Genomic DNA, 50,448 nt, shown 5'->3' with positions numbered 1-50,448 from the left:
GTTAAAACTCGTTTTTTTTCACACAAATGCTAGAGAAAAATTAAAATTATTATTCACAGATATTTTTTGAAGCTAACATTGTTAATATGTGGAAAAATTTCCATCTAGCACCTATATACAATGCAAAATTTTCCATGTATTGTGATATTAAGCACTATAACATGGAAAAATATTCTTTAATTTTCCACTTTAGTCATCATGGCAGCCTTTATAGTGGAAAGCAAGATAAATATGGCGCTGAAATATGGAAAATATTTATCTGTATTAACCTATGGCAACAATAGAGCCAAATTTCATTTTTAAAAACTCTAATTTATTGAATATAAATGTTTTTTATTAAATTTTAGCTTCATTATCTGAAAAATAAAAATGGGACTCTAGCGCATTATTTTCCATATATTGTGATATATATTGGCGATATATGGAAAATATCAATAGATTTTTCTCTGCTACCCCAGTAGGATACTCTTTTATGAATATTCAAAATAAATTTAGGCCTAATTCTGATTTGAAACTTATGGATCAGGTGCGCGAGGTTATGCGCTATCACCACTATAAATATCGTACTGAACAGACCTATTGTGACTGGATTACTCGGTATATTAAGTTTCATGGCTGCCAGAAGCATCCTTGTAATATGGGTAAATTTGAGATAGAGGCTTTTTTAAGCCATCTAGCTGTTGAATTAAAAGTGTCGGCTTCTACTCAGCGACAAGCTCTGAATGCGATTGTCTTTCTTTATACTAAGGTTCTTGACCTCGCCGTTGCTAAAGATATTGGGCATGTCAGAGCAAAAGTGCAGCGTCGCCCGCCTGTTGTTTTGACAAAGAGTGAAGTTCAACAAGTTTTCATGCAAATGCAGGGAGATCATCTGTTAATGTCAAAAATGCTTTACGGGTGTGGATTGCGACTTATGGAGTGTATTCGCTTGCGAATTCAAGACCTTGATTTTGGACAGAGCCTTGTTTATATCCGTGATGGTAAAGGTGGAAAAGACAGGGTTGTCGTATTTCCTAAATCTGTTCGAGATGATTTACTGGTTCGGGTTGATCATGTGAAAAAAACACATGATGAAGATATATCACAAGGGTTTGGTCATGTTTATATACCTGAAGCACTTGGCCGTAAATATCCAAATGCAGCACGGGAATTTCGCTGGCAGTATGTTTTTCCCGCTAAAAAACTGAGCACTGATCCTCGCTCTGGCCTAATGCGCAGACACCATGTACTTGAGTCTGGTCTGCAAAAGGCTGTAAAAATAGCCGTTGATCGAGCGGGGATTACCAAGCACGCGACCTGTCATACTTTTCGTCATTCCTTTGCTACTCACCTGCTGGAAAATGGAGTGAATATTCGAATCGTACAGGAACTTATGGGTCATGCGGATGTAAAAACAACAGAAATCTATACCCATGTTATGGAGAAAGATATTGCGGGTATTGCCAGTCCTCTGGATTTACTGTAGATGTTACATTTTAGCGGGACATAATATCTTTGAATCGACAACACAATTATTAAATATGCGCACTTCGCTATGAGGCTCCCCCCAACGGCCCACCTTATAAGGTCAAACCTGGGCAATTTCTCTTAATACAGCTGTTGCATAACATCCTGCATTTAAGCTAAAACTTAATTCTAAACAATTATCACCTATAACATCCCACTGCAATTCTTTTACCTGACTACGTAACGCTCTGCGGTCTTTCTCTATACCAAAAGCAATTAAGCCTTGCGCTAAATCATCAAATTGGTCGATAATGCGCTGTTCTAATAGCATCACTTCTCCAGCAACTTGTGCCTCACCCTTACCCCATAAAACAGCGGTTGGGTGTAATTCTAATTGTGCAATGCGTTGTAAAATTGATTCATCCAGCACCTCCACTTGAAAAAAGCTATGTGAATCATCAAACATCAGTGCATCACCTACAAGCGCCTGCTTCCAAGAATGATTGGCCACTCGCTCACTTAATATATGATTAAACAAATATGAGCGCGCAGTGGATAAATATATGCCTCGCTGATTGCGTGATATTTTTTCGCCTGCAAACAAAGCCAGTGCTCTTGCGATATTGCTACAATTTCGACCAAAGCGTTGTGCACCAAAATAATTAGGGACACCTTGCTCTTTTATCGCGTGCAGTTGCTGCTCAAGAACGGCCTTATCTCCCTGCCACTCTTGAATGCGTAGGATAAATTGATTACCTGCTAAAGAGCCTCGTTTCAGTTTTCGAGTATGGCGCTTAGCCTGTAATATTTTTATGCTATCACTATTTAATATAGTCCAATCAGGATCTGGCTTGCCGGGCAGCCAGACACTAAACCACTGTGTCGTCCGCGCATGACGATCTTTTAAGCCTGCATAGCTGACATCTCGCTGCCTAACGCTTGCACATCGAGCAAGCTGCCTAGCGACAAATTCGGTATTTTCACCGCATTTTTCAATCAGTAAAAAAGCATGCTCACCAACGCCTGATAATTCAAAGGACTGAATTTCATTGACAATAAAATCATCGGGAGTTTTGCGAATAATACCTTGGCTCTGAGCACCGCCATAAGCATAAGCCCAGTTAGGTAAAGCTGATTGTGTATTCAATAGTGTAACTTTAATTTTTGGTTATAAACTAGCATGATATTTAAAGGTGAGCTGAAGCTACGACCTATATTTATTTATATAAATCAATGTTCAAGACCTTGTTAAATAATCGAAAATGTTTATCTAAAGAGCAGACTTTACTACCATTCTGCTTTGCATTTTGGGCAATAAATTAAATCAGGAGTCCCTATTCCCTTTGCACTACTCTCCAAACATTTTACCTGAAATTCAATAATTTCTTTCCAGTTAATATCCAGTTGAATTTTATTTATTTCGTATCACAGCGCAATTACTTTTGTTTGCTTCTTTATTTTGAGGTAAGGCAGCAATTCTGTTAGTACAATCTCGTTAGTTACAATGAGATTTTCATCTATTAACAAATCTAGGTTTTTAGAATCACCACTTTCCCCGAAAGTAATCAATCCAAACTGATGTATCTACTAAATCTTGCACTAATGACGGCCTCTGATTTCATCAAGGTTAATATCTAGGTCAATTTTTCCTTTATACTTTTTAAGGTTAGAAATTTTTGATTTTCTAACCAATGCTTCTAATGCCCGAACAATGATCCCAGTTTTTGTGTTTGTGTGAGTTACTTTCGTTGCTTCAATAAGCAATTCTCTGATAAATCAAGAGTAGTTCTCATATTTTCCTCCATAGGTTATGCATATCATTATATAATTTTATGCATAACCCTTCAAAAGGCTAATATTTATTAATCAACACAACAGCCTGCACTGCAATCCCCTCTTTGCGACCTTCAAAGCCTAACTTTTCAGTTGTCGTTGCTTTGACATTGATACAATCCAAATTGACTGATAAGTCTTCTGCAATATGAGTACACATAGCAACGATATGTGGTGCCATTTTAGGGGCTTGAGCAATAATGGTAATATCTGCATTGCCTAAGGTGTAACCTTTTTCTTGGACAATACCGTAGACGTGGCGCAGTAAAACGCGACTATCAGCCCCTTTAAACTCAGGATCTGTATCGGGAAAATGTTTGCCTATATCCCCTAAAGCTGCGGCACCTAATAAGGCATCACATAGTGCATGTAAAACAACATCACCATCAGAATGCGCTTCTAAACCTTGTTTATAAGGAATTTTAACACCGCCTAAAATGACATCACCGTCATCAATAAAGCGATGCACATCATAACCTTGTCCAACTCGTATCATTGTTGTTGCTCCAAATAAAATTGTGCTAAAGCTAAATCTTCAGGCCGCGTAATTTTTAGATTATCTGCTCGCCCGGCAATCATTTTAGGTTGTTTTCCTTGTAACTCTAATGCGCTGGCATCATCGGTCACAACCCAGCCTTTTTCAGCTGCGTCTTGTAAGGCTTTTTTTAAAGCGCCATAACGAAACATTTGCGGTGTAAAAGCACGCCAAATTTTGCTACGATCAATTGTCTCGTTAATGGCTAAATCTTTATTAACCGATTTGAGCGTATCGTGTGAAGCTTGGCCTAAAATACCGCCTACTTCATGAGTTTGTAATTCATTAATCAAATTTTCAACATCACTTTGAGTAATACAAGGTCGAGCTGCATCATGTACGAGTACCCAATCATCATCCTCAGCGTTATCGGCAATCGAATGCAAAGCTGACAAGACTGAATCTGCTCGTTCTTTACCTCCCGCTGCGGTACGAATGCGGGCATTTTTAGAGATGGCTAATGTTGACCAATAAGGATCTTCTTTAGAAATAGCCACTATGACTGCGGTCAACTGCTGTACTTGTAATAAGCGCATTAAGCTTTGTTCTATAACCGTTACGCCGTTTAATGATAGGTATTGTTTAGGCCGATCTGCTTGCATACGTTTCCCAACGCCTGCCGCAGGCACAATCCCCCAATATTTAGTGGTTGTTTTCATAGAGTTCGATATATTTAAGTTACATTTAGGGCTTTACGGGCTAGACATTGCCTTATAACTTATTCAATGACTTGAAAAAAAGTTTCATCTTTTTTAATCAAACCTAAGTCATAACGCGCAATTTCTTCAATAGCTTCCTGCCCTTTGCGCAAGTCTTGAACCTCGGCTTTAAGCACTTCGTTACGTTGCTGCTTGATCGCCAGTTGCTTTTGCAGCGCTTCGAGTTGGCGCTGATATTGTTGTGTTTGCGCAATACCACCATCACCTTGCCAAAGGCGATGTTGTAACAGCGCAATAAATATCAGTAAAATGGCAATGAGAAACTTAATAAGCACACCTGCAAGTGTTGGTTAGCAATAGCACCCAGATTAGCCGATAAGAATCTACTCTGTTTAACTGTTCCATATAAAACGTAGGGTGGAGACTTCAGTCCGCAATTTTTTATTTAAGCATAGCGGACTGAAGTCCGCCCTATTCTCTTCCAAGCTAAATATAAATTAAGATAATTTCTTAAAAGCACTACGACCTGCATATTTCGCTTGCGCGCCTAACTCTTCTTCAATTTTCATTAAGCGGTTGTATTTAGCAATACGATCAGAACGACTTAATGAGCCAGTTTTAATTTGGCCGGTGCCAGTAGCCACACACAAGTCAGCAATAATTGTATCTTCCGTTTCACCTGAACGGTGTGAAACAACGGCAGTATAACCAGCGGCATGCGCTGTATTAATGGCTTCTAAGGTTTCAGTTAAGGTGCCGATTTGATTAACTTTAATTAAAATAGAGTTAGCCACACCTTTCTCTATGCCTTCTTTTAAAGTGGCTGGGTTGGTAACAAATAAATCATCACCCACTAATTGAATTTTATCTCCTAAACGGTCAGTTTGATCTTTCCAACCCGCCCAGTCATTTTCATATAGGCCATCTTCAATGCTAATGATAGGGTATTTTTCAACCCACTCAGCCAATAAATCAGTCATCTGAGTTGCACTTAAAGTTTTACCTTCTGAACTTAACTCATAGTTGCCCTCTTTATAAAACTCAGACGCTGCAGCATCCATGCCAAGATAAATATCTTCACCTGCTTTATAGCCAGCCATAGCAATCGCTTCTAAGATAACTTCAATGGCCTCTTCATTAGAAGAGAGGTTAGGGGCAAAGCCTCCTTCATCACCTACTGTTGTCGCCATACCTCTTGATTTTAGTACTTTGGACAGATTATGAAATACTTCAGCGCCATAACGAATAGCTTCTTTGAAAGAAGGTGCTCCTACCGGTAAAATCATAAATTCTTGCAAATCTACACTGTTATCGGCATGTGAACCGCCATTGATGATATTCATCATGGGTACTGGCATAATAAATTCGCCGCTGGTATTAAGGTAACGATATAAAGGCTGTCCGGCCTCCAAAGCAGCTGCACGAACCGCCGCCATAGATACACCTAAAATAGCATTGGCACCGATACGCCCTTTATTTGGCGTACCATCCAATTCAATCATTTTTTTATCTAATGCTTCTTGATTTGCAGCATCCAGACCAATAACTGCATCACGGATTTCAGTATTAATGAACTTAACAGCTTTAAGCACGCCTTTACCTAAATAACGTGATTTATCACCATCCCTTAATTCAATTGCTTCACGTTCGCCCGTTGAGGCACCTGAAGGAACCATTGCACTACCGATATATCCAGACGCCAAAATAACATCAGCTTCAATCGTTGGGTTACCACGCGAATCTAAAATTTCTCTTGCTTTAATATCAATTATTCTAGCCATCTTATTCCCCTTTGTTATTGTATTTATAAGGTATTTTCTATCAAGGCTTGTGCTTTTACTGCTTGATCGATTATTACCAGCGTTTCTAATAATTCTTTCATGCGGTGTAATGGCCAAGAGTTTGGTCCATCACTTAAGGCTTTATCAGGGTCTGGGTGAGTTTCCATAAATAATCCGGAAATTCCTGCCGCAACAGCCGCTCTCGCCAGAACAGGGACATGCTGACGCTGGCCACCAGATGAAGTACCTTGACCACCAGGAAGCTGCACCGAATGCGTGGCATCATAAACAACAGGACAGCCTGTGTTACGCATTTCTGCTAAAGATCGCATATCAGAGACTAAATTATTGTAGCCAAATGAAGCCCCCCGTTCACAAACCATAATCTGTTGATTTCCCGTGGCTTTGGCCTTATTAACAACATGTACCATATCCCAAGGGGCAGCAAACTGACCTTTCTTGATATTAACGGGAATACCTTGCTCGGCAACGGCTTGTATAAAATTTGTTTGACGACATAAAAAAGCTGGCGTTTGCATGACATCAACCACATTTGCAACTTCCGACAAGGGTGTATCTTCATGCACATCAGTCAAAACAGGCACACCAATTTGCTGCTTTACTTTTTCTAGAATTTTTAAGCCCTCTTCTACACCAGGGCCACGATAACTTTCATGCGATGAACGATTTGCTTTATCAAATGAAGATTTGTAGATAAAAGGAATTTTTAATTCCTCAGCTAATGCCTTTAAATATCCAGCGGTATCAATGGCCATTTGCTCGCTTTCAATAACGCAAGTACCTGCAATCAGAAAAAAAGGCTTATCTATACCAACGTCGAAATTACATAATTTCATGCTTGTGTACCTTGTTTTTGTTTTGCGGCGGCCTGAATAAAACCAGAAAATAGAGGGTGACCCTTACGTGGTGTGGAAGTAAATTCAGGGTGAAATTGGCACGCTAAAAACCAAGGGTGCTCGGCAATTTCAACGACTTCCACTAAGCGCCCATCAATTGACTTACCCGAGAATTTTAAACCTGCTTTTTCTAGCGGCTCTAGATAATGATTATTAAACTCATACCGATGACGGTGACGCTCAGTAATAACATCTTTTTGATACATTTCAAAGACTAAAGAATCCGATTGAATGCGACATTTTTGCGCACCTAAACGCATCGTTCCACCTAAATCAGAGTTCTCATCACGCGTTTCAGTTTGACCTTCATGACCTTGCCACTCAGTAATTAAACCAATAACAGGGTGCGGGCTATTAGGTAAGAATTCTGTACTGTGCGCGCCTTCTAATCTAGCGACATTACGCGCAAATTCAATAACGACGGATTGCATACCTAAACAGATGCCTAAAAAGGGAACTTTATTTTCTCTAGCAAAGCGTACTGTCGAAATTTTACCTTCCACGCCCCGCTCCCCAAAACCACCCGGCACTAAGATTGCATCGACATCTTTTAATTGCGTAACACCTTCATTCTCAATAATCTCAGCATCAATGTATTTAATTTTTACAGTATGGCGCGTTTTTATCCCAGCATGAATTAATGCTTCAGTTAAAGATTTATAAGCATCCAAATGATCAACATATTTACCGACAATCGCAATAGTGACAATATCAGTGGGGTTTGTTAAACCATCAACGACAGCTTCCCATTCAGATAAATCTGCTGACGGCACATCAAGGCGCAATTGATGGACAACAATATCATCCAAACCTTGCTCATTAAGGATTAGCGGGATACGGTAAATCGTATCGGCATCAGGCGCAGAAATAACCGATTTCTCGGGAACATTGGTAAATAATGAAATTTTATGACGTTCCGCTGAAGGAATTCGGTTATCAGAACGACAGATCAAAATATCTGGCTGTATCCCAATAGTGCGTAATTCTTTGACTGAATGTTGCGTGGGTTTGGTTTTAATTTCACCCGCTGTTTTAATAAAAGGCACTAAAGTCAGGTGAATAAACAAAGAGCGATCACGACCAAGTTCAACTCCCATTTGCCGAATGGCTTCTAAAAAGGGCAAAGATTCAATATCACCTACCGTACCACCGACTTCAATAATGGCAACATCGATGTTAGTATCAGCACTTGCATAAACACGGCGCTTCATTTCGTCAGTAATATGCGGAATCACCTGCACGGTTGCACCTAAGTACTCACCTTTGCGCTCTTTACGCAAAACACTTTCATAAACTTGCCCAGTGGTAAAGTTATTCTTTTTAGTCAAACGTGTCTTTAAGAAGCGCTCGTAATGCCCTAAGTCTAAATCTGTTTCCGCGCCATCTTGCGTGACAAAAACTTCACCATGCTGGAATGGGCTCATCGTACCTGGGTCAACATTAATATAAGGGTCTAATTTAGTCATGGTTACATTTAAACCACGCGCTTCTAAAATAGCCGCTAAAGAAGACGCAGCGATTCCCTTACCAAGAGAAGAGACAACACCACCAGTAATAAATATAAATTTTGTCATGAATGAGAAAGAGATAAGGGGAAAATGAATTAGTTTATTTTAACATGCTCAATGACCTTTTGTAGCCCATAAATAGCTAACGGGCTTAGGGTAAGAATATTCTGTTAAACCAGCAATATTGCAACCTATTTTGTAACTTCTCATGATCCACAGGTATTTAAGATATTCACGTCATAGCGTAGGATGTGCTGACGATTGGAAGCGCATCATTTATGTGATGCGCTTCGTTCCTCAGCACATCCTACAACACGCTTTAGTCGCTGTTAAAAATAAGAAGTTACCCTATTTTAATCAATATTGAACTTTTCGTCATGGGCTTTATGCCAAGTTAGCTTTATACAAGGTTCGCCTACTGTGCCATAAAAATCTTTACTTACCCAAAAATCAGCAATGGCTGCAATTTTGTCACCAATATAGATAACAGGCACCCTCGCACGTAGCCAAGGAGCAATCCCAGCTTCTTGAAATAATTTTTTTAAGCTATGGCGGCCTGTTCTATTAGGTAAAGCAATTTTCTCCCCCCCTTGCCGATACTTGATTTGTACCGCCCCTTGCTGCCATAAATCTACTGCTATACCTTGCTGAGCCTCACTCACCAGCAAGCGACCATTATTATTTAAAGGTAAAGGTTGGCTCGTATCGCTCCATAAAAACACCTGACTAGCATCAAACGGAACTTGTGGCGCAACTAAATATAAGCCATCTCGATAGCGTTGAATATCAAAACCATCATGCCGAACAATAGGATTTGCCTCTTGCCGTGCCGTTAAAATATTCTGCAAAATAGCCTGCAATACTTTCACTGAAGGCATGCGCACACCTAAATAACCCAACCATTCACGCACTATCCATTGCTGCATTAAAACATCGTGCTGTAACAAGCCAGTAATCAATAAACATCGCTGTTGTTGATCATAAAGCATTAACATCTGCTCTTTTGCATTGGCAGATAAAACCATTTGTGCCTCAGCGCAATGACTAGCAACACGAGCCACAGTCTTATCTAAACTTGGCCAACGTTGCTCTAATAAAGGGAGGATTTCTTGGCGCAAAAAGTTTCGATCAAACTGAGTATCCTGATTACTCGGATCTTCAATCCACTGTAGCTGATGCTGCAAAGCATACTGCTTAATGTCTTCTTGACTAACATCCAATAATGGTCTTAGCAGCGTCCCCGCTACAAAAGAGGCTTTCACCGGCATGCCTGACAAACCTTTCAAACCGGCACCACGAAATAACTGCAATAAAACCGTTTCCAACTGATCATTACGATGCTGCGCAAATAAAAGCACATCATCGGCTGTAAGCATGTCTTTAAATGCTTGGTAGCGGGCATTACGCGCAGCTTCTTCAGGGCTTTCACCTGGTGCAGCTTGGCCATTAACTTTTAATACCTTGAACTTAACACCTAATGCTTCCGAACAGTTCTGACAATGCACAGCCCAAGCATCGGCACAAGTTTGTAAGCCATGATGCACATAAATAGCTGTTATTTTATTTTTAAACTCAGGCAGGCTAGTCAGTAAGTGCAATAAAACATGAGAATCTACGCCACCGCTATAACCTACAATAATATTGGATTTTGCGTAAAAAGGGAGAAGCTGGGAGGCTATAAAGGATGAATTAAGCTTCATATATAAAGAGTCCTTACCGAGGCGGTAATATGCCCCTTGCTATGTAGCCTCTCCTATTAGCTGTATGGTTACGAATTTAAGACGGGGCAGCATATAACTCGTAGGGCGGATTCAGTCCGCCATTGCTAAAAAAGCGGACTGAAGCTCGCCCTACAAAACTTCAAATCAAGATTCTTATGACGGTGGCTTATTTCGCTTCTTCACTAAAAGCACCATAAGACATAACTCGTTGATAACGTTTCTCTAATAAATCGCCCATGTCTTCATGACGCAACTCTTTAATATAACGAAATAGCGCCTCTTTTAAATTGTCAGCCATTACTTTAAAGTTTCTGTGCGCGCCACCCACGGGCTCTCTAACAACTTCGTCTAAAAATCCCTGCTCTCTTACTCTATCTGAAGTGATACCCATTGCTTCAGCTGCTAGTTTAGCTTTATCAGCACTTTTCCATAAAATCGAAGCACATCCCTCGGGGGAAATAACTGAATAAGTGCTATATTCCAACATAAGTAAACGATCGCCAACACCAATAGCTAAAGCGCCACCCGAACCACCTTCACCTATGACTGTACAAATAATAGGAGTTTCTAGCTTAGCCATTTCAAATAAATTACGAGCAATTGCTTCACTTTGCCCGCGTTCTTCCGCACCAATACCAGGGTAAGCCCCTGGTGTGTCAATAAGACAAATAATAGGCAAATGAAAGCGCTCTGCCATTTTCATAACACGCAAAGCTTTACGATATCCCTCAGGACGGGGCATACCAAAATTGCGTTTGATTTTCTCTTTTGTATCACGGCCTTTTTGATGTCCAATAACAGCAACCGCTTGACCGTTTAATTTCGCTAAACCACAAATAATGGCTTGATCATCTGCATAAGTACGATCGCCATGTAATTCATGGAAATCAGTAAACATTAAATCAATATAATCTAAAGTATAAGGGCGACCTGGATGACGAGATAATTGCGAAATCTGCCAATCACTTAAATCCTTAAAAATTTCTTCCGTCATTGCTGCACTTTTAGCTTCTAAATCACTCAGTGCCGAAGAAATATCAATATCATTTTCCGATTGTACACGGCGTAATTCTTCAATTTTTGCGTCTAATTCTGCAATTGGTTGTTCAAAATCAAGAAAATTTAAGTCCATAGCGTTTATCTTTAAATAGTATTTATGTTATTTATTATTAATGGCTACTACTTTCTTTAAAGGATCAGTAATAAAGAAGAGAGCACCTTTTTTTAGTTCTTACCCGCTATTCTATCTAATTCTCGCAAATGTTTTAATTTTTCTGCTATTTTAATTTCTAAGCCGCGGGTAACCGGCTGATAATATTGAGTTTCCATTAACTGCTCTGGGAAATAGCTTTCCCCTGCCGCATAAGCCTCAGGTTCATTATGGGCATAACGGTATTCTTTGCCATAGTCCAATGATTTCATCAGCTTAGTCGGCGCATTACGCAAATGCTTAGGCACAGGTAAACTACCACTTTGTTTTGCAGCACTCATCGCGGCATTAAATGCCCTATAAACAGCATTGCTCTTAGGCGCACAAGCCATATAAACCAAGGCTTGCGCTAAAGCTAATTCACCCTCAGGACTCCCTAAACGCTCTTGAGTTTCCCAAGCATTCATACACAATTGTAAAGCCCGCGGATCAGCATTACCGATATCTTCTGAAGCAATACGTACAATACGTCGTGCTAGATACAAAGGATCACAACCACCATCAATCATGCGGCAAAACCAATAGAGCGCGCCATCGGGTGAGCTACCTCGTACGGATTTATGCAACGCAGAAATTTGGTTATAAAACTCTTCGCCTTGATTATCAAAGCGACGCACGCCACCTGCTAAAACTTCTTTAGCTATGGCTTCAGTAATTTCAGTACTTTGTTTGGCCTGCGTTAATTCAACCGCAATTTCCAATAAATTTAATAAGCGCCTTGCATCACCGTCTGCTGCCACTGCAAACTGCTGTTTTAGCTCTTCAGAAATACTGAGATTTAATGCACCAAAGCCTTTTTCTTGATCTACCAAAACCTTATTAAGAACCGCCTGTAAATCATCAATCGTTAAGGCATTCAAAACATAAACGCGTGCGCGTGATAACAAAGCATTATTCAATGCAAAAGAGGGATTTTCAGTCGTTGCGCCTAAAAAATACACAGTACCATCTTCTACATGTGGTAAAAAAGCATCTTGTTGTGATTTATTAAAACGATGCACTTCATCAACAAATAATATACTTTTACGCTGCTCTTCTTGTTGTATTCTTTTTGCTAAAGCAACGGCTGCACGTATCTCTTTAACACCCGCCAATACTGCTGAAATAGCCATAAATTCAGCATTAGAATGATGCGCAATCATACGCGCCAAAGTTGTCTTGCCAGTGCCAGGCGGCCCCCAAAAAATCATGGAATGCAGACGACCCGAGTTAATCGCCTCATACAAGGGCTTACCAGGCTGTAAAAGATGCTTCTGCCCAGCGTAATCAGCTAAAGACTCAGGGCGCATTAAATCAGCCAATGGCTTTAGTGCACGATTCATTGCTTGTTTCTCACTAGCAAGTCAATACAAGTATTAACCTTCAAAAACATCCGTCCCTTCCGGTGCCACAAATTCAAATAAACTCGCATCTAATGTCTCTGGCGTAGTCACATTAGAAAAAATTATTTGCGTTAATTGGCCAAAATTATCACTTAACTCCATACCATAAAGCACCCCCTTCTTTAGCCCAATCAAAATATATTTAAAGCTAGATTCGGTATTTTTTGGGGTCAACTTTAACCATAGTACATCACCGTCCTGCGCATGCTGAGTAATCGTATATTTTTCAGCTAATTTAACACTACCACTTAATAATAAAGCCGGCGTATCACCAATGGAGCTATCTATTTTTTTTATAATAACTTGCTCTAAATCGGCATCATAAAACCATACTTTTCCCTCTTTAGAAACAATTTGTTGTGCATAGGGCTGCTTATAATTCCAACGAAACTTACCCGGCTGTTGTAAATAAAAAACTCCCGTACTCGTTTGCTTTGCTTGGCCTAACTCATCCAATGATATTTGGGTAAAATCTGCTTGTATATTATGCGCCCGCGCAATAAAGCGTTCCAGTACTTGCAATTGTGCAGAGTCCGCATAAATAAAACCCGAAAAAAGTAGGCATAGTAAAGTCAGTATTCTCATTAAAAGTTTTCCTTTATAAATTCGTTAATCCACATTTTGGCTTTATTGACCGGCGTGTCAACACAAGCCGCATTCTCTTTTGGCTCTGAACCGCGTACAAAAGCATATTTTACTGCGCCCTCACATAATTCATTGGCCAATAATCCTGTTTCTGGCTCTATCCAAACCGATACGACAGAGTCAGGCATTGCTAAAAAAACTGGCTGCGTAGCAACTTGCTGCATCAATGCTGTCCATAATTTTAAGGCACCGCTAGAGCCAGTCACGCCAGCCGGTTTATTATCATCACGCCCAACCCAAAACACGGCTAGGTAATCCCCCGTATAACCAGCAAACCAGCTATCTTTTAAATCATTAGTCGTACCTGTTTTACCCGCAATCTGTAAGGATTTCGGTAAGACTTGATAAGCTGATAGCCCCGTCCCCTCACGCATAACCTCTTGTAATACGGTATTAGTTAAATAAGTCGCTGCTGGATCCAATTCTTGTCGAATCACGTAAGGATAACGTTGTAGTAAAGTGCCACTTTGAGCAATAACGGCTGTAATTGAACGCAACGGCATAGCAAAACCATCACCTGCCAAAGTTTGATACATTTGCGTTACTTCAAAAGGCGTTAAAGGCAGCGCCCCTAAAAGCATGGAAGGAAATAAATTAATATGTCTCGTGATACCTGTTTCGCGCAAGGTTTTGGCAATTCTCCCTATACCTATATCCATGCCTATGCGTACAGTCGCCAAATTATAAGAATGTGCTAATGCAGTATGCAATGGTACATCCCCATGCTCAATATGATCATAATTACTCGGCTCCCACCAGTTCCCTTTTTCAGCTTTAATCTTAATCGCTGTATCACTAACAGGGGTAATTAATGTATATTTTTCCGGGTATTCAAGTGCCGTCAAATACACAATAGGTTTAATCAAAGAACCTATAGGGCGCACCGCATTTAATGCACGATTAAAACCTACGCCCTGACTATCTTTGCCACCTGCTAAGGCAACAATTTCACCACTATCTCTACGGGTTACAATTGCCGCAGTTTCTAGATTTTTAGAGCGCTTACGCCTTTCAAGCTTCTTTAATTCATGGGTAATACTACTATCCAAAGCATCCTGAACCTTCGTATCCAAAGTAGTAAAAATATTTAACCCTTCCGAGGTTAAATCTGTTTCATTGTATTCCTGGGTTAATTGGCGTCTGACTAAATCTATAAAAGCTGGGTAACGATTTGCTGGCCTATGGGCAAAAGGTTCAACCTTAAGCGCTTTTTGTTTGGCCAACTGTAACTGCTTTTTAGTAATATCGCCGTGCGCAAACATTTCTGTTAACACTAAATTACGTCGCTTTAATGCACGCTCTGGTTTGCGCCGTAAATCATAATAACTCGGTCCACGCACTAGCGCAATTAAGGCAGCCACTTGGTGCAAAGGCAAGCTTTTCAAAGGCCGTGAGAAATAAAACTCACTCGCCAAACCAAACCCATGAATAGCATGCGCACCATCTTGACCTAAATATACCTCATTCAAATACGCTTCTAAGATTTCATCTTTACTAAAGCGAAACTCTAAAATCAACGCCATAAGTGCTTCATTAACCTTTCGCTTTAAGCTTCGCTCCGAAGTTAAGTAAAAGTTTTTTACTAATTGCTGCGTGATGGTGCTACCGCCCTGCACCAAACTACCCGCCCGTAAATTCGCCCACATAGCACGCGCGATACCTTTAAAGGAAATACCAATATGCTGGTAAAAATTACGATCTTCAGTCGCCAATAAACCTTGCACTAAAGTCGGCGGAACCTCTGCCAGCTTGACCAGCACTCTATCTTCTTTATGTGCTGGATAAAAACTGCCAATTTGTACTGGATCAAGGCGCACAACAGATAATTCTTGACCTGTTGGTACATCTATAATGGAACGAATTTCAGAACCACTAAAAGCAATACGAACATGCTGGGTTAGCTGTTCTTTATCAGCAAAGATAAAGGGGCGCGTTTTCAAGCCAATATACCTTGCTTTTTCATGATAAGTCGCCGGTGAAGATAGTTTACGATCTGCGCGATAGTGCATTTTTTGCAAAAGCGCCAATAATTGCTTGGTATCCATTTGCAAGCCAGCATATAGTTCTACCGAACGAGCATAAACGCGCGCAGGAATAGACCAGCGTTTACCTTCAAATTGCCTTCTAACCGTGTAATCCAAATAACCGATATAACAGGCTAAGACAAAAGTAGCGGTAGCCAAAAAAATTAACAAAGGTTTTTTCAAGCCCTGCCATAATCGTTTCCACAAAGAGGGCTTAGCTATGGATTTCCTTTTACGCCTTACCTTTTTACGTGGCTTTTTTACTTCAGCCATTGCTTACTCTACACTCTGCAAAGCTTCGACACGTTGAAAACCACGTGGTAACCTTTGTCCACGTTTAGCTCTAACACTTTGGTAAACCACTAAATCAGAGGCTTTCAGCGTTAAACTGCGCTTGCCCGAAATCACTTTTAAAGCAGCGCCTTCAGTAATAACCGCAAGTCCTACGACTTTATCTGCACCTGCTAGTAAATCAGCCGGTAAAATTTGTACCAGTTTATTACCTTTACCTTTTGCTAAAGCCGGTAATGCCGCCGTAGGGAAAACTAACAAGCGTCCTTGTAAGGTAGCCACTGCGATTAAATCTGTATTATTATGAATTTTTACCGGCTCAAGTAATTGCGCACCTTTAGGTAGAGTAACGATGGCTTTACCCGCTTTATTCTTAGAAATACAATCTTTCAACTGCACTCTAAAGCCATACGCCGCATCACTCGCCACTAACAACCAATCATCTTCACATCCTGTTAATAAATACCTAAACAATGAACCTGCTGGTGGTTTTAAGCGTCCAGTAAGCGGCTCGCCTTGACTACGCGCCGAAGGAAGATCATAGGTACTGGTGACATAAAACCGACCAGTAGAGTCCAAAATATAAACCGGTTGAGTGGTACGCCCTAAGACAGAACATAAATAACCATCGCCAGAACGATAGTTCAAACTTTCTGGTTCTACATCATGCCCTTTTGCCGCACGTATCCAACCTTTTTGTGACAGTACAACCGTCACTGGCTCGTTATTAATCAATGCCGCGGTACTCAGCGCTTTGGCTGTGTCACGTTCAACAATTAAAGAGCGACGCTCATCGCCATATTTATCAGCATCTTCTAAGATTTCTTTTCTAACTAACCGATTTAACAAGCGCTGCGAACCTAATAGTTTTTGTAAGTGATCACGCTCTTTCTCTAATTCTGCCTGCTCACCTTTAATCGCCATTTCTTCTAGCTTAGCGAGGTGACGTAATTTTAATTCTAAAACGGCTTCAGCTTGGGTATCTGTAATGCTAAAACGCGCCATTAAAACAGGTTTAGGCTTGTCTTCTGTGCGGATAATAGCTATCACTTCATCAATATTCAAAAAAGCGATTAATAAGCCTTCTAAAATATGCAAGCGCGCCAAAACCTTGTCTAAGCGATATTGCAAACGCCTGCGTACTGTTGCCACGCGAAAACTCAACCACTCCACTAAAATTTCACGTAAACCTTTCACCTTAGGTCGGCCATTTAAGCCAATCATATTCATATTCACGCGAAAATTCTTTTCTAAATCCGTCGTGGCAAATAAGTGCGACATAATCGCCTCAATATCTGCACGCTTGGATTTAGGCATAATCACTAAGCGCGTTGGATTCTCATGATCCGATTCATCTCTTAAATCTTCAATCATCGGCAATTTTTTCGCCTGCATTTGCGCAGCGATTTGCTCTAGTAGTTTCGCGCCTGAGACTTGATGTGGTAAAGCAGTAACAATAATATTCTGCTCTTCTAGCTCATATTTAGCGCGCATACGAATGGAGCCATGCCCCGTAACATACATTTTTTGTATATCTTCTCGACCACTAATAATTTCTGCATCGGTTGGATAGTCAGGCCCCTGGACAAAATTAAATAAGTCTTCTAGCGGAGCTTCAGGATTATCTAATAAGTGCACACAGGCATTTGCGACCTCTCTTAAATTATGTGGTGGAATATCCGTCGCCATCCCCACGGCTATACCCATTGTGCCGTTGAGTAATATATTAGGTAAGCGATCCGGCAATAAGGCCGGTTCTTTTAAGGTACCATCAAAATTATTATGCCACTCAACTGTCCCTTGCCCCAACTCACTTAATAAGGTTTGTGCATAAGCGGTTAATCGTGATTCGGTATAACGCATCGCAGCAAACGACTTAGGGTCATCAGGTGAACCCCAATTACCCTGCCCATCAACTAAAGGATAACGATAAGAAAAATTTTGTGCCATTAACACCATTGCTTCATAACACGCAGAATCACCATGCGGATGATACTTCCCTAATACATCTCCTACAGTACGCGCTGATTTTTTATGTTTGGATAAAGCACTTAAGCCTAACTCAGACATGGCATAAATAATACGCCTTTGCACCGGTTTTAAACCATCACCAATATGCGGTAAAGCCCGATCTAAAATAACGTACATAGAATAATCTAAGTATGCTTTTTCGGTGAAATCCTTTAAAGGGATTTGTTCAAAATTATCCTGAATGCCCATAGAGAGTGCGACTATTTAAGTGAATGAAAAAGGCTATGTTAGCTTATAGTTTATACTTATCAAAATGCTTCGCTAAAGCGAATAGAGAAAAAAACTAAATTCCACCATAGAAAGTACTTTAGATTTATTCTACACTGTCGATATAGGCTCTAATAATGATAATAAAGGTAAATACATATGAATTGGAACTCCATTGGTACTAAAGTGATCCTCAGCACCCTCATCTTTTTAATCGTCATCTCTACTGCATCCCTGTTCTTTATTTATCAAGCCGACAAACAAAAAATTATTACGCAAAAAACAGAGCAAGCGAAAAACCTATTACTCGTCGCTGAATCTGTGCGTAAAAATATGATCAAAAAATGGGATGATGGTGTGTTTACGACACAACAGCTTAATAATTATAATAGCATTAGTAATGCAAACGAACGACTGACAAAAATCTTAGCAACGGTTCCTGTTGCAACATCATGGGAAATTGTCCAAGCTAAAGCCAAAGAAGGCAGTTTCAGTTTTAAAGCACCGAATATCAATGCTAGGAACCCTAAAAACGAAGCTAATAAGAAAGAACGTGAGGTTCTGAACTTTTTCAAACAAAACCCACAGGCGACTGAATACAGCTATGTAGATGAAACGAATGAAACAGTACATTATTTTCGACCTGTTATTTTAAGTAAACAATGCGAAATCTGCCACGGCAACCCTATTACATCTCAAAAACTGTGGGCTAATAATAATGGCGTTGATCTGCTTGGCTATAAAATGGAAAATAAGCACGCGGGCGATTTACACGGTGCTTTTGAAATTATCACTCCACTAACAGCAGCTTACAAAGAATTAGCACAATCAATGTATAAGCAAATTGGCTTTACTATAGTTACTTTGATTGTATTGATCGCCGGTTTATATTGGTTAATTAATAGCATTATCATCACTCCACTCACGGACTTAGCCTTAAAACTACAAGATATTTCTAGTGGTGATGGTGATTTAACAGCACGTCTAAATATAAAAGGTAAGACAGAGTTTGCTTGGGTTGCTGCCAGTTTTAATAGTTTCGTCAAAAAAATAGGCAAAACAATTTATAAAATTAATGAGATCAGTGAACAGCTAGCTAATTCATCACAGCAATTATCCACTATCACACAAAAAACCGAACATGACGTACAACGGCAACAGACAGAAACAACTCAAGTTGCTAGTGCTATGGAGCAAATGGCATCAACCGTCAATAATGTTTCCAGAAATGCATTAAATGCCTCTGAAACTGCTGATTTAGCAAACCATGAAGCCACTGAAGGTAGTTCAATTGTCAAGCAAGCCGTCATAGCAATCAACTCACTCGCCTCTGAGGTCGAAAGTGCCGCTCAAGTCATCCATGATTTAGAGTCAGACAGTGAAAGTATAGGTCAAGTTTTAGGAGTGATTCAAGGTATCGCTGAACAAACCAATTTATTAGCCTTAAATGCAGCTATTGAAGCCGCTCGTGCCGGTGAACAAGGCCGTGGCTTTGCTGTTGTCGCTGATGAAGTAAGGACGCTAGCCAGTCGCACACAAAACTCAACCGAAGAAATCCGCCAAACCATTGAACGCTTACAAACGCGCGCAAAATCAGCGGCTCAGGTTATGGAACAAGGGCAACGCCAAGCAAAATCAAGCGTTGAGCAGGCAGCCTCAGCAGGTGACGCATTAAACCGCATTAATGAAAAGATTGATCAGATCAATAGCATGAATACGCAAATTGCCACAGCATCTGAGCAACAAAGTGCTGTAACGGAAGAGATTAAACGTAATATTAATAATATTGGCGATATTTCCAATCAAACCTCTCAAGGTGCTCATGCGACATCAGAGTCAAGCCAGCAGTTAATGGGCTTGGCAGATCAGCTACGCACTACGGTTAGACAATTTAAAATCTAACCCCTCAACTAGACTGCAACCTTAAGTCTATAAAGGTTGCAGTCACTCACATACACAACGCATGCCAAGTATACTCACCAAAACACTTACTTTCTTATACTATCTCTGTGCCATTTTATTTGGATTATGGAGTATTCCTGCTGTTTATTTTCTAAAAATTTTCCCACAGCATAATCTAAATTTAGCGCTAGCTATCATTTATGCCATTTTACTTTTATTACTACAAAGTATCCCCACACATAAAAAAGTCTATCGAACCTTTACATTCATCCTTTTTTCGATAGTTTTTCTTCGCTGGAACCAGATGACACCTGTACAGAATAAAAACTGGGCAGATGGTGTCAGCCGATTACCTTGGGCCACAATAGATAATAACAAGGTACATATCCATAATATACGTGATTTTATTTATCAATCAGAGACCGACTATAAAATTCAGTATATTGATAAAATTTATGATTTAGGGCAATTAAATCAGCTTGATTACATTCTATCTTACTGGGATGGCAACCAAGCAATTGCACATAGCATATTTAGTTTTGGTTTTAAAAATGGTGATCGTTTAGCTGTTTCGACCGAAGTTCGTAACGCTAAAGATGAGGAGTATGGCGGATTTACTGGCTTATATAATCAATTTGAACTCATTTATGTACTAGCAACCGAAAGAGATGTCTTACAGCTAAGAACTAATTTTCGCGGTGAAGAGGTTTACATCTATCCTACGAATGCCTCTAAACAAGAAATTCGCCGCTTATTTAATGTTGTTATTGATCGCGTCAATACATTGCGTACGACTCCAAAATTTTATAATACGATTACACAAAACTGCTTTACTAGTTTAATGACTGATTTCCGAAAAGTTGGGGGTAAACACCACCCTTTTGACTATCGACTTTATGCCAATGGTTTTTCTGACGAAATGTTTTACCAAAACGGTAAAATAAAAAGCAGCTTACCTTTTGCAGAAGCCAAGCAGCGCGCTTATATTAATCAATATATCCAGCCTAATATTTATAATGCCAATTACTCGCAACAAATCAGGCCTTATCAATACTAATAAAACCATAAGTTATGGGAGTTTTTTTACTGTGATTTATACACGCTGCAACAAAAAACAGCTCCCACAGACCTATAACTCCCTCAGGGCGCTCGGGTGCTTAAGCAACATTATATAGCCCTTTTTATAGCGATTAACCCAACCCCTCACTTCAATTTTTCGCCCTTTTAAGCTCTGCACATCCTCAAAATAGCGTAAATGTTCTTTTTTAATGCGTACTGCAAAAGTATCTGTCAATTTCAAATATACACTTTTTGCTGTGACTTTTATCGCAGATACAGTGCCAGCAATACGTTGCCAGCCTTTTTTATTCTTTTTAGTCACCTCGTGAGCAGATTTAACCTTGTACTCAGAATAACCCCAGATACCTAGTTTATTAGCCTCTGCTTCCCGCTCCGCGGTCACTAATTCCGGAACATATTTAAGGCTAGGCGGAAAAATATTAACACTAGCAAACCCTAAACGAACTAATTCATAATTAATATGCATATCTTGCTCAGTAAAAATATGTGCTAGATAGCGATGGTACTTATCACGTTTTTCCTGATCAAATTCCAAATGAACTTTTTTACCTATCAGCGCTTTCGTCAGCCATTTTTTTGCCAATTCTCCCCCTGCTTGCTCTATTTGATTTTGGTGTTCTATTTCAGGGGTGTTAATACTTAATAAACGAATTTTCCTGCCATCTGTTAATTGCACTGTATCACCGTCATAAACTTTCTTTACCACATAATAACGATAACTTTTTGCTAGCTGGAATTCTGTCGCTTGTCTCTGCGGTTTATCTGAATAATGCTTACGCCCTTGCGCATCAGTCCATTGGTAAACGGCTGCATAACTTAGTTGCGCTACCAGCAGCAGCAGAAAAATAATCATCCAGTAATATTTTTTTATCATTTAAATATAAAATCCTTGCTAAATTTTTTTAACAGAAACTAATACCAGTTAAAGAACACACTCTTGAGAAAATTTGGCAGTTACAGCGTTGTACTCAGCCCAATACACTAGCAAATAAATAAGATTTAAAAAAATCATTGTTGATGATAAATAAATTACCTATACAATAAACTGATTACCCATCAGATACTAAGAGAGAGATAATGAGCAGCCTAACTTCAGCCAATTTTATCGACAAATGCCAAGTTAAACTCACATCAAGTGCACAATATCAAAAATTAAAAGCACTACCTAAACTTCAGTTTTGGCTCGCTATACTGGGGCTATTTTTATTAACTCAAGTTATTGTCTTTGGGGCCTTATATCTATTCTTTGGCAAAATAGCGATGATCGGTTTTCTTGCCTGCGTCTTAGCTAGCTTAGCAACCGGACTTGGCGCATTACCCGCGGCCTTCTTTAAAGAGGTTTCCAATAATGTTTTTAATACCTTACTGGGGGCCGCGGCGGGCGTTATGCTTGCTGCTACAGCCTTTTCATTATTAGTTCCCGGCATAGAAGCAGGTAATGCATTATGGCCAGGTAAAGGGTTATGGGCGGTTGCCTTAGGCATGTTAGTCGGCGCTTTATTTTTACATTTAGCAGATAAAAAACTGCCGCACCTGCATTTTGATGATGCTTCCAATATCCAAACCGCTTCATTACAAAAAATCTGGCTATTTATTGTTGCTATTACTATCCATAACTTTCCAGAAGGTATGTCAGTCGGGGTTAGCTTTGGTACTGGAGATATGCATAATGGTACCGTCTTAGCTATCGCTATTGCCTTACAAAACATCCCTGAAGGACTAGCAGTCGCTTTGCCTTTGGTGGCGCTAGGTTATAACAAGTGGAAAGCTGTCGGCATTGCTACATTAACAGGATTAGTGGAGCCTATAGGTGGTATCTTAGGTATTACGATGGTTGCCACTTTCACTTCAATCATGCCTTTTGCCATGGGTTTTGCAGCTGGCGCGATGCTATTCGTTATTTCTGAAGAAATCATCCCTGAAACGCATGCTAATGGTCGTTCACGCTACGCTACTTTTGCCTTAATGATTGGTTTTATCATTATGATGGCCTTAGATAATTTGCTTGCTTAATATGATCGCTCTTATCCAGCGCGTTACACAGGCCAGTGTCTCAGTTGATGGCATACAAATAGGCGCAATAGAGCGCGGCATTATGGCCTTAATTGCTGTCGAAAAACAAGATAGCGAAAAATCCGCACAACGTTTATTTGAACGCATTGTGAACTACCGTATTTTTCCAGATGCAGATGACCGCATGAACTTAAATTTACCCGCCATTCAAGGGGGATTACTACTTGTTCCCCAATTCACTTTAGCAGCCGACACCAACTCAGGTAATCGCCCTAGCTTTACGCCTGCTGCCAGCCCCAAAAAAGGTGAAGCGTTATTTAATTATTTTGTTAGTTATGCTAAAAATAATTTTTCTCCTATACAAACGGGGCAATTCGGTGCCAATATGCAGGTAGCACTAATCAATGATGGTCCTGTTACTTTTACTCTAAAAGTTTAATTCCCTATGAACTTATTTTTACTCGAAGGCACGGCAATTTTCTTTTACTTTATAAGCTGCAGCCTGTTAATCAAAGATATTAAAGAAAAGCGCCACCAAAAAAAGGCTTTAATCGTTGCTTTAATCGCAGCACTAACACACTTGAGCACTATTTTGCTCAACGCATGGGAGCAACAAACGATTGATTTTGGTTTCTTTCATACCGCTTCCATTATTTCCGTGATTATTGTTTTTTTATTGTTGATCGCCTCTTTTTCAAAACCCGTTGAAAAATTAGGTATAGCTCTATTCCCCCTCGCGGCTGTTATGTTAGTTTTGGACTATATTTTTCCCGATCTAACACCTAATAAAACTGAGTATTCTCTTGCCATGAATACGCATATTCTCAGCTCTATTGTCGCTTTTTGCTTACTCACCATAGCAGCCTTTCAGGCACTCTTACTCGCCATACAAAACAAACAACTAAAAAGCCATAATCCTGGACGGTTAATGCTTTCATTCCCCCCACTGCAAGCCATGGAATCTTTATTATTCCAAATGATTAGTGCTGGCGTATTATTTTTAAGCATTTCCCTAATTAGTGGTTTTATTTTTATTGATGATCTATTTGCTCAGCATCTAGTTCACAAAACGATACTATCGATACTTGCCTGGCTCACTTTCTCGGCTCTATTAATAGGCAGAAAGCTTTATGGATGGCGCGGAAAAACAGCTATACGCTGGACTTTATACGGTTTTCTTGCCTTACTATTGGCTTATTTTGGCAGTAAATTCGTTTTAGAAATTATTCTTAATCAATAGCTTCTCACTAATACGATAACGCTTAAATTTATAATAAAAATAGTATAACCGGTTGTTTTTAAAATATTCTAATTCCATCGTTTATTTTGGGACTGCTATACTCGTTAGGTGACACACACTAAATAAGCTCCCCATATTGCGAGTTGCCTAAGCACTCAAAGCAAAGCTCAACCCCACTCTATCGAAAGGAGATGAACCATGAGTATGAACAACGTTTTAAGAAATACGCAGATTATGCGCTACCTATTTAGTCTTTTACTGCTCTCTGCATTGTGCTTTAATCAAGCTCAGGCAACCACAAGCCTCTTGACACTAAACCAAGCGACAATAAAAGAAGGTGAGGCATTAAAAGTTTATGTTGCAGTCAATCATGCGAAAACGGTGCTGCTAACGGATGTTTATCTTAGTGTAAAATTACCTGATGGAACCCGTGTTTACTATGTCAAGCATATTTCTGGTGTAATACCAACAGACCAGAAAACTCCTTTTGTTACGTCATGGTTAGTACATCCATTAGAAAAAACTCAACTACTGGATATTATGGTACCGCCAGGGCTCATTCATGGAAACTACCTATGGGAAGTTCAGATTGTAAAAGCAGGCAGCCAACCGGACAATAGTGAAAATATTATTACGACTGCAACGACATTATTAAAGCACAATGATATTTCTTATTTTCATATAAGTGAATCTGATAAGGGCACTATGGGGGACTTTAGTCCGCCAATCAGCGCCTTAACCCCCTCTTTTTCTTTCACATCCGGCGCTAGTGATGGGTCATTTGGCATCCCTTTTGAGTTACCTGGTAATGAACAAATTGCTGCTAATATATTAACTGCCGGAGATATTGACGATAATCTTAATTACACTGATTTTAAAAATTATATTACCAGACAATTAGAGAAAAATAACTCGCTTACCCAAAATCAAACGCCTCTGCCTACCTTTGCAACTGAAGACCGAGTTAAGATTAAAGTCTTAGATAGCAATGGTGTTGGTTTAGCAAATGCTCAAATTGAATTTAGTACCATTGCATCACAAAAAACCTTATTAAAAAGTTACACTGGCAGTGATGGAACCTTCTATCTCTTCCCTTTGTTTGATGGTATCAATGAAAAACAACTTAAGTTAAACATCTCAACAAATGAGAATGAGTCTTTTGCAGTAGATATTGATTTAGCGCAACTTACGATAGAAAGAGAATTGACTATAACGGCAAATACCCTGACCAGTAAATTGCCAGCGCAACTGGATTTAATGTTTATTATAGATACTACCGGCAGTATGGGAGACGAGCTAGACTACCTAACGGCGGAATTAAAAAATATTGTGACGGTTATTAGCGATAAATATTCCCAGCTAGCAATCAGGTATGGTTTAGTGGTCTATCGTGATATAGGAGATGAGTATATTGTTCATTCTTCTGCTTTTACGCAGTCTGTTGATGAAATGGAAAAACTGTTACAGAAACAGCGCGCATCGGGTGGGGGCGACTACCCAGAAGCAATGGAGCAAGGGTTAGAGCAAGCAATATCTGCCCCTTGGCACACTGGTAATACTGCACGCGTGGCTTTTTTGGTTGCCGATGCACCGCCACATGATGAAAATTTATTACCTATGTTAACGTTAAGCCATACGGCACGAGAGAAAGGGGTTCATATTTATTCTTTAGCCGCCAGTGGTGTTGCTGATACCGCCGAATACCTTATGCGCTCAATTTCGGTACTCACTCATTCTCGTTATTTGTTTTTAACTGATGATTCTGGGGTTGGCAATAGCCATGCGATACCAACTGTCCCTTGCTATCAGATAACTAAACTTAATGCGTCTATCATTCGTGCCATAGAGAGCGAATTGGCAGGCCAACGCATAGAAGAAGCTTCTACTGGCATTATTAAAGAGGTAGGTTCGCAACAAGACGGTCAGTGCTCATCAAATTGACCAAAATAGTACAAGTCAGCTTTATACCTCCCCCTTAAATTCACCTGCGCCCTATATAAATTAAGTACAAAATAACTTAAGAGGCGCAGAACTTTAGTCAGTGCTAATGCTTCATTTTTTAAGCTATATAATTTATACGGATAACTCCTCTCCTAAACCCATATTTTCAGGCACCCTGCCTTGAATCCGTAGCCATTTTTGTACACTGCCTGCTCAAGCTAATATTAAGGGCTATCAAGACATCTATTAAACATGTAAAATTGAAATATTTATTTTTCTAATTTGTAGGTAGGTCAAGTGAATTTTAGAGGTACAACAATTCTTTCTGTACGGCGCGGCGATAAAGTCGTTATCGGTGGTGATGGTCAAGTTACTTTGGGTAATACGGTAATGAAAGGTAATGCGCGCAAAGTGCGTCGCTTATATCATGATAAAGTCATTGCTGGCTTTGCGGGCGCGACAGCGGATGCATTTACACTCTTTGAACATTTCGAAGGAAAGCTAGAAAAGCACCACGGCAACCTGACTCGCGCCGCCGTTGAAATGGCGAAAGATTGGCGTACTGAGCGTTCTTTACGCAAACTAGAGGCGCTACTTTCTATTGCAGACAGTAAATCTTCCTTAATCATTTCCGGTAATGGTGATGTTATTGAGCCAGAATTTAATTTAATCGCCATTGGCTCAGGCGGCCCTTTTGCACAATCCGCAGCTCGTGCTTTACTAGAAAGCACCGACCTAAGCGCACGCGAAATTGTGGAAAGATCACTTAATATTGCAGCTGATATTTGTATTTATACTAACCACAATTTACGTATTGAAGAGCTAGACGCAGAACCAAAGGATTAAGAACACACATGACACAAATGACACCTAAAGAAATTGCCCACGAACTAGATAAGCATATTATTGGTCAAACAAGTGCTAAGCGCTCAGTCGCCATCGCTTTACGTAATCGCTGGAGACGCTCGCAAGTAGATATTGCTATACGCGATGAAATCACGCCTAAAAATATCCTTATGATTGGCCCAACAGGTGTGGGTAAAACTGAAATTGCACGCCGCTTAGCCCGCTTAGCTAATGCGCCATTTATTAAAATAGAAGCGACTAAATTCACCGAGGTTGGCTATGTTGGTCGTGATGTAGAATCCATCATCCGTGATTTAGTTGAAACAGCGATGAAAATGACGCGCGAAACAGCGACAGAAAAAGTACAAAATCGCGCTGCTGATGATGCTGAAGAAGCCGTACTCGATATTTTATTGCCACGCGCTGAAGGTGGCATGCTATCAGATACGGAAGCAGCGACACGCCAAAAAATGCGCAAAAAATTACGTGAAGGTGATTTTGATAACAAAGAAATTGAAATAGAAATTCAAACGTCACGTATCGGTGTTGAAATCATGGCACCACCCGGCATGGAAGAGATGACCAGCCAATTACAAGGCATGTTCCAAAACCTAAATAATGATAAAACCAAAACGCAGAAACTCGCCGTAAAAGATGCACTTAAGCTATTAACTGAAGAGCATGCTGCTAAACTTGTTAATGAAGACGAAATCAAATTAACGGCTGTAGAGTCAGTTGAGCAACATGGTATTGTCTTTTTAGATGAAATCGACAAAGTATGTAAACGCTCTGATAGCGGTGGTGGCGATGTATCTCGCGAAGGTGTGCAAAGAGATTTATTACCTTTAGTTGAAGGTAGTACGGTCAGCACTAAATATGGCATGATTAAAACCGATCATATTTTATTTATTGCTTCAGGTGCTTTTCATCTAACCAAACCTTCTGATTTAATCCCTGAATTACAAGGTCGTTTCCCTATTCGTGTTGAATTAGAGGCTTTAAGTAGTGCTGACTTTATACGTATTTTAACTGAGCCTGACGCATCTTTAACCGAACAGTACCAAGCTCTACTGGCAACAGAAGGTTTGAGTCTTAGCTTTAGTGAAGATGGAATTAAACGCATTGCTGAACTTGCTTGGGAGGTCAATGAAAAAACTGAAAACATTGGTGCTCGCCGCTTACACACGATATTGGAGCGGTTATTAGAATCTGTTTCTTTTGATGCACCTGATTTAGTTGATAAAGATATTATGATCACTGAAGCTTATGTCAATGATAATCTATCTGAATTCGTCCAAGATGAAGATTTAAGTCGATATATTTTATAATTATGCGTATTAAAGCCGAACCAATTAACACTTTCCCCACAGATATAAAGCTACATAAAGTATCACGTATACTTGAAGTCAGTTTTGATAATGGTCAAACCTTTCAGCTACCCTGTGAATACCTGCGTGTCTGCACACCATCAGCCGAAGCCATGGGGCATGCCCCAGGCCAAGAAACTTTGCAAATTGGCAAAGAAAACGTGACTATAAATGCCATTAGAGCTATTGGCAATTATGGTATTTCTCCTGATTTTAGTGATGGCCATAGTACTGGCATTTATACCTGGGAATTACTCTATAAACTCGGTAATGAATACGATGTTATATGGGCTAACTATTTAGAAGAACTAAAGGCAGCAAACCATACACGCATAGAACCCGCACAAAATTAAACTAATGGTTAGCACAGCATCCCTTAAATTTGTGATATAAAAACGTAACTTCTCATTATCCACGGGTATTTGAGCTATTAAGGTCTGTAGGATGCGCTTCCTATCGCCAGCACATCCTACGACTCTTTTTTCAGATTGTAGGCAAATAAAAAGCCTACCCCTTTATATTTTAAGATAAACCTATGACAACTAAAAATACGACCCACTTTGGTTTTAAACAAGTCGCCGAACAAGACAAGGTCAAATTAGTGCGCGGAGTTTTTGATTCTGTAGCAAGTCAGTATGACGTTATGAATGACTTAATGTCCCTCGGAATTCATCGCATCTGGAAACGGGTTGCCGTCCAATTAAGCAATGTCCGCGAAGGCGAGAAAGTACTCGATTTAGCAGGTGGTACGGGCGATTTAACGACACTTTTTGAAAAGCGCGTAGGTAAAAATGGCGCAATTGTTCTAGCCGATATTAATTCAGAAATGCTACGCACTGGACGTGACCGATTAATTGACCGCGGTTTAGTTGGCAATGTTAGCTATGCTCAAGTTAACGCTGAATGCCTACCTTTTGAGGATAATACTTTTGACTGCGTCTGTATTGCTTTTGGCTTACGTAACGTCACCGATAAAGATGCAGCCTTACGCTCTATGTACCGCGTACTCAAACCGGGTGGTCGCGTTATTGTTTTAGAATTTTCCCACCCAACAGATAAAGTGACAGAAAAAGTTTATGACTTTTATTCGTTTAAGTTATTGCCCAAAATTGGCAAAATTATTGCTAAAGACGAAGACAGCTACCGTTATTTAGCTGAATCGATTCGTATGCACCCTAAACAAGATGCACTAAAAGAAATGATGCAAAATGCAGGGCTAGAGCGTTGTGAGTATTTTAATATGTCACAAGGTATTGTCTCTGTACATAGGGGGTATAAATTTTAAGTCAGCAAATAAATGGCGCAATCCTCTGATTGCGCCTTACAAGCCCTACCCACCCCCTCCTCTCATTGCTGCTTATTAATCGTATGACAATCAAACCCTTACTTATTAACGCCTTTGAAACTGCGCTCAATAAATACCTTCACTTAGATGAAGATATTGATCTCTTTTTACAGCCATTAACGGGGAAAGTCATTGCTATTACTTTGCTCCCATTTAACGAAACGATATACCTCTGCCCTACAGCTCAGCGTATTCAGATTATGGATCAATATGCAGAAACTGCAGATACTACACTTAAAGGTTCATTACCTGCCTTTGGTTTAATGGGGCTAAGCTCTAAACCTGCCCGTTCATTTTTCTCTGGTGAAGTCACTATTGAAGGTGATCTAAATTTAGGTCACCACTTTCAACAATTATTTGCCCAACTGGATATAGACTTAGAAGAACAGCTATCACATTACACTGGCGATATTATTGCACATAAAGTGGGCAATCTTTTTCGCGGCCTCAATGATTGGCAACAAGAAAGCGCAAATACCTTAAAGCTTAATATCACTGAGTTTTTACAAGATGAAAGTAAAGACCTCCCGCCCGCACCTGAGATCAACATCTTTAGTCAACAAGTTGACCAGCTAAAAGAAGATTTTGACCGCCTCGAAGCACGCGTAACGCGTTTAAATGACACATTGAAAGCCAAACAAGCTTAAGGAAGATTACGTGAAGCACCCCAAACTAATTCTAAGGTTACTTAACATAAACTGGGTACTCATTACTCATGGGCTCGATGACCTCATTCTAAAAACGCATTTATTCAGGCCGCTACGTTTTCTAGCTATTTTCTCCCCTAATTTCTGGCGTAAAAAAGAATTTGGTACACGGGGAGAGCGCATCCGCCGTACTTTAGAAGATCTAGGGCCGATTTATGTTAAATTTGGCCAAGCACTATCTACGCGCAAAGATATATTGCCCGATGATATTGCCGATGAACTCGTCAAACTACAAGATAAAGTACCGCCTTTTTCTGACCAACAAGCACGCGAAGTTATCGAGCAAGAATTAGGTATGTCCATTGCAACGGCCTTTGCTGAATTTTCTTCCAGCCCTTTAGCTTCTGCCTCTGTTGCCCAAGTTCATGCGGCAGTTTTACATAGCGGTGAGCAAGTTATCGTTAAAGTTTTACGCCCTGATGTGGAAAAATGGATACATTCAGATATAGGTTTACTTTACGAGCTGGCTTATTTTGCTGAAAAATTCTGGACAGAAGCTAAGCGCTTACATGCCAAAGAAATTGTTGCTGAATTTGAAAAAACGCTACTTGATGAACTAGATCTTGTTAGAGAAGCAGGTAATGCAACAAAATTAAGGCGTAATTTTGAAAATTCTGATGCGCTTTATGTTCCTGCCATTCATTGGGAATTCACTCGTCGCAAAGTGCTCGTTATGGAACGCATCTATGGCATTCCCGTGGGTAATATCGAAGAATTACGTGTTGCAGGTGCTGATTTCAAATTATTGGCTGAACGCGGTGTAGAAATATTCTTTACCCAAGTCTTTAGAGATAATTTTTTTCATGCCGACATGCACCCTGGTAATATTTTTGTTGAACTACCAGGAAAATATATTGCGGTTGATTTTGGTATTGTTGGCACCTTATCTTCTTCCGACCAACGCTATTTAGCAGAAAACTTACTGGCTTTCTTTAACCGTGATTATCGCCGTGTCGCGGAAATGCATATACAGTCGGGCTGGGTTCCAGCACACACTCGTGTTGAAGAGTTTGAATCTGCTATTCGTAGCGTTTGTGAGCCTATTTTTGACAAACCTTTGAAGGATATTTCCTTTGGCTTATTACTATTACGTTTATTCCAAACCGCGCGCCGCTTTGATATGGAAGTGCAACCACAATTAGTGTTATTACAAAAAACTTTACTCAATATTGAAGGTCTAGGTCGTCAGCTTTACCCTGATTTAGATTTATGGCAAACTGCCAAACCTTTTTTAGAAGCTTGGTTTAAAGAGCGCGTTAGCCCAAAAGCCAAAATACAACAAGCACTCAAAAAATTCCCTGAATTAGCCGAGCACTTCCCTGAAATTCCAACGCTACTATTTCAAGTGCTCGATGATGCAGCACATACGAGTCAACGTGCTACAGCACACCACCAACAATTAGACCGACTACGTGAGGAAATGCAAAGCAACCATAAAGGAACGCTTTATGCTTTATTGGCCAGTGCCACTATGATTAGCGCAGCGATATTTTTCAACTAAAATGCTAATTAATATCCTTCCTAAAACAGAGATTTCTGCTAAAGAAAATTTACAGTGGCTGTTTATTCTTAGAAATTTAATGATAGGCGGTGAATCACTACTACTGCTGATTTCCATTGATATTTTAAAGATTCCATTACATCAAGAAGCACTTTGGCTCACTATTCTCGCTATCGGTACGGTTAATTTATACACTTGGATTCGCTTAAAAACCGATGTACCAGTGACCGAAATGGAGATTTTTTCACAATTAGCTATTGATGTTCTTGCTATTGCTGCACTTTTATATCTAACCGGCGGTGCAACCAACCCATTTACTTGGATTTTCTTGCTACCAGTTATTCTTACCGCAATCACGCTACCCCATGCCTACACTTGGTATATGGTTATATTAACAACAACTATATACACTTTTTTGATTCCCTACCATGCTTCTTTATTAAGTGTCGCCCCCCATTTAATGCATGCTGAGATGGGTGATATGGCGCATAATATGCATACTCAAGAAGATGAGGAATTTTTTAATTTTCATATCTTTGGTATGTGGTTTGGTTTTGTCTGTAGTGCAGGTTTAGTTGCATTTTTTTCTCTGGAACTATCTAACACGATTAAAGCGGGAGAACGTACACTGGCCGAAGCACGAGAAAAAGCCTTACAAGATGACCGAATTATCTCTTTAGGTACTTTGGCAGCAAGTGCCGCACATGACATGGGCACACCTTTAGGTACGATGGCTATTATTGCTCATGAATTAAAACATGATACAGGCCCAATAACGCAAACTGAATTGCATGAAAAAATGACCATCATGCAAGATCAAATTAACCGCTGCAAACAAGCCTTATCTGTTATGTCCGCCTCTGCTGGTGAATTACGCGCAGATTCAGGGCATATTACCTTGCTCAGCGATTATTTGGATGAAGTGATCATGCAATGGCGTAGCCAACAGCCTGGTGTTAAATTAAATTTACTTATTAACCCTGAAGCACCATTGCACTCCTCCATCATAGCTGAGCTCACCCTCACACATTCTTTAATTAATATCTTAAATAATGCCGCTGAAGCCTCACCTCAAGAAAAAGGCATTGATTTAGCGATTCATCGTTGCACACAAGAAAACTTTATTGGCCTACAAATACGCGACTACGGCCCTGGCATACCTGATGAATTACTGGATAAAATTGGCAAAGCCCCCATTAATAATAACAACCAAGGTTTAGGTGTTGGATTATTTCTTACCTACTCAACAATTAATCGTATAGGCGGTACAATAGAAGTCAGTAACTCACCTACAGGTGGTGCTTGTATTGATATTTTTCTACCTCTCGTCCCTAGCTAACTTATCACCTATGTCTGAAGAAACTCAAGCTCGCTTATTACTCGTTGATGACGACCAAACCTATTGCTCAGTCCTTAAATCAGCATTGGAAAAACGAGGCTTTGAGGTCTCTGTTGCCTACGATGTAAAAACCGGCCTTAGCTTAGCCGAGCAATTTGAACCCGAATATGCCGTTATTGATTTACGTATAGGCTACGAATCTGGCCTAGAATTAGTACAAAAACTGATTTCTTTGGATATCAATACACAAATTGTGATGCTAACCGGATTTGCTAGCATTGCCACAGCAGTTGAAGCAATCAAGCTCGGTGCTAAACATTATTTAACCAAGCCAGCTAATGCAGATGAAATATTACAAGCACTGAATAAAGACTCAGGTGACAGCTCAGTTGCCATTAATGAAAACCCACTATCAGTCAAACGCTTAGAATGGGAACATTTACAGAAAGTATTAATGGAACATGATGGCAATATTTCAGCGGCTGCACGTGCACTTAATATGCACCGCCGCACTTTACAACGAAAATTAGATAAGCGTCCGGTAAAAGAATAATGAGCACAGAAAACAAAGAACACCCTTTCGCAGAAACTATTCGTATTTTAGGTAAAGGAAAAAATGGTTCGCGCCCACTCACGCAAGAAGAGGCTTATCAAGCCATGCGCATGATTTTGGCGGGTGAAGTTGAAGACATACAACTCGGTGCCTTTTTAATGTTAATGCGAGTTAAAGAAGAAACACCAGAAGAACTCGCTGGTTTTGTACTCGCAGTGCGTGAAACGTTGCCTAAATATACAACTCAACAAGCAGACTTAGATTGGTCAGCTTATGCAGGTAAGCGTAGGCACTTACCTTGGTTTATATTGTCCAGCTTATTACTGGCAGAAAATGGTATTAAAGTTTTAATGCACGGTTCTGCCTCTCATTCAGAAAGCCGCCTATTTGTTCAAGACATATTACCTGTCTTTTCCTTGGCTCCAGCACAGTCCATTACTCAAGCCGAACAACAACTGCAAAGTAACAACTTTTCTTATTTATCATTAGAGCAGTTCTGCCCTACTTTAAATAAAATGATACACCTACGTTCGCTAATGGGTTTACGCTCACCCGTACATACTTTAGTACGTTTAATTAACCCCTTTAACGCGCCTTATAGCATCCAAGGTATTTTTCACCCAGGCTATCGCCCCGTACACCAAGAGGCTGCCTTACTTTTACAGCAGCCTCATATGGCCGTTTTAAAAGGCGAAGGAGGAGAAACAGAGCGTAACCCTGATATGGAGTGTTTAGTACAAAGCGTACATAATAATGAACTTTCAGAAGAAGTATGGCCAGCATTGTTCGCTCGCCGCCATGTCAAACCTAAGCAATTAGAGCCTAAGCAACTGATACAAGTTTGGCGTGATGAATGGCAGGATGAGTTTGCTCAAGCGAGCATTATTGGTACAACGGCTGTTGCTTTAAAGCTACTTGGAAAAGTTGCATCTCAGGCAGATGCGCATAATTTAGCAGAACAATATTGGCATAAACGAAATAAGAAGGCCTATGCGCCTCTATGATAAAACTCAGGAATCCCTTTGATATCGCCTTTTTCCATATGCTGATATTCAAGCCCTAATAGAGTTCCTTCATTATCATCGTGCTCAAACCAAATAATTTTTGCTTCACCCTGTAAATGTAACTTATCAAACTTAAATTCAATAAACATGCCTTCCTGAACTGCAACATACTCAGGAATACGTACCATTAGGCCTTCGACAGAGACATTCCGCGTCATAAACTCATAAACATTTTTAGCGATAAGCGCTTGACCCGGTGCAGCCATACTTTTTCGATAAGCTTTGCGTTTATATAAAAAATTATCTGCATCATAAGAAATTTGCTTAAATTCTAAACCAATTAATATATGCTGCCCATCCATGTCGACTCTAACAACTTCAGCTTCGCCTGCTAAATTTAATTTTTCTATAAAAATATCAACTAAACTAGATTGTTTAAGCAACAAAAATACATCATGCACATCATGAACACTAAGGGAAGTATCTATAGATACCAGCATGCCTGTAATTGAAAGATTTTGCACGTGCATTTCATGCTCTGCTCCGCCGATAAACATAAACCCTTTAAGGTCTAAATTTTTTCGGTAATTTTGTCTTGAATTTGTCATATTAATATTATTATTTATGCACCGGACAGTGTAATTTCATGACCCTAGAATTTATATGTCTTGTTTTTCATAGATTAGCTTATATTTAAAGAAAAACAATACTTTATGATAAAATTTCTGCAATTAAGATGAACTAAGTCAGCGGCATTAATAAAAAACCATGTGTAAACAAACTATTAGCCCTTTTTTCCTTATCTTATTTATTTTGTCATTAACAGCTTGCACCACCTCACCACCTAAAAACACTCACAATATTTGTCAAATTTTTAAAGAAAAAGATGACTGGTACAATGACAGTAAAGATTCTTATCTGAAATGGGGAGTTCCTATCCCTATACAAATGGCCATTATGCACCAAGAGTCTCGTTTTGTTGCTGATGCAAAACCGCCGAGACCTTGGTTGTTCGGTATTATCCCATGGTTTCGTAATAGTTCTGCCTATGGTTATCCACAAGCACAAGACAGCACTTGGGATTGGTATTTACGAGAAGCAGGTAGCTGGAGTGCGGATCGAGATGACTTTACAGATGCGAGTGATTTTATTGGCTGGTACTGCACTGTCAGTTATAAAAAATTAGGCATTTCTAAACTGGATACGATGAATCAATACCTCGCTTATCATGAGGGACATGGGGGATATAAACGGAAATCTTACCTAAAAAAGCCTTGGCTATTAAAAATAGCCAAAAAAGTGAACCGACAAGCACAAACTTTTAAGCAACAATTAAAGGGTTGTAAAGCTGAATTAGAAAGTAAAGGCTGGTTTTTTTGGTAAAATAACCAGCTTAACAATTAAAAGGAGTAAAAGTGAGTAAAATTCAACTCATTATTATTACAGTTTCCATTATCGTACTTATAGGACTTTTCATGTTTTCAAGAAATAACTCAGAACTTGCCCAAACCAACGCAACTGAAGGCGCTGCCTTTCTTGCTGAAAATGCCACTAAAGAAGGTGTTATCACGACAGCTAGTGGCTTACAATATACTATCCTTACTGATGCTGAAGGCGACAAACCTAACGCTACATCGAATGTAACCGTGCATTATAAAGGCACCACTTTGGATGGTGCTGAGTTTGATAGTTCTTATAGTCGTAACGCACCTGCTACTTTTCCTTTAAATCGCGTGATTAGCGGCTGGACTGAGGGCGTACAGCTAATGTCAGTAGGGGCGACTTACCGTTTCTTTATTCCCTCTGAACTAGCTTATGGCGCACAAGGTGCTGGTGGCGCGATTGGCCCTAATGCAACACTTATTTTTGATATTGAATTACTAAGTTTCTAATAAAATCTTAGCCTAGGAACGTGCATAGTAATCCGTTCAGATATCGTTCTCGCTGTTAACTCTCAAAGCTGTTAACTTAAGAAATAAGCAACTTTTCCAACAAGAAAAAGTTTAAGTTAACAGCATTACTTTAATTCCCCCTTTTTCTCAACCTTTATTAATATCACATGACCGACTCTCGTTTTTTTGCAACCTGTCCTAAAGCAATGGAAGATATCCTTGCAACTGAATTAAAACAATTAGGCGTGCAACAGGTAAAAACCGCTATGGCCGGTGTATATTTTGAAGGCTCCCTAGAAAATGCCTACCGAGTTTGCCTATGGTCACGTATTGCCAATCGAGTATTACTCGTTTTAAGTTCTTTCACAGTGACTAGCCAAGAAGATTTATACGATGGTATCTATAAAGTAAACTGGTTTGATCATATGAAGCCAGACGATAGCTTTGCCGTTTCATTTAATGCCAAAGCATCTAAAGTAATTAACAACACACACTTTGGTGCCCTCAAAGTAAAAGATGCCGTGGTTGATCAGATGCGGAAAAAATTTAATAAACGTCCTGAAATTAATCTTACGCAACCCAATATCCGCATTAATGTCTATTTACAACAAGAACAGGCAACACTGAGTTTGGATTTATCTGGTGAGAGTTTACATCGGCGTGGCTATCGTGATATTAGCATTGCCGCACCCATCAAAGAAAACCTTGCTGCTGCCATACTTTATCGTAGCAAATGGCCTGAAATAGCTCGCCAAGGCGGTAGTTTAATCGACCCCATGTGTGGCTCGGGCACTTTATTATTAGAAGCCACCATGATGGCCGCCGATTATGCACCCGGCTTACAGCACAAACACTTTGGCTTTACCAGCTGGAAAAAATATGATGCTGCGCTATGGCAATCATTATTAGATGAGGCTGAACAACGTAAATCAATTGGCTTACAGAACTTGCCGACTATTGTCGGTTTTGACCAAAGTAGGCAAGCCATCAATGCCGCTTTATTACATATAGAAAATGCTGGCTTACAAAATAACATACATGTTGAACGCCGGGATATAAACAATGCGACCGCTGCAGAAAGCTGGCAGCCAGGTATAGTGATATGTAACCCGCCTTACGGTGAGCGTTTAGGTAATACTGAAGAAACGGCACTCTTATATCGTTGCTTTGGGGATGTGCTTAAGACGCAATTTAAACACTGGCAAGCCGCTATGATTATCAGTGATCCTGAATTAGGTTTTCGTTTGGGTATACGCTCACAAAAACCGATTACATTTTTTAATGGTGCTTTAGAGTGTAAACTCTTGCGCTTTGCTATAGAAGAGGAAAACTTTTTCACGCCTAAAGCAAAAACTCAGCAAGAACGCATCGAACAAGTTATTGAACATCCACCAGAAATAGACAGCGAAGCAACAGAAAGCGCGCAAATGTTTGCCAACCGGCTAAAGAAAAATATCAAAAAAATGGCTAAATGGCTAAAACGTGAAGACATACACTGCTACCGTATTTACGATGCTGATTTACCTGAATATGCCCTTGCGATTGATGTGTATCAAGGTGAAAAAACGTGGATCAATGTCCAAGAATATCAAGCACCTAAAACGATCTCAGAAGAAAAAGCAAATTCACGCCTAGCCGCGGCAATGAATGAAATCCCCAAAGTCTTTAATATTCCTAAGGAACAAGTATATTTAAAAATACGCAGCAAACAAAAAGGTATAGAACAATACGAAAAACAAGCGCATTCAGAAGAATTTGAAATTATTGAAGAACACGGCGCACGTTTTTATGTGAATTTTGAAGATTACTTAGACACGGGGATATTTTTAGATCATCGTCCTATTCGTCTACATATCCAGCAGCAAGCCAAAGGCAAACATATTTTAAACTTATTTGCCTACACCGGCACTGCTTCAGTACATGCTGCCATTGGCGGGGCAAGCTCAACTACGAGCGTAGATATGTCTAAAACCTATTTAGACTGGGCACAGCGCAATATGGATCTCAATCAAGTTAAAAGTGATAATTATTTTATTCGTGCCGATTGCAAAGAATGGCTAGAAGAACAAACAACAAAGCCTAAACGTGATCAAGCCTATGACTTAATTTTTCTTGATCCACCCACCTTTTCCAACTCTAAACGCATGGAAACCACCCTTTCCATACAAGAAGATCATGTTGCATTAATTAAACAGGCGGTGCAATTATTAAATGACGGCGGTGTGCTTTATTTTTCGACCAATTTCCGCCGCTTTAAACTGGATACCGAAGCGTTAGCAAACTTCACTATAGAAGATATTAGTGCAGATACCATTCCGGAAGACTTTTCCAGAACACCTAAAATTCATTATTGCTGGGAAATTACCCGTTAAACGATGCAACATTTTAAAATCATAGTGAAAGGCAGAGTACAAGGCGTTGGCTTTAGAGCCTTCACTCTAAAATCAGCGAAAAAATATGGTATTTATGGCACGGTAAAAAATCATGCCAACGGTAATGTAGAAATCATTGCCTCAGGTACTATGCAGGCAATGGAAAATTTTATTCGTGACTGCCGTAAAGGATCGTTATTCGCCAAAGTAACCGAGTTAAACACTATAGAACTTCCTAGCTCAGCAGCATTATTGCCTGATTTTAGAATTAGTGACCAATATCACTCAAGAAAAGCCAGTTCATGCCGATTACATAGGCATGAAAACTAATGGAGTAACGATAATGAACACAACATTTATAAAACGGCTTTTTGTATTGATTCTACTCAGTATCGGTATTATTGCTTGCGCCCCTCGAAGAGTAGCCAAAATTGAAGTTCCTCCCATTAAAATATTAACGGCAATGGGTCATGGCACGTCCGATATGTTCAGAGATTACTCACCAGCGCAACGGCGCCTAATGAGTATGCGTGCTTCAAAAATGGATGCTTATCGTAATCTTGCCGAACAAATTTACGGCGTAAGAATTAATGGGCATACCACCGTATCAGCAATGGTAGTAAAAAATGACAGCTATAGTACTTATATTGATGCCTTTCTAAAAGGTGCACGGGTTATAAGCATTACAGCAATCGATGCTGATACTTATGAAACGGTAGTTGAAATCACGCTAACACCAAAATTCTTTACCTGCTTAAGTGGTACAGCAGCCCTCCATAGTCAATGCCTTACTGGCGCTCATTCGGGTCATAGGCATTACAGTGAAAATGTTACCCCAAAGATCAATATAGCTAGTCTTTCAAGTTACGACTGTAACTCTATCGGCTGCTATAAATACCCCGATATATCAGGCTTTTACAATAAAGAAAATTAAACAGGAATGGACACAATGAACTATATACTTAAAGCAACTCTTCTCACTTTTCTGATCATATCGCTTAGTGCCTGCGAAACAGGTTTTTTTGTACGCGACAGTCACTCACACTATTATGGTGGTGATTATAACCAGCCTATCAGTTGGGGTTATACTGTTGGCGATCCCCTATTAAATACTGGTTATTCCGGTAACTTTTACCCTTATAACTTACCTTATGGACAACAAGTTATACGTGAAGGAGGAAGTGCTACTGTTACGCCTTAGGAGCGGGGCTTAATAATACCCGAAAGTATGACGCTGGGTTTTGGCTTCACGGGTGTGCTGGGGAAACGGGCGCATAGCTAGCTATGCAACTGTTTTCCTAGCGCGATTGTGGAGTCAAAAAACAAGTCAGACTCGGGTATTATTGAATTCTCGCTCCTTAAGCACGTACTCACTTTAATTCAACGAGATGCGGTTATTTAGCCAGCCATTCTAAAGATCAGACTAACTAACCGCACCTTATCTACTCAAGTTTTCTCATACTCAGGAAGATAAAAATTAATAATCGGCTTATTGAAAAAATACAGAATATAAATATCAGTTGGTTATGAATTTATTTTGAATGATTATATTTTTCTATCTCCCTCAGTCCTAAATACATACACTATGCAAAGCGCTAAATATCTACTACTTATTTTTTGCTTACTATTACAGGCCTGTAGCCCCCTTAAAATACCTATAAGCCAGTCTATTGAACAAATAACTACTGTTGAGGGCCAAGCAGCTATACAAGACGGCGCTCAACTGCTTGCCCGAAAAATGGCCATCCGAGATGCTATTCGCCAAGCCTCTTTACAAAATAACAGCCAAATCAATAGCCGTACGCTGATTAACCGAAACAGCATAGCACTTGATACCTTTACCCTAAGAACCACAACATTAATTAATAATACAAAAGTAATAGATGAATGGATAGAAAATGAAATTTATCATGTGCGGGCTATTGTACGATTAACGACAGGCAGTATGTGTACCCCCCAATATCGTAAGCGCCTTGCAGCAACAGCATTTCCAATGGTACAACACAGCCACACCAGCATGGCTGAGAGCAATGATTTAAGTAACGGAATTCCAAGAGAAATCAGTAATATGCTCACTCAATCCGGTGCTTATCTAGGACGCAATAAAACCCATACCTCTTTATACGCTCAACCTGATCTAGCTCCAGAAATTACCGGAACTCAGCCCTATGATATATCTGACGACATGACTCTAGCGCAACGCAGTCGGGTTCAATTTGTACTATCAGGTGTTATCAGAGACTTAGAATCTTCATCTAGGCAGTATTATCGTGGCACAGGTATCAGCTCTTGGATAAAATCTCTTAATCACTATTTTTTTACGACACGTAGCATTACTATTGATATCTATATACATGATGGTTACAGCGGCGCATTACTTTTTCAGCACCGCTACAAAGACCAAGCATCAGGTGATATAAGAATCCCTAAAGATGTTATGGTCGGCAGCGAAGCATTTAATAATACTGATACAGGGAATAAAATCACTAAAATAATTAACCAATCAGTTAAAGACATACAAGAGTCCTTAAATTGCTATCCTTTTTATACCCGTATTTTGAAAATAGAAGACAACAAAATTTTTATTGATGCAGGCGCTCAAGAACGCCTGAACGAAGGAGACCAACTGGTTGTTTACAGTAGTTTAGGAACAATAAATCAATTCGGTGGCACACAACAAATTTTAGGCTTTGATAAAAAGCCAACAGGTGTTTTAACCATTAAAGAAATAACGCCTTTATTTGCCATAGGCGAGCTAGAAGCGCCACCACATATGCTAGGTATAAAGGTAGGAGACTGGGTTAAATCTTGGTGATTAAACACAAAATATCAAACCGTATAAAATGAAGCCCCAACTTTTAAGGCTATAGTGACTTGTAAGTGTGTTTTAACGCAACCCAGCAACCTTAAACAGAACAAAAAATACAAATGCTAAGCTTCAGCTACCAATTCTTGCACATCATCAATAAAGGTGTAATCCGTTTTCAAGCAGTGGTCCAGCCATTTTTCCAAAAAGTAATTTAAGCGCCATTTATAATCCATAATATCTTTACTACGTCTGATATCAGTAATTGCACTAGCTACCTCTACACGCTTATAATCCCGCAACACTTCCGCAATGCAAACATCAAAATACACGCGAATTTTAACAGCAGGCTCCAATAATAAAGTTGAGTCCTCAGTAAAAAAATGGCTAAGCTGTATTGTTTTCGTGTAGGGAGTCTGCTCAAGAATCTGCACATGCAACATTGGCTTGCCCTGCGAAAATCCCTGAGCGGAACCAGACAAATACCTAAGATCAGGTATAAGTCGAATTATTTTTTTATAATTTCCTTCGCAAACAGTTTGCAAACAAAATGATTTATTGAGCGGGGAAACTTTAGACATAACGCAAATTAAACCGCCCTAATTCCTTTTATTTCCGTTGCCACTTCATATACTCCAGGCTCTACATCCTTACAACGAATAACCTCCACATAAGCTTTCATAGGTGGTGTCAATGAATTCTCAGGTGAGATCGTCACTTCTAGAGCGGCACCCGCCTTAAGCGCTTGATCAGTTGTAAATAAAACACCTGAGCCACTTAGATTTAAACAGGTTCCAACAAACGACTGATCCGAATCAGGAAACTTATAAGTCATTTCACAAGATACATCCATACGAATAAATGCTCTAGATTCTGAGTGATCCAACATTAGTTACTCCAAAATATAAATCAAAATTAAATACAATTATTCTTAACTTAGTTTCTTACAGACAAGAATAACGTAAAATATACCACTAAGCTAAGAAGTATATCCTAAAAGGAGGCTACATTTTTAGCTGAATAACTAAAAATAACAAGTAAATTTAGCTAAATAAAAAACCAACGACATTTAGAGAGTTCATACTACGACAAATCACTGTATATTTCATATAAATACTAAAAAACGAGACTCAATTCACAATGCAGAAATCAACTATACTCACTGGCATTACCACGACAGGAACACCACACTTAGGCAATTACGTCGGAGCAATTCGTCCAGCGATTCAAGCAAGTAAAGACCCACATGCAAATCCTTTTTATTTTTTAGCAGATTATCATGCATTAATTAAATGCCAAGAACCTGAAAAAGTACGCCAATCTAGCCTAGAAATTGCTGCAACTTGGCTTGCTCTAGGTCTAGATACAAAAAATGCAACATTCTATCGTCAGTCAGATGTCCCTGAAATCATGGAGCTTAGCTGGATGCTAACCTGCGTTGCCTCTAAAGGTCTCATGAACCGCGCGCATGCTTATAAAGCAGTTGTCGCTGAAAATGAAGCGACAGCGAATACTGACCCTGACAAAGGCATTAATATGGGACTCTTTAGTTATCCAATCCTAATGGCCGCTGACATATTAATTTTTAATGCCAATAAAGTCCCTGTTGGCAAAGATCAAATTCAACATATCGAAATGGCACGCGATATAGCCGCTCGTTTCAATCATATTTATGGCGAGCACTTCGCTCTTCCTGAAGCCATTGTCGATGAAAACGCATCTACTTTAGCCGGCCTAGATGGGCGTAAAATGAGCAAAAGCTACGACAACACGATTCCTTTATTTTCGCCTGAAAAGAAACTCAAAAAACTAATTAACAAAATCAAGACCAATTCCCTAGAGCCAGGCGAGCCTAAAGACCCAACTGATTGCACGTTATTCAGCACCTACAAAGCTTTTGCCAGTGAACATGAAGTTGCTAATATTCGTCAGCGTTACGCAGAAGGAATTGCCTGGGGAGAGATGAAAAAGGTTTTGTTTGAAAAAATAAACGACCATATAGCACCTGCTAGAGACCGCTATGAAGCTTTAATACTAGAACCTGCACACATCGAACAGCAACTTCAAGAAGGTGCAGAAAAAGCACGCGCAATCAGCGCTCCTTTCTTATTAGAATTACGCAAAGCAGTTGGCATTCAAAAAATGATTTAGAATAGATTATTAATAACTGGTGTTACGCACTGATTATTATGAATCAATAACTTATAATTTTCGTGAGACGCTACAGCTCTCATTCTATTTGAGGCCTGCGTAACATCAGTTAATAATACAGGTAGGCAGGTAAAAATTTCCCACTAAAGTGTGAACTTCATACAGTTTCAGCCTAAAAACACCCAATTTTACTTGGCCATTACAATATGAGAACTAGTTCATTTTTTATACACCGGCTTAGGTGTATTCTATAATTAACAGAAAAATAAAATTAACCATTAGTTAATACTATTTGAATGAGGATAGTGACATGACTGCAGCAGCGATAGATTTAGACGTACTCAACGAATTATTTGATAACCAAAAAAAGCTTGATGATGTTTTTGGCTCACTTTTTGATGACGACTCTTTTCTTAATGTCTCGTCATATGATGAGGTCACCCCAAGAAGCAGTGAGCAAAAGAGCAACCAATCAACCTACACGACAGATAATAATACTATGGATGAGTTTATCCCAGAAAGCAGGAGTATTCTCTCGTTAGCTACGCCCGTAATAATAGAGATTGCAATTATATATTACGGGATAATGTATTTTTACTAAATTGTTCGATTAAAACTAAAAAAACTGCATTGAAAGCATTTAACTGCTTTCAACGCAGTTTATAATCTAGCACAGCAAGCCTTAAATATAAAAATACAACGTCTCATTACCTACAGGAATCAGAAGTTGGGTATGCTAACGGTGTTTTTCAAGACAGTTTTTACCTCAATTTTTGTATTCATTACTAACTCCTAAGTATGTCGTTAGTAATATTTATTCGGTTTTCATTAACTATCTACTAATTACAATAATTTAGCTTTAAATTCAACTAAAGGACTGTCACTTCAAGCCTCAATTTTATGTTTAGTTTGTAAGCGTCGATTCTTCCCACCTCGGCAACCTCCGCCACTTACTTTAAGAGCTTAATTTTTTCAATCAGGTTTCAGGGTAAAAATTGATCCAGTACCTCTAGTTCATAATGCCTCCCCCAGCCTGAGTAATTCAGTAAGTAGATATTTTAGATAATCAAAAGACTCCAGATTATTGGCCACGGCTGTTTGCACAAGGCTGTAAAGTAGTGCGCTGGCATTTGCATCCCGTGGAGTTTGGCTAAAGAGCCAGTTTTTACGTCCAATAACAAAGGGTTTGATATGGCGCTCGGCCGCATTATTATCAATTTGTAGATTGCCGTCTTCAATATAACGAGTCAGGCTCTCCCACTGGTTAAGTGGTATAGCGAATGGCTTTGCCTATTGCGCTGTCTTTTGTGGTTTTGGTCAGATTGTCATTGCACAACGGCTTTAAAGCACCCAATAAAGGTTTACTTTTTTCCTGGCGCAATAAATAACGCTGCTCTAGCATCAGGCCTTTGATTTGTTTTTCCAGTGCATACAGGTGGGAAAACTGACGTAATGTAGTTTGAGCCAGACTCCTTTTATTCTTGCGGCTCTCTTTAGGGGGTGCTTTTAGCGCTTCATCGAATTTACGACGCGCATGCGCCATGCACCCAACGAGGATGCAATCACCTGATAGCTCGGCTCGCATAGCCATCTACCTGCAAGTAACCTGAAAAGCCCTGCAAGAAGTTTTCTACATGTGTGCCAGATCGCATTTCCTGATACTTAACGACTAATTCGAGGGGTATCTGGGGCAGCAACTTTAACAGTTGATTTTCTATCTATTATCATTCTTCCTGTAACGCAATATGCCTATTTCTTAATTTTAGGCTTTTTCTAAATTTACGTTTATTGTTTGGAAAATAATGACTTTAATTGAGGCGGTAGAATATACCGTCATGATTTTAGATGATGTATGCAGGTGTTCTGATACAAATGTACATATACTAAAGTATATAACTTTTGTATTAAATTTTTCCGAACCCTTATGAGCTATTTATTTATAAGGATTATGGCGGAGAGGCAGTCCGCCTAACTCATAACCGAGTAAGTCCGAAAACGTCCGTAAATTATTGTTATAAAAAAGGGACTTATAAAATTACTGTTTTACTACGTCCGTCAAAATCCGCTATAATCCATGTCACAAACATGGGCTGAAACATGGGCTGAGAAACATGGGCTGAGAAACATGGGCTAGAGGATGGGCTGGAATGGGTAAAAACGTAAATAAATTATCGGCGCGTAAAGTAGCCTCGATAAATAAAGCAGGATTATATGGCGATGGTATGGGCTTATGGTTAAAAGTCACCAAGAGCGGAACAAAGAGCTGGATATTTAGATACACCCAAAACAAGAAAACCGTTGACCTTGGTTTGGGTTCAATTATCACTGTTAGCTTGCCAGAAGCACGAGAAAAAGCCCTTGAGTATCGTCAAGCACTACAATCAGGGCTTAACCCTAAACGCATTAAGCAGCAAGCCGAGCTAAAACAGAAGCAAGAAAATAACGGTTTAATTAGTTTTGAGCAATGCGCACATCAATACATTGCTATCCACAAAGACGGTTGGAAGAATGCAAAGCACGCGCAGCAATGGACAAACACCTTAAAAACCTACGCTTTCCCTATTATTGGTGGGCTACCCGTCAAGGATATAGACACCGCTTTAATTATGCAGGTGCTAAGCCCGATATGGACAAGTAAAAACGAAACAGCGGGGCGTATAAGGGGCAGAATTGAAAATATATTAGCATGGGCGGCTGTTCATGGTTACAGGTCGGCTGACAATCCCGCCCAATGGAGAGGTCACCTTGAAAACTTGTTAGCTAAGCCTAGCAAAATAAAAACGGTAAAACATCATACAGCCTTACCCTATTCAGATATGTATGAATTTATTAAGGCGTTACGCGCCCATCATTCAACATCTGCTAAAGCACTGGAATTTTTAATTCTTACAGCGACCCGAACCAGTGAGATTACAGGCGCACAATGGGAAGAAATTGACCTTAATCAAAAGGTGTGGACTATCCCCGTTGAACGTATGAAAGCAGGCAATGAACACCGAATTCCTTTATCCAGCCGAGCTGTAACAATCATCAATGAAATGGTAAGCATAAGACAATCTGATTTTGTTTTTGCGGGTGGGCGTATTGGTAAAGGGTTAAGTAATTCAGCAATGGATAAGCTATTACAAGTTACGTTAGGTTATGACTGTACGGTACATGGTTTTAGGTCAACTTTTAGGGACTGGTCAGCAGAATGTACCAACTACCCGCGCGACTTATGCGAAATGGCACTAGCCCACACAATTAAGAATAAAGCTGAGGCCGCTTATAGGCGCGGTGATATGATTGAAAAAAGGCATAAGCTTGCAGAAGACTGGTTAAAGTTTATGGAAGCTCCTACCCCATCGGGCAATGTCATATCCATAAGAAAAACGGTGGGATAGCACTAACAAAAGATGAGGTTAAAAGGCATATATTAAAATGATTATGCCTGCTCAACCTTTAGCTTTAACCCTAACGCACCAAGTACCTTATTGATAGTTTCTAGTGTTGGGTTGCCATTATCCGAAAAAGCTTTATAAAGATTTTGCCTGCTAACATGCGCTTTTTTCGCTATTTCAGTCATACCTTGAGCCTTGGCAACATCCCCTAATGCAATACGTAATAAATCTTGGTCGTTTTCCTCAATAGCGGCATTAATATACTCAAGCACCATTTCAGGCGTGTCTAAGTATTCCTCTATATCAAAATTTGTTATTTCTGTACTCATTGCCCTAACCTCACAGTGTCTAAAATGGACTTGGCTTTTTTAATATCTTTTTCTTGTGATGACTTATCACCACCAGTCAGTAGTATGACGACTTGTTTATTTTTCACCGTGTAGTAAATGCGATAACCACTACCAAAGAAAAAGCGCATTTCAAACAATCCAGCCCCCAGTGATTTATGGTCACCAAAGTTACCTTGTGATACCTGCCTAACCCTTAATAGAACCCTCGCTTTCGTTTTTGCATCCTTAAGTCCTGCAAGCCAGTTATCAAAGTGAATAGTCTTTTTTATCTCATAAATCATGCTTATATTGTCGCACATAAGAGACAATACAGCCACATTTGTATTATAATCAACCATCACCCTAGGCTTAGCGGCTGAAAGAGCGGACTCGTTCCCCGCTTTGGGTGATACCTTTCAAGAACGAATGCACCTTGAACGGAGTGTTTATGACCGATGGTTTAAAAGAAATACTCCCCATTTACTCGCAATACAATATTCTGCTAAAGGCATACAAAGACAGTGGCTTGTTCATATATTTGACGGAAGCATTTTTATATTGCCGAAAAAACGACTACGAAATACCAGAGGAGCTACTGGCAGTCCTTGAAGAGCATTTCTTAATGTTTTCTGAAGCCAAAACAAAACAGGATGGGCTTGCGGCTCTTGGTTTTAATAGCAACGAAAAAGGCGGGGCATGGCAGGGTAAAGCAGCCCTGAGTAAATGGGAGCAAAGCCAAATTGTGAGCTTGTGTGATGACTTTATACTGCAAAATATTGGCAGCAAAACAGAGATTTTTAAGCATGTTGCAAAAATATGCAACACAACTTACGGGCATGTAAAAAACCTATATTATGCGGACAAAAAGAGGTTGTAACCGCTAGTCCCAAGTTTCCGTAACACTATCTAAAATTAGTAAGATTGCCCCATCTAAACCAACAACAGCCCAAACGGGTTAAGGAGTTTTTAAGATGGGTGCTTCAATCCTAAGATTGCCACAAGTAAAATCAAAAACAGGTCTTGGCAGGTCAACAATTTACAACTTGATTGCCGAGGGCAATTTTCCAAAGCAAATTAAAATATCCGCCCGTTCGAGTGGGTGGTTAGAGTCAGAAGTTCAGGAGTGGATAAATTCCCGCGTAGCAGAGCGCGATAGCGAGGTGGGATAATCATGAAAAATCAATCGCAAGTTGATGCTGTTTTAGAGTGGTTAAATGAGTATGGCTCAATCGAACCTATGCAAGCTTTAAGTGAACTAGGGTGTTATCGCTTAAGCGATGTTATTTATAGACTAAAAAAAATGGGCTATAAAATCACAACAACTATGGTTACCAGGCAAGGTAAATTTAGGACTGTTAGGTTTGGTAAATACACCCTTAAAAGCAATAAATAACCATGTCTACGGCTCAAGAAACCAATCTAATCTTGTGCGAATGTGTCGGCACTAGCCAGTCTGAAAAACAAATAACGCCTAATGGTAAATCAAAACCAGTTTTAGCCTGTAGTTTTGTACTAAGACTGGTTGAGATTGCTACCGGTGAAGAAGTCACTACTTACCTGCCATACGTCAAGTCACTAAAAGGCAATTCCACCGTAAAACCGAATGGTAAGTTTGCAAAATTGTACCGACTTACTATTGGAGACAATCCGCGCAAACGATACAGCGATGCAAAATCACTAGCTGGTCACTTTCTAGGCTATAAGTTTTTAGTTAGTTATTCAATAGAAAGCACCGCTACAAATGAAAAGTACCGAAAGTCTATAATCATTAAGCCTCTTAGTCCAATTATTGCGGATGGTTGGTCAATTACGGGCAAATTACAACCTAAATTTAAGCCAAAAACCAGACCCAAAACACCTGCTAAACCCTTGGAAAAGTCTTGGAATAATCTTGGATTACCCTTGGAAAAGTCTTGGAATAAGCTTGGAAAAGTCTTGGAAAAGTCTTGGATTGAAAACCCCCATGAGCCCAATAAATACTTGGTGTCCAAGCATGTTTCAACTACGCCTAAAAGCCATCCAGCAGGTAAGCAGGTACGCCTACAAGCAGGTACATTACCCGGTTATAAATATAATACGACAATTTCTAAGAATAGTTATGGTGCATTGCTTTATGAATATCACCAACGACCAGATGAATTAGACGATGATTATTTGAACCGAGTAATTGATGAAAGTTTTTAATGCTCAAGAATGAAACCTTAAAATAAAAATAGTTGATTAGTATTGTAGAATTATATTCACAGTCTTATACTGTAGATATATTTTCACAACTAAGGAATAATTATGGCGTATGACGGTACTACAAAACTCAGCATCGCAATAGCTGATTTAATCGGATGCAGTCCTAAAAGCAATAATAAGGAATGAGCACAAATTAATTTAGGCAAGTTCAATTTAAGAATTATAATGATGCAACTCATAAACTTTATTTAAAATCGACCCAAGATAAAACCTTACTCAAAAGAAATTGAAGCGCAGATGCGAGAA

General features: G+C 39.6%; 52 protein-coding genes. 30 read left to right on the top strand and 22 right to left on the bottom strand.

Features of this window, described 5'->3' with window-relative positions; genetic code table 11:
- Positions 1-472 precede the first annotated feature (472 nt).
- Complete coding sequence (locus BQ7314_RS08210) at positions 473-1,465, top strand: integron integrase (RefSeq protein ID WP_174483216.1); 993 nt, start codon at positions 473-475, stop codon at positions 1,463-1,465.
- 102 nt (positions 1,466-1,567) lie between these two features.
- On the opposite strand, the gene truD is transcribed toward BQ7314_RS08210, so the two are convergent.
- The 13 genes from truD to parC all read right to left on the bottom strand — a co-directional run bounded on the left by truD (position 1,568) and on the right by parC (position 18,172).
- Entirely contained in the window at positions 1,568-2,593 is a 1,026-nt protein-coding gene (gene truD, locus BQ7314_RS08205; protein ID WP_174483215.1) for a tRNA pseudouridine(13) synthase TruD, read from the bottom strand.
- Positions 2,594-3,298: 705 nt separating this feature from the next.
- Positions 3,299-3,775 carry a 2-C-methyl-D-erythritol 2,4-cyclodiphosphate synthase gene (ispF, locus tag BQ7314_RS08200; protein ID WP_174483214.1) on the bottom strand — a complete coding sequence of 159 codons (477 nt, stop codon included), beginning with the start codon at positions 3,773-3,775 and terminating at the stop codon, positions 3,299-3,301.
- Positions 3,772-4,473 carry a 2-C-methyl-D-erythritol 4-phosphate cytidylyltransferase gene (gene ispD / locus BQ7314_RS08195; RefSeq protein WP_174483213.1) on the bottom strand — a complete coding sequence of 234 codons (702 nt, stop codon included), beginning with the start codon at positions 4,471-4,473 and terminating at the stop codon, positions 3,772-3,774. Before ispD ends, ispF begins: the two co-directional genes overlap by 4 nt.
- Before the next feature lie 59 nt (positions 4,474-4,532).
- Positions 4,533-4,808, bottom strand: a complete 276-nt coding sequence (locus BQ7314_RS08190) for a septum formation initiator family protein (RefSeq protein WP_342590400.1) — start codon at positions 4,806-4,808, stop codon at positions 4,533-4,535.
- 162 nt (positions 4,809-4,970) lie between these two features.
- Positions 4,971-6,254: a phosphopyruvate hydratase gene (eno, locus tag BQ7314_RS08185; RefSeq protein ID WP_174483212.1), complete on the bottom strand. Its 1,284-nt coding sequence runs from the start codon at positions 6,252-6,254 to the stop codon at positions 4,971-4,973.
- A 23-nt stretch (positions 6,255-6,277) separates the two neighbouring features.
- Positions 6,278-7,111 (bottom strand): 3-deoxy-8-phosphooctulonate synthase, encoded by an 834-nt coding sequence (kdsA, locus tag BQ7314_RS08180; RefSeq protein ID WP_174483211.1) that lies wholly within the window; start codon positions 7,109-7,111, stop codon positions 6,278-6,280.
- Positions 7,108-8,745 (bottom strand): CTP synthase, encoded by a 1,638-nt coding sequence (locus tag BQ7314_RS08175; protein ID WP_174483210.1) that lies wholly within the window; start codon positions 8,743-8,745, stop codon positions 7,108-7,110. The genes kdsA and BQ7314_RS08175 overlap by 4 nt, the downstream gene beginning before the upstream one ends.
- Positions 8,746-9,032: 287 nt before the next feature.
- Positions 9,033-10,379 carry a tRNA lysidine(34) synthetase TilS gene (gene tilS, locus BQ7314_RS08170; RefSeq protein ID WP_174483209.1) on the bottom strand — a complete coding sequence of 449 codons (1,347 nt, stop codon included), beginning with the start codon at positions 10,377-10,379 and terminating at the stop codon, positions 9,033-9,035.
- Between the two features lie 187 nt (positions 10,380-10,566).
- On the bottom strand, positions 10,567-11,532 hold the full coding sequence (gene accA / locus BQ7314_RS08165; protein ID WP_174483208.1) for an acetyl-CoA carboxylase carboxyl transferase subunit alpha: 966 nt from the start codon (positions 11,530-11,532) through the stop codon (positions 10,567-10,569).
- A 92-nt stretch (positions 11,533-11,624) separates the two neighbouring features.
- Positions 11,625-12,932, bottom strand: coding sequence for a replication-associated recombination protein A (locus BQ7314_RS08160; RefSeq protein WP_174483207.1), 1,308 nt, complete (start codon positions 12,930-12,932; stop codon positions 11,625-11,627).
- 33 nt (positions 12,933-12,965) lie between these two features.
- Positions 12,966-13,577, bottom strand: coding sequence for an outer membrane lipoprotein periplasmic chaperone LolA (gene lolA, locus BQ7314_RS08155; protein ID WP_174483206.1), 612 nt, complete (start codon positions 13,575-13,577; stop codon positions 12,966-12,968).
- Positions 13,577-15,934, bottom strand: coding sequence for a penicillin-binding protein 1B (gene mrcB, locus BQ7314_RS08150; protein ID WP_174483205.1), 2,358 nt, complete (start codon positions 15,932-15,934; stop codon positions 13,577-13,579). The genes lolA and mrcB overlap by 1 nt, the downstream gene beginning before the upstream one ends.
- A 3-nt stretch (positions 15,935-15,937) precedes the next feature.
- Complete coding sequence (gene parC / locus BQ7314_RS08145; RefSeq protein WP_174483204.1) at positions 15,938-18,172, bottom strand: DNA topoisomerase IV subunit A; 2,235 nt, start codon at positions 18,170-18,172, stop codon at positions 15,938-15,940.
- Positions 18,173-18,349: 177 nt separating this feature from the next.
- Between parC and BQ7314_RS08140 the strand changes: the two genes are divergently transcribed.
- Both BQ7314_RS08140 and BQ7314_RS08135 read left to right on the top strand, forming a co-directional pair.
- A complete protein-coding gene (locus BQ7314_RS08140; protein ID WP_174483203.1) occupies positions 18,350-20,092 on the top strand; it encodes a methyl-accepting chemotaxis protein in 1,743 nt (580 codons plus the stop codon).
- 304 nt (positions 20,093-20,396) lie between these two features.
- Entirely contained in the window at positions 20,397-21,149 is a 753-nt protein-coding gene (locus tag BQ7314_RS08135) for an Lnb N-terminal periplasmic domain-containing protein (RefSeq protein ID WP_174483202.1), read from the top strand.
- Positions 21,150-21,221: 72 nt separating this feature from the next.
- Here BQ7314_RS08135 and BQ7314_RS08130 read toward each other — a convergent pair whose 3' ends face one another.
- Entirely contained in the window at positions 21,222-22,046 is an 825-nt protein-coding gene (locus BQ7314_RS08130) for a thermonuclease family protein (RefSeq protein WP_245394949.1), read from the bottom strand.
- A 203-nt stretch (positions 22,047-22,249) separates the two neighbouring features.
- On the opposite strand from BQ7314_RS08130, the gene BQ7314_RS08125 reads away from it, so the two are divergent.
- From BQ7314_RS08125 to BQ7314_RS08065, 13 genes are all read left to right on the top strand, one after another.
- Positions 22,250-23,185 carry a ZIP family metal transporter gene (locus BQ7314_RS08125; RefSeq protein WP_174483201.1) on the top strand — a complete coding sequence of 312 codons (936 nt, stop codon included), beginning with the start codon at positions 22,250-22,252 and terminating at the stop codon, positions 23,183-23,185.
- A 1-nt stretch (position 23,186) separates the two neighbouring features.
- Positions 23,187-23,624 (top strand): D-aminoacyl-tRNA deacylase, encoded by a 438-nt coding sequence (dtd, locus tag BQ7314_RS08120; protein WP_174483200.1) that lies wholly within the window; start codon positions 23,187-23,189, stop codon positions 23,622-23,624.
- 6 nt (positions 23,625-23,630) lie between these two features.
- Positions 23,631-24,425, top strand: a complete 795-nt coding sequence (locus BQ7314_RS08115) for a cytochrome C assembly family protein (RefSeq protein ID WP_174483199.1) — start codon at positions 23,631-23,633, stop codon at positions 24,423-24,425.
- 198 nt (positions 24,426-24,623) lie between these two features.
- Positions 24,624-26,366, top strand: coding sequence for a vWA domain-containing protein (locus tag BQ7314_RS08110; RefSeq protein ID WP_174483198.1), 1,743 nt, complete (start codon positions 24,624-24,626; stop codon positions 26,364-26,366).
- A 297-nt stretch (positions 26,367-26,663) separates the two neighbouring features.
- On the top strand, positions 26,664-27,212 hold the full coding sequence (hslV, locus tag BQ7314_RS08105) for an ATP-dependent protease subunit HslV (RefSeq protein WP_174483197.1): 549 nt from the start codon (positions 26,664-26,666) through the stop codon (positions 27,210-27,212).
- Between the two features lie 8 nt (positions 27,213-27,220).
- Positions 27,221-28,540 (top strand): ATP-dependent protease ATPase subunit HslU, encoded by a 1,320-nt coding sequence (hslU, locus tag BQ7314_RS08100; protein WP_174483196.1) that lies wholly within the window; start codon positions 27,221-27,223, stop codon positions 28,538-28,540.
- 2 nt (positions 28,541-28,542) lie between these two features.
- Positions 28,543-28,932 (top strand): gamma-butyrobetaine hydroxylase family protein, encoded by a 390-nt coding sequence (locus BQ7314_RS08095; RefSeq protein WP_174483195.1) that lies wholly within the window; start codon positions 28,543-28,545, stop codon positions 28,930-28,932.
- A gap of 182 nt (positions 28,933-29,114) precedes the next feature.
- Complete coding sequence (gene ubiE, locus BQ7314_RS08090; RefSeq protein ID WP_174483194.1) at positions 29,115-29,864, top strand: bifunctional demethylmenaquinone methyltransferase/2-methoxy-6-polyprenyl-1,4-benzoquinol methylase UbiE; 750 nt, start codon at positions 29,115-29,117, stop codon at positions 29,862-29,864.
- An 83-nt stretch (positions 29,865-29,947) separates the two neighbouring features.
- On the top strand, positions 29,948-30,571 hold the full coding sequence (locus tag BQ7314_RS08085) for a ubiquinone biosynthesis accessory factor UbiJ (RefSeq protein WP_174483193.1): 624 nt from the start codon (positions 29,948-29,950) through the stop codon (positions 30,569-30,571).
- Positions 30,572-30,581: 10 nt separating this feature from the next.
- Positions 30,582-32,132 (top strand): ubiquinone biosynthesis regulatory protein kinase UbiB, encoded by a 1,551-nt coding sequence (gene ubiB, locus BQ7314_RS08080; protein ID WP_174483192.1) that lies wholly within the window; start codon positions 30,582-30,584, stop codon positions 32,130-32,132.
- A gap of 1 nt (position 32,133) precedes the next feature.
- Positions 32,134-33,471, top strand: a complete 1,338-nt coding sequence (locus BQ7314_RS08075; protein WP_174483191.1) for an ATP-binding protein — start codon at positions 32,134-32,136, stop codon at positions 33,469-33,471.
- Positions 33,472-33,481: 10 nt separating this feature from the next.
- Positions 33,482-34,024, top strand: a complete 543-nt coding sequence (locus BQ7314_RS08070) for a response regulator transcription factor (protein WP_174483190.1) — start codon at positions 33,482-33,484, stop codon at positions 34,022-34,024.
- Positions 34,024-35,028: a glycosyl transferase family protein gene (locus BQ7314_RS08065; RefSeq protein WP_174483189.1), complete on the top strand. Its 1,005-nt coding sequence runs from the start codon at positions 34,024-34,026 to the stop codon at positions 35,026-35,028. Before BQ7314_RS08070 ends, BQ7314_RS08065 begins: the two co-directional genes overlap by 1 nt.
- Here BQ7314_RS08065 and BQ7314_RS08060 read toward each other — a convergent pair.
- Positions 35,013-35,636 (bottom strand): PilZ domain-containing protein, encoded by a 624-nt coding sequence (locus tag BQ7314_RS08060; protein ID WP_174483188.1) that lies wholly within the window; start codon positions 35,634-35,636, stop codon positions 35,013-35,015. The two genes, BQ7314_RS08065 and BQ7314_RS08060, sit on opposite strands and share 16 nt — an antisense overlap.
- Positions 35,637-35,796: 160 nt before the next feature.
- Between BQ7314_RS08060 and BQ7314_RS08055 the strand changes: the two genes are divergently transcribed.
- The 7 genes from BQ7314_RS08055 (at position 35,797) to BQ7314_RS08025 (ending at position 42,107) form a co-directional block, all read left to right on the top strand.
- Positions 35,797-36,411 (top strand): transglycosylase SLT domain-containing protein, encoded by a 615-nt coding sequence (locus tag BQ7314_RS08055; RefSeq protein ID WP_174483187.1) that lies wholly within the window; start codon positions 35,797-35,799, stop codon positions 36,409-36,411.
- A 41-nt stretch (positions 36,412-36,452) separates the two neighbouring features.
- A complete protein-coding gene (locus BQ7314_RS08050; RefSeq protein ID WP_425356637.1) occupies positions 36,453-36,920 on the top strand; it encodes an FKBP-type peptidyl-prolyl cis-trans isomerase in 468 nt (155 codons plus the stop codon).
- 167 nt (positions 36,921-37,087) lie between these two features.
- The gene (gene rlmKL / locus BQ7314_RS08045; protein ID WP_174483186.1) at positions 37,088-39,292 is read left to right on the top strand and encodes a bifunctional 23S rRNA (guanine(2069)-N(7))-methyltransferase RlmK/23S rRNA (guanine(2445)-N(2))-methyltransferase RlmL; all 2,205 of its coding nucleotides are present in this window, start codon (positions 37,088-37,090) and stop codon (positions 39,290-39,292) included.
- A 3-nt stretch (positions 39,293-39,295) separates the two neighbouring features.
- The gene (locus BQ7314_RS08040; protein ID WP_174483185.1) at positions 39,296-39,622 is read left to right on the top strand and encodes an acylphosphatase; all 327 of its coding nucleotides are present in this window, start codon (positions 39,296-39,298) and stop codon (positions 39,620-39,622) included.
- Between the two features lie 13 nt (positions 39,623-39,635).
- Entirely contained in the window at positions 39,636-40,226 is a 591-nt protein-coding gene (locus tag BQ7314_RS08035) for an LPP20 family lipoprotein (RefSeq protein ID WP_174483184.1), read from the top strand.
- A gap of 15 nt (positions 40,227-40,241) precedes the next feature.
- The gene (locus BQ7314_RS08030) at positions 40,242-40,493 is read left to right on the top strand and encodes a hypothetical protein (protein ID WP_174483183.1); all 252 of its coding nucleotides are present in this window, start codon (positions 40,242-40,244) and stop codon (positions 40,491-40,493) included.
- A 384-nt stretch (positions 40,494-40,877) separates the two neighbouring features.
- Positions 40,878-42,107, top strand: coding sequence for a flagellar assembly protein T N-terminal domain-containing protein (locus BQ7314_RS08025; protein WP_174483182.1), 1,230 nt, complete (start codon positions 40,878-40,880; stop codon positions 42,105-42,107).
- A 116-nt stretch (positions 42,108-42,223) separates the two neighbouring features.
- Here BQ7314_RS08025 and BQ7314_RS08020 read toward each other — a convergent pair whose 3' ends face one another.
- Positions 42,224-42,679 carry a DUF1249 domain-containing protein gene (locus BQ7314_RS08020; protein ID WP_174483181.1) on the bottom strand — a complete coding sequence of 152 codons (456 nt, stop codon included), beginning with the start codon at positions 42,677-42,679 and terminating at the stop codon, positions 42,224-42,226.
- Between the two features lie 8 nt (positions 42,680-42,687).
- Positions 42,688-42,987 carry a PilZ domain-containing protein gene (locus tag BQ7314_RS08015; protein WP_174483180.1) on the bottom strand — a complete coding sequence of 100 codons (300 nt, stop codon included), beginning with the start codon at positions 42,985-42,987 and terminating at the stop codon, positions 42,688-42,690.
- Between the two features lie 251 nt (positions 42,988-43,238).
- On the opposite strand from BQ7314_RS08015, the gene BQ7314_RS08010 reads away from it, so the two are divergent.
- Positions 43,239-44,249: a tryptophan--tRNA ligase gene (locus BQ7314_RS08010; protein ID WP_174483179.1), complete on the top strand. Its 1,011-nt coding sequence runs from the start codon at positions 43,239-43,241 to the stop codon at positions 44,247-44,249.
- A gap of 310 nt (positions 44,250-44,559) precedes the next feature.
- Positions 44,560-44,850: a hypothetical protein gene (locus tag BQ7314_RS08005; protein WP_174483178.1), complete on the top strand. Its 291-nt coding sequence runs from the start codon at positions 44,560-44,562 to the stop codon at positions 44,848-44,850.
- Positions 44,851-45,263: 413 nt separating this feature from the next.
- Here the strand turns inward: BQ7314_RS08005 and BQ7314_RS16075 are convergent, their stop codons facing one another.
- From BQ7314_RS16075 to BQ7314_RS16070, 3 genes are read right to left on the bottom strand one after another with little or no spacing between them, the layout of a single operon-like run.
- Positions 45,264-45,467: an IS66 family transposase gene (locus tag BQ7314_RS16075; RefSeq protein WP_425356636.1), complete on the bottom strand. Its 204-nt coding sequence runs from the start codon at positions 45,465-45,467 to the stop codon at positions 45,264-45,266.
- 46 nt (positions 45,468-45,513) lie between these two features.
- A complete protein-coding gene (locus BQ7314_RS07995) occupies positions 45,514-45,834 on the bottom strand; it encodes an IS66 family transposase (RefSeq protein WP_174483177.1) in 321 nt (106 codons plus the stop codon).
- Positions 45,812-45,901, bottom strand: coding sequence for an IS66 family transposase (locus tag BQ7314_RS16070; protein ID WP_174483176.1), 90 nt, complete (start codon positions 45,899-45,901; stop codon positions 45,812-45,814). Before BQ7314_RS16070 ends, BQ7314_RS07995 begins: the two co-directional genes overlap by 23 nt.
- Before the next feature lie 495 nt (positions 45,902-46,396).
- Here BQ7314_RS16070 and BQ7314_RS07985 point away from each other — a divergent pair, with 495 nt between their 5' ends.
- Entirely contained in the window at positions 46,397-47,632 is a 1,236-nt protein-coding gene (locus tag BQ7314_RS07985; RefSeq protein WP_174483175.1) for a tyrosine-type recombinase/integrase, read from the top strand.
- A gap of 41 nt (positions 47,633-47,673) precedes the next feature.
- On the opposite strand, the gene BQ7314_RS07980 is transcribed toward BQ7314_RS07985, so the two are convergent.
- On the bottom strand, positions 47,674-47,958 hold the full coding sequence (locus BQ7314_RS07980) for an addiction module antidote protein (protein WP_174483174.1): 285 nt from the start codon (positions 47,956-47,958) through the stop codon (positions 47,674-47,676).
- Complete coding sequence (locus BQ7314_RS07975; protein ID WP_245394948.1) at positions 47,955-48,317, bottom strand: type II toxin-antitoxin system RelE/ParE family toxin; 363 nt, start codon at positions 48,315-48,317, stop codon at positions 47,955-47,957. Before BQ7314_RS07975 ends, BQ7314_RS07980 begins: the two co-directional genes overlap by 4 nt.
- An 89-nt stretch (positions 48,318-48,406) precedes the next feature.
- Between BQ7314_RS07975 and BQ7314_RS07970 the strand changes: the two genes are divergently transcribed.
- The 4 genes from BQ7314_RS07970 (at position 48,407) to BQ7314_RS07955 (ending at position 50,142) form a co-directional block, all read left to right on the top strand.
- On the top strand, positions 48,407-48,835 hold the full coding sequence (locus BQ7314_RS07970; RefSeq protein ID WP_174483173.1) for a hypothetical protein: 429 nt from the start codon (positions 48,407-48,409) through the stop codon (positions 48,833-48,835).
- Between the two features lie 94 nt (positions 48,836-48,929).
- A complete protein-coding gene (locus BQ7314_RS07965) occupies positions 48,930-49,127 on the top strand; it encodes a helix-turn-helix transcriptional regulator (RefSeq protein WP_174483172.1) in 198 nt (65 codons plus the stop codon).
- A 2-nt stretch (positions 49,128-49,129) separates the two neighbouring features.
- Positions 49,130-49,351, top strand: coding sequence for a helix-turn-helix domain-containing protein (locus BQ7314_RS07960; RefSeq protein ID WP_174483171.1), 222 nt, complete (start codon positions 49,130-49,132; stop codon positions 49,349-49,351).
- Between the two features lie 2 nt (positions 49,352-49,353).
- Positions 49,354-50,142 (top strand): hypothetical protein, encoded by a 789-nt coding sequence (locus BQ7314_RS07955; RefSeq protein WP_174483170.1) that lies wholly within the window; start codon positions 49,354-49,356, stop codon positions 50,140-50,142.
- Positions 50,143-50,448: the final 306 nt, after the last annotated feature.

The sequence above is a fragment of the methanotrophic endosymbiont of Bathymodiolus puteoserpentis (Logatchev) genome (assembly GCF_900128525.1).
In the GTDB taxonomy this organism is placed as follows: Bacteria; Pseudomonadota; Gammaproteobacteria; order Methylococcales; family Methylomonadaceae; genus Methyloprofundus.
The sequence above is the reverse complement of the archived record's forward strand: the minus strand, read 5'-3'. Positions and strand labels throughout refer to the sequence as shown.

Bases quoted from the DNA above. Each gene is read 5' to 3' on its own strand.
- BQ7314_RS08210 (WP_174483216.1), top strand. From the start codon at position 473: ATGAATATTCAAAATAAATTTAGGCCTAATTCTGATTTGAAACTTATG.
- ispF (WP_174483214.1), bottom strand. From the start codon at position 3,775: ATGATACGAGTTGGACAAGGTTATGATGTGCATCGCTTTATTGATGAC.
- ispD (WP_174483213.1), bottom strand. From the start codon at position 4,473: ATGAAAACAACCACTAAATATTGGGGGATTGTGCCTGCGGCAGGCGTT.
- eno (WP_174483212.1), bottom strand. From the start codon at position 6,254: ATGGCTAGAATAATTGATATTAAAGCAAGAGAAATTTTAGATTCGCGT.
- kdsA (WP_174483211.1), bottom strand. From the start codon at position 7,111: ATGAAATTATGTAATTTCGACGTTGGTATAGATAAGCCTTTTTTTCTG.
- BQ7314_RS08175 (WP_174483210.1), bottom strand. From the start codon at position 8,745: ATGACAAAATTTATATTTATTACTGGTGGTGTTGTCTCTTCTCTTGGT.
- tilS (WP_174483209.1), bottom strand. From the start codon at position 10,379: ATGAAGCTTAATTCATCCTTTATAGCCTCCCAGCTTCTCCCTTTTTAC.
- accA (WP_174483208.1), bottom strand. From the start codon at position 11,532: ATGGACTTAAATTTTCTTGATTTTGAACAACCAATTGCAGAATTAGAC.
- BQ7314_RS08160 (WP_174483207.1), bottom strand. From the start codon at position 12,932: ATGAATCGTGCACTAAAGCCATTGGCTGATTTAATGCGCCCTGAGTCT.
- lolA (WP_174483206.1), bottom strand. From the start codon at position 13,577: ATGAGAATACTGACTTTACTATGCCTACTTTTTTCGGGTTTTATTTAT.
- mrcB (WP_174483205.1), bottom strand. From the start codon at position 15,934: ATGGCTGAAGTAAAAAAGCCACGTAAAAAGGTAAGGCGTAAAAGGAAA.
- parC (WP_174483204.1), bottom strand. From the start codon at position 18,172: ATGGGCATTCAGGATAATTTTGAACAAATCCCTTTAAAGGATTTCACC.
- BQ7314_RS08140 (WP_174483203.1), top strand. From the start codon at position 18,350: ATGAATTGGAACTCCATTGGTACTAAAGTGATCCTCAGCACCCTCATC.
- BQ7314_RS08135 (WP_174483202.1), top strand. From the start codon at position 20,397: ATGACACCTGTACAGAATAAAAACTGGGCAGATGGTGTCAGCCGATTA.
- BQ7314_RS08130 (WP_245394949.1), bottom strand. From the start codon at position 22,046: ATGATAAAAAAATATTACTGGATGATTATTTTTCTGCTGCTGCTGGTA.
- BQ7314_RS08125 (WP_174483201.1), top strand. From the start codon at position 22,250: ATGAGCAGCCTAACTTCAGCCAATTTTATCGACAAATGCCAAGTTAAA.
- dtd (WP_174483200.1), top strand. From the start codon at position 23,187: ATGATCGCTCTTATCCAGCGCGTTACACAGGCCAGTGTCTCAGTTGAT.
- BQ7314_RS08115 (WP_174483199.1), top strand. From the start codon at position 23,631: ATGAACTTATTTTTACTCGAAGGCACGGCAATTTTCTTTTACTTTATA.
- BQ7314_RS08110 (WP_174483198.1), top strand. From the start codon at position 24,624: ATGAGTATGAACAACGTTTTAAGAAATACGCAGATTATGCGCTACCTA.
- hslU (WP_174483196.1), top strand. From the start codon at position 27,221: ATGACACAAATGACACCTAAAGAAATTGCCCACGAACTAGATAAGCAT.
- BQ7314_RS08095 (WP_174483195.1), top strand. From the start codon at position 28,543: ATGCGTATTAAAGCCGAACCAATTAACACTTTCCCCACAGATATAAAG.
- ubiE (WP_174483194.1), top strand. From the start codon at position 29,115: ATGACAACTAAAAATACGACCCACTTTGGTTTTAAACAAGTCGCCGAA.
- BQ7314_RS08085 (WP_174483193.1), top strand. From the start codon at position 29,948: ATGACAATCAAACCCTTACTTATTAACGCCTTTGAAACTGCGCTCAAT.
- BQ7314_RS08075 (WP_174483191.1), top strand. From the start codon at position 32,134: ATGCTAATTAATATCCTTCCTAAAACAGAGATTTCTGCTAAAGAAAAT.
- BQ7314_RS08070 (WP_174483190.1), top strand. From the start codon at position 33,482: ATGTCTGAAGAAACTCAAGCTCGCTTATTACTCGTTGATGACGACCAA.
- BQ7314_RS08065 (WP_174483189.1), top strand. From the start codon at position 34,024: ATGAGCACAGAAAACAAAGAACACCCTTTCGCAGAAACTATTCGTATT.
- BQ7314_RS08060 (WP_174483188.1), bottom strand. From the start codon at position 35,636: ATGACAAATTCAAGACAAAATTACCGAAAAAATTTAGACCTTAAAGGG.
- BQ7314_RS08055 (WP_174483187.1), top strand. From the start codon at position 35,797: ATGTGTAAACAAACTATTAGCCCTTTTTTCCTTATCTTATTTATTTTG.
- rlmKL (WP_174483186.1), top strand. From the start codon at position 37,088: ATGACCGACTCTCGTTTTTTTGCAACCTGTCCTAAAGCAATGGAAGAT.
- BQ7314_RS08040 (WP_174483185.1), top strand. From the start codon at position 39,296: ATGCAACATTTTAAAATCATAGTGAAAGGCAGAGTACAAGGCGTTGGC.
- BQ7314_RS08035 (WP_174483184.1), top strand. From the start codon at position 39,636: ATGAACACAACATTTATAAAACGGCTTTTTGTATTGATTCTACTCAGT.
- BQ7314_RS08030 (WP_174483183.1), top strand. From the start codon at position 40,242: ATGAACTATATACTTAAAGCAACTCTTCTCACTTTTCTGATCATATCG.
- BQ7314_RS08025 (WP_174483182.1), top strand. From the start codon at position 40,878: ATGCAAAGCGCTAAATATCTACTACTTATTTTTTGCTTACTATTACAG.
- BQ7314_RS08020 (WP_174483181.1), bottom strand. From the start codon at position 42,679: ATGTCTAAAGTTTCCCCGCTCAATAAATCATTTTGTTTGCAAACTGTT.
- BQ7314_RS08015 (WP_174483180.1), bottom strand. From the start codon at position 42,987: ATGTTGGATCACTCAGAATCTAGAGCATTTATTCGTATGGATGTATCT.
- BQ7314_RS08010 (WP_174483179.1), top strand. From the start codon at position 43,239: ATGCAGAAATCAACTATACTCACTGGCATTACCACGACAGGAACACCA.
- BQ7314_RS08005 (WP_174483178.1), top strand. From the start codon at position 44,560: ATGACTGCAGCAGCGATAGATTTAGACGTACTCAACGAATTATTTGAT.
- BQ7314_RS07995 (WP_174483177.1), bottom strand. From the start codon at position 45,834: ATGCGAGCCGAGCTATCAGGTGATTGCATCCTCGTTGGGTGCATGGCG.
- BQ7314_RS16070 (WP_174483176.1), bottom strand. From the start codon at position 45,901: ATGCGATCTGGCACACATGTAGAAAACTTCTTGCAGGGCTTTTCAGGT.
- BQ7314_RS07985 (WP_174483175.1), top strand. From the start codon at position 46,397: ATGGGTAAAAACGTAAATAAATTATCGGCGCGTAAAGTAGCCTCGATA.
- BQ7314_RS07980 (WP_174483174.1), bottom strand. From the start codon at position 47,958: ATGAGTACAGAAATAACAAATTTTGATATAGAGGAATACTTAGACACG.
- BQ7314_RS07975 (WP_245394948.1), bottom strand. From the start codon at position 48,317: ATGGTTGATTATAATACAAATGTGGCTGTATTGTCTCTTATGTGCGAC.
- BQ7314_RS07970 (WP_174483173.1), top strand. From the start codon at position 48,407: ATGACCGATGGTTTAAAAGAAATACTCCCCATTTACTCGCAATACAAT.
- BQ7314_RS07965 (WP_174483172.1), top strand. From the start codon at position 48,930: ATGGGTGCTTCAATCCTAAGATTGCCACAAGTAAAATCAAAAACAGGT.
- BQ7314_RS07960 (WP_174483171.1), top strand. From the start codon at position 49,130: ATGAAAAATCAATCGCAAGTTGATGCTGTTTTAGAGTGGTTAAATGAG.
- BQ7314_RS07955 (WP_174483170.1), top strand. From the start codon at position 49,354: ATGTCTACGGCTCAAGAAACCAATCTAATCTTGTGCGAATGTGTCGGC.